At 45.4% G+C, this 57,671-nt stretch carries 49 protein-coding genes and 1 riboswitch (2 of these 50 only partly in view); of the genes, 11 read left to right on the top strand and 38 right to left on the bottom strand.

Annotated elements, in window-relative coordinates; genetic code table 11:
• Positions 1-625, bottom strand: the 5' portion of a protein-coding gene (locus ACXAGP_RS01275) for an AraC family transcriptional regulator (RefSeq protein WP_475259039.1). The gene continues 395 nt to the left of window position 1, outside the view; only the first 625 of its 1,020 coding nucleotides appear in the window; the start codon lies at positions 623-625; the stop codon falls past the left edge of the window.
• Between the two features lie 137 nt (positions 626-762).
• Here ACXAGP_RS01275 and ACXAGP_RS01280 point away from each other — a divergent pair, with 137 nt between their 5' ends.
• The 3 genes from ACXAGP_RS01280 to ACXAGP_RS01290 all read left to right on the top strand — a co-directional run bounded on the left by ACXAGP_RS01280 (position 763) and on the right by ACXAGP_RS01290 (position 3,165).
• Positions 763-1,809, top strand: coding sequence for an alkane 1-monooxygenase (locus ACXAGP_RS01280; protein ID WP_475259040.1), 1,047 nt, complete (start codon positions 763-765; stop codon positions 1,807-1,809).
• A gap of 98 nt (positions 1,810-1,907) precedes the next feature.
• Complete coding sequence (locus ACXAGP_RS01285; protein ID WP_475259041.1) at positions 1,908-2,606, top strand: rhomboid family intramembrane serine protease; 699 nt, start codon at positions 1,908-1,910, stop codon at positions 2,604-2,606.
• A gap of 61 nt (positions 2,607-2,667) precedes the next feature.
• Positions 2,668-3,165 carry an N-acetyltransferase family protein gene (locus tag ACXAGP_RS01290; RefSeq protein WP_475259042.1) on the top strand — a complete coding sequence of 166 codons (498 nt, stop codon included), beginning with the start codon at positions 2,668-2,670 and terminating at the stop codon, positions 3,163-3,165.
• A gap of 11 nt (positions 3,166-3,176) precedes the next feature.
• On the opposite strand, the gene ACXAGP_RS01295 is transcribed toward ACXAGP_RS01290, so the two are convergent.
• From ACXAGP_RS01295 to prfB, 5 genes are all read right to left on the bottom strand, one after another.
• Entirely contained in the window at positions 3,177-3,479 is a 303-nt protein-coding gene (locus ACXAGP_RS01295) for an ArsR/SmtB family transcription factor (RefSeq protein ID WP_475259043.1), read from the bottom strand.
• 34 nt (positions 3,480-3,513) lie between these two features.
• Positions 3,514-3,945 (bottom strand): DUF6691 family protein, encoded by a 432-nt coding sequence (locus ACXAGP_RS01300; RefSeq protein ID WP_475259044.1) that lies wholly within the window; start codon positions 3,943-3,945, stop codon positions 3,514-3,516.
• Positions 3,946-3,956: 11 nt separating this feature from the next.
• Positions 3,957-4,388, bottom strand: a complete 432-nt coding sequence (locus ACXAGP_RS01305; protein WP_475259045.1) for a YeeE/YedE family protein — start codon at positions 4,386-4,388, stop codon at positions 3,957-3,959.
• Between the two features lie 137 nt (positions 4,389-4,525).
• Complete coding sequence (lysS, locus tag ACXAGP_RS01310) at positions 4,526-6,067, bottom strand: lysine--tRNA ligase (RefSeq protein ID WP_475259046.1); 1,542 nt, start codon at positions 6,065-6,067, stop codon at positions 4,526-4,528.
• Between the two features lie 19 nt (positions 6,068-6,086).
• A protein-coding gene (gene prfB, locus ACXAGP_RS01315; RefSeq protein WP_475259047.1) for a peptide chain release factor 2 occupies positions 6,087-7,185 on the bottom strand; the annotation gives its coding sequence in 2 pieces (ribosomal slippage) (positions 6,087-7,109 and positions 7,111-7,185; 1,098 coding nt in all).
• A 396-nt stretch (positions 7,186-7,581) separates the two neighbouring features.
• Here prfB and ACXAGP_RS01320 point away from each other — a divergent pair.
• Complete coding sequence (locus tag ACXAGP_RS01320) at positions 7,582-9,831, top strand: TonB-dependent receptor (protein WP_475259048.1); 2,250 nt, start codon at positions 7,582-7,584, stop codon at positions 9,829-9,831.
• Positions 9,832-9,895: 64 nt separating this feature from the next.
• Here the strand turns inward: ACXAGP_RS01320 and ACXAGP_RS01325 are convergent, their stop codons facing one another.
• On the bottom strand, positions 9,896-10,630 hold the full coding sequence (locus ACXAGP_RS01325) for a hypothetical protein (protein WP_475259049.1): 735 nt from the start codon (positions 10,628-10,630) through the stop codon (positions 9,896-9,898).
• Positions 10,631-10,859: 229 nt separating this feature from the next.
• Between ACXAGP_RS01325 and ACXAGP_RS01330 the strand changes: the two genes are divergently transcribed.
• Both ACXAGP_RS01330 and ACXAGP_RS01335 read left to right on the top strand, forming a co-directional pair.
• Positions 10,860-11,198, top strand: a complete 339-nt coding sequence (locus ACXAGP_RS01330) for a PadR family transcriptional regulator (RefSeq protein WP_475259050.1) — start codon at positions 10,860-10,862, stop codon at positions 11,196-11,198.
• Positions 11,195-12,136 (top strand): HAAS signaling domain-containing protein, encoded by a 942-nt coding sequence (locus tag ACXAGP_RS01335; protein WP_475259051.1) that lies wholly within the window; start codon positions 11,195-11,197, stop codon positions 12,134-12,136. Before ACXAGP_RS01330 ends, ACXAGP_RS01335 begins: the two co-directional genes overlap by 4 nt.
• 30 nt (positions 12,137-12,166) lie before the next feature.
• On the opposite strand, the gene pulA is transcribed toward ACXAGP_RS01335, so the two are convergent.
• The 6 genes from pulA to ACXAGP_RS01365 form a co-directional block, all read right to left on the bottom strand.
• Positions 12,167-14,935: a pullulanase-type alpha-1,6-glucosidase gene (pulA, locus tag ACXAGP_RS01340; RefSeq protein WP_475259052.1), complete on the bottom strand. Its 2,769-nt coding sequence runs from the start codon at positions 14,933-14,935 to the stop codon at positions 12,167-12,169.
• Complete coding sequence (locus tag ACXAGP_RS01345; RefSeq protein WP_475259053.1) at positions 14,932-17,418, bottom strand: glycoside hydrolase family 31 protein; 2,487 nt, start codon at positions 17,416-17,418, stop codon at positions 14,932-14,934. The genes pulA and ACXAGP_RS01345 overlap by 4 nt, the downstream gene beginning before the upstream one ends.
• Positions 17,402-18,898, bottom strand: coding sequence for a tryptophan halogenase family protein (locus tag ACXAGP_RS01350; RefSeq protein WP_475259054.1), 1,497 nt, complete (start codon positions 18,896-18,898; stop codon positions 17,402-17,404). The genes ACXAGP_RS01345 and ACXAGP_RS01350 overlap by 17 nt, the downstream gene beginning before the upstream one ends.
• 1 nt (position 18,899) lies before the next feature.
• Complete coding sequence (locus ACXAGP_RS01355) at positions 18,900-20,393, bottom strand: tryptophan halogenase family protein (protein ID WP_475259055.1); 1,494 nt, start codon at positions 20,391-20,393, stop codon at positions 18,900-18,902.
• A gap of 115 nt (positions 20,394-20,508) precedes the next feature.
• Positions 20,509-23,343, bottom strand: a complete 2,835-nt coding sequence (locus ACXAGP_RS01360) for a TonB-dependent receptor (RefSeq protein WP_475259056.1) — start codon at positions 23,341-23,343, stop codon at positions 20,509-20,511.
• A 435-nt stretch (positions 23,344-23,778) separates the two neighbouring features.
• Positions 23,779-27,972: an alpha-1,6-glucosidase domain-containing protein gene (locus tag ACXAGP_RS01365; RefSeq protein ID WP_475259057.1), complete on the bottom strand. Its 4,194-nt coding sequence runs from the start codon at positions 27,970-27,972 to the stop codon at positions 23,779-23,781.
• Positions 27,973-28,450: 478 nt separating this feature from the next.
• Here ACXAGP_RS01365 and ACXAGP_RS01370 point away from each other — a divergent pair, with 478 nt between their 5' ends.
• Positions 28,451-28,906: a hypothetical protein gene (locus tag ACXAGP_RS01370; protein WP_475259058.1), complete on the top strand. Its 456-nt coding sequence runs from the start codon at positions 28,451-28,453 to the stop codon at positions 28,904-28,906.
• 62 nt (positions 28,907-28,968) lie between these two features.
• Here the strand turns inward: ACXAGP_RS01370 and sucD are convergent, their stop codons facing one another.
• From sucD to sdhC, 8 genes are all read right to left on the bottom strand, one after another.
• Positions 28,969-29,841 (bottom strand): succinate--CoA ligase subunit alpha, encoded by an 873-nt coding sequence (gene sucD / locus ACXAGP_RS01375; protein ID WP_338292851.1) that lies wholly within the window; start codon positions 29,839-29,841, stop codon positions 28,969-28,971.
• On the bottom strand, positions 29,841-31,007 hold the full coding sequence (gene sucC, locus ACXAGP_RS01380) for an ADP-forming succinate--CoA ligase subunit beta (RefSeq protein ID WP_338292852.1): 1,167 nt from the start codon (positions 31,005-31,007) through the stop codon (positions 29,841-29,843). Before sucC ends, sucD begins: the two co-directional genes overlap by 1 nt.
• A gap of 111 nt (positions 31,008-31,118) precedes the next feature.
• A complete protein-coding gene (odhB, locus tag ACXAGP_RS01385; RefSeq protein ID WP_475259059.1) occupies positions 31,119-32,600 on the bottom strand; it encodes a 2-oxoglutarate dehydrogenase complex dihydrolipoyllysine-residue succinyltransferase in 1,482 nt (493 codons plus the stop codon).
• A gap of 1 nt (position 32,601) precedes the next feature.
• Positions 32,602-35,424, bottom strand: coding sequence for a 2-oxoglutarate dehydrogenase E1 component (locus ACXAGP_RS01390; protein WP_475259060.1), 2,823 nt, complete (start codon positions 35,422-35,424; stop codon positions 32,602-32,604).
• Between the two features lie 133 nt (positions 35,425-35,557).
• A complete protein-coding gene (locus ACXAGP_RS01395) occupies positions 35,558-36,268 on the bottom strand; it encodes a succinate dehydrogenase iron-sulfur subunit (RefSeq protein ID WP_475259061.1) in 711 nt (236 codons plus the stop codon).
• A gap of 11 nt (positions 36,269-36,279) precedes the next feature.
• The gene (gene sdhA / locus ACXAGP_RS01400) at positions 36,280-38,046 is read right to left on the bottom strand and encodes a succinate dehydrogenase flavoprotein subunit (protein WP_475259062.1); all 1,767 of its coding nucleotides are present in this window, start codon (positions 38,044-38,046) and stop codon (positions 36,280-36,282) included.
• Positions 38,047-38,394, bottom strand: coding sequence for a succinate dehydrogenase, hydrophobic membrane anchor protein (gene sdhD, locus ACXAGP_RS01405; RefSeq protein WP_475259063.1), 348 nt, complete (start codon positions 38,392-38,394; stop codon positions 38,047-38,049).
• Positions 38,388-38,762, bottom strand: a complete 375-nt coding sequence (sdhC, locus tag ACXAGP_RS01410) for a succinate dehydrogenase, cytochrome b556 subunit (RefSeq protein WP_338292858.1) — start codon at positions 38,760-38,762, stop codon at positions 38,388-38,390. The genes sdhD and sdhC overlap by 7 nt, the downstream gene beginning before the upstream one ends.
• A 442-nt stretch (positions 38,763-39,204) precedes the next feature.
• On the opposite strand from sdhC, the gene gltA reads away from it, so the two are divergent.
• Complete coding sequence (gene gltA, locus ACXAGP_RS01415; RefSeq protein ID WP_475259064.1) at positions 39,205-40,485, top strand: citrate synthase; 1,281 nt, start codon at positions 39,205-39,207, stop codon at positions 40,483-40,485.
• Positions 40,486-40,675: 190 nt separating this feature from the next.
• Here gltA and ACXAGP_RS01420 read toward each other — a convergent pair whose 3' ends face one another.
• The 4 genes from ACXAGP_RS01420 to ACXAGP_RS01435 form a co-directional block, all read right to left on the bottom strand.
• Entirely contained in the window at positions 40,676-41,527 is an 852-nt protein-coding gene (locus tag ACXAGP_RS01420; protein WP_475259065.1) for a DUF2306 domain-containing protein, read from the bottom strand.
• Positions 41,528-41,883: 356 nt separating this feature from the next.
• On the bottom strand, positions 41,884-44,190 hold the full coding sequence (locus tag ACXAGP_RS01425) for a TonB-dependent receptor (protein WP_475259066.1): 2,307 nt from the start codon (positions 44,188-44,190) through the stop codon (positions 41,884-41,886).
• Between the two features lie 336 nt (positions 44,191-44,526).
• Positions 44,527-45,525: an adenosine deaminase gene (gene add, locus ACXAGP_RS01430; RefSeq protein ID WP_475259067.1), complete on the bottom strand. Its 999-nt coding sequence runs from the start codon at positions 45,523-45,525 to the stop codon at positions 44,527-44,529.
• A gap of 38 nt (positions 45,526-45,563) precedes the next feature.
• The gene (locus tag ACXAGP_RS01435; RefSeq protein ID WP_475259068.1) at positions 45,564-46,199 is read right to left on the bottom strand and encodes a LuxR C-terminal-related transcriptional regulator; all 636 of its coding nucleotides are present in this window, start codon (positions 46,197-46,199) and stop codon (positions 45,564-45,566) included.
• Between the two features lie 189 nt (positions 46,200-46,388).
• Here ACXAGP_RS01435 and cmoA point away from each other — a divergent pair, with 189 nt between their 5' ends.
• The 3 genes from cmoA to ACXAGP_RS01450 all read left to right on the top strand — a co-directional run bounded on the left by cmoA (position 46,389) and on the right by ACXAGP_RS01450 (position 48,578).
• Positions 46,389-47,126, top strand: a complete 738-nt coding sequence (gene cmoA / locus ACXAGP_RS01440) for a carboxy-S-adenosyl-L-methionine synthase CmoA (protein WP_475259069.1) — start codon at positions 46,389-46,391, stop codon at positions 47,124-47,126.
• Between the two features lie 11 nt (positions 47,127-47,137).
• Positions 47,138-48,103: a tRNA 5-methoxyuridine(34)/uridine 5-oxyacetic acid(34) synthase CmoB gene (cmoB, locus tag ACXAGP_RS01445; RefSeq protein WP_475259070.1), complete on the top strand. Its 966-nt coding sequence runs from the start codon at positions 47,138-47,140 to the stop codon at positions 48,101-48,103.
• A gap of 112 nt (positions 48,104-48,215) precedes the next feature.
• The gene (locus ACXAGP_RS01450) at positions 48,216-48,578 is read left to right on the top strand and encodes a nuclear transport factor 2 family protein (RefSeq protein ID WP_475259072.1); all 363 of its coding nucleotides are present in this window, start codon (positions 48,216-48,218) and stop codon (positions 48,576-48,578) included.
• Positions 48,579-48,585: 7 nt separating this feature from the next.
• On the opposite strand, the gene ACXAGP_RS01455 is transcribed toward ACXAGP_RS01450, so the two are convergent.
• The 13 genes from ACXAGP_RS01455 to sufB all read right to left on the bottom strand — a co-directional run.
• Positions 48,586-49,119, bottom strand: a complete 534-nt coding sequence (locus tag ACXAGP_RS01455; protein WP_475259502.1) for an AAA family ATPase — start codon at positions 49,117-49,119, stop codon at positions 48,586-48,588.
• 34 nt (positions 49,120-49,153) lie between these two features.
• On the bottom strand, positions 49,154-49,609 hold the full coding sequence (gene moaE / locus ACXAGP_RS01460) for a molybdopterin synthase catalytic subunit MoaE (RefSeq protein ID WP_475259073.1): 456 nt from the start codon (positions 49,607-49,609) through the stop codon (positions 49,154-49,156).
• Between the two features lie 2 nt (positions 49,610-49,611).
• The gene (gene moaD, locus ACXAGP_RS01465) at positions 49,612-49,857 is read right to left on the bottom strand and encodes a molybdopterin converting factor subunit 1 (protein ID WP_475259075.1); all 246 of its coding nucleotides are present in this window, start codon (positions 49,855-49,857) and stop codon (positions 49,612-49,614) included.
• Positions 49,851-50,384: a cyclic pyranopterin monophosphate synthase MoaC gene (moaC, locus tag ACXAGP_RS01470; protein WP_475259076.1), complete on the bottom strand. Its 534-nt coding sequence runs from the start codon at positions 50,382-50,384 to the stop codon at positions 49,851-49,853. Before moaC ends, moaD begins: the two co-directional genes overlap by 7 nt.
• 12 nt (positions 50,385-50,396) lie before the next feature.
• Positions 50,397-50,900 (bottom strand): molybdenum cofactor biosynthesis protein B, encoded by a 504-nt coding sequence (moaB, locus tag ACXAGP_RS01475; protein WP_475259077.1) that lies wholly within the window; start codon positions 50,898-50,900, stop codon positions 50,397-50,399.
• 19 nt (positions 50,901-50,919) lie between these two features.
• Entirely contained in the window at positions 50,920-51,888 is a 969-nt protein-coding gene (gene moaA / locus ACXAGP_RS01480) for a GTP 3',8-cyclase MoaA (RefSeq protein WP_475259078.1), read from the bottom strand.
• Positions 51,877-52,093: riboswitch (molybdenum cofactor riboswitch) on the bottom strand. It overlaps the preceding gene by 12 nt.
• A gap of 102 nt (positions 52,094-52,195) precedes the next feature.
• Complete coding sequence (locus ACXAGP_RS01485; RefSeq protein ID WP_475259079.1) at positions 52,196-52,609, bottom strand: SufE family protein; 414 nt, start codon at positions 52,607-52,609, stop codon at positions 52,196-52,198.
• A gap of 26 nt (positions 52,610-52,635) precedes the next feature.
• A complete protein-coding gene (sufT, locus tag ACXAGP_RS01490; protein ID WP_475259080.1) occupies positions 52,636-53,169 on the bottom strand; it encodes a putative Fe-S cluster assembly protein SufT in 534 nt (177 codons plus the stop codon).
• Between the two features lie 8 nt (positions 53,170-53,177).
• Positions 53,178-53,534, bottom strand: a complete 357-nt coding sequence (locus tag ACXAGP_RS01495; RefSeq protein ID WP_475259081.1) for a HesB/IscA family protein — start codon at positions 53,532-53,534, stop codon at positions 53,178-53,180.
• Positions 53,535-53,560: 26 nt separating this feature from the next.
• Positions 53,561-54,778 (bottom strand): aminotransferase class V-fold PLP-dependent enzyme, encoded by a 1,218-nt coding sequence (locus ACXAGP_RS01500; RefSeq protein WP_475259082.1) that lies wholly within the window; start codon positions 54,776-54,778, stop codon positions 53,561-53,563.
• Positions 54,775-56,040 (bottom strand): Fe-S cluster assembly protein SufD, encoded by a 1,266-nt coding sequence (sufD, locus tag ACXAGP_RS01505; RefSeq protein WP_475259083.1) that lies wholly within the window; start codon positions 56,038-56,040, stop codon positions 54,775-54,777. The genes ACXAGP_RS01500 and sufD overlap by 4 nt, the downstream gene beginning before the upstream one ends.
• Positions 56,037-56,807, bottom strand: coding sequence for a Fe-S cluster assembly ATPase SufC (sufC, locus tag ACXAGP_RS01510; protein WP_475259084.1), 771 nt, complete (start codon positions 56,805-56,807; stop codon positions 56,037-56,039). Before sufC ends, sufD begins: the two co-directional genes overlap by 4 nt.
• A gap of 30 nt (positions 56,808-56,837) precedes the next feature.
• Positions 56,838-57,671: the 3' portion of a Fe-S cluster assembly protein SufB gene (sufB, locus tag ACXAGP_RS01515; protein ID WP_475259085.1), read on the bottom strand. 603 nt of this gene lie beyond the right edge of the window; only the last 834 of its 1,437 coding nucleotides appear in the window; the start codon falls outside the window, past its right edge; its stop codon occupies positions 56,838-56,840.

Raw genomic sequence — 57,671 nt, forward strand, 5'->3', positions numbered from 1 at the left:
CCGCCTGGCTAAAATGATTGTGCAACCAGGCTTTTTCCAACCGTATCAAGCACACCTCTTGTTTAAAAGCGTGAGGAACAGGTAAATACCGAGAAATGCTTTCGTAGTATTCAGGTTGCGCCATATCAAAATGCACCGCCTTAATGATGTTGTTCATGTTGGGTTGACCGGAAACCATAGTAAAGAGGTTGGCCAAAGTCACTAATACCACTTCACAAAAAGAACGGTGTACAGCAGGGTCTATAAAGTGTGAACCAATCTCAATATCAAAGGAGTCCGGCTGCTCGCGAATAGCTGTTCTGATAAAAGGGGTTCGGGTTACCAGATAACGGTCTAACAAGCGTGCTGCCTGGGCTAGATCTTCGCAATTTAACAAGCCATAGCCCAGCAAACCATGACTACCAATTCCGAGGCGATTGCCCAACTGCAATCCGATATCAGGCTGCGGGGCGATAGCCACAGCCTGCTGCATTAATTGCTCATATTGCTCTTTGGGTATCCATAACGAATCATCACTGAGCAATGCATGACTGGCTTTACATGAATCAAGCCAGACCTTGGGATCCACTGCCATGTCCCCCAATAACGCGCCAATATGAGTAATGTAATGAGCAGGTACGTGCATAAAACGATAGTTCTATAATTTTCCCTAGACTAACCACCTCTCCCAACGGCTGTCAATAAATGACTCCCCTTTTGTCATTTGATCATCTGGCTCGCTGATAGCAGGTAAACGTATGTTACCTAAAAAGGAGAAAGCTTATGCACCTGGCAAAATTTTTATTGTTTCATGTTTATGCGATTTTGGGGATTGCCTCATTTTGGATGAGTGGCAACTGGATAATTTGGGGTTTTCTTGTCACCGTTGGCAGTATCGTGGCGGGAGACTTATTGTTGGGTGATGACGTGAGTGAACCTGAACCCGTCAACAAGGCGTTTTACAACCTGTTGCTTTGGTGCGCACTGCCTTTGTTAGCCATACTGGTAGTGATGGCGATCATAACCATTGAGCAATCCAGTTCATGGCTCTTATGGCTAACGAGCACCCTTTACGTGGGCCTGTTGACGGGCACCTTGGGCACAGTAACGGCCCATGAGTTGGTGCACAGAAGATGGGGAAGCTTTTCCCACCGCGTCGGGCGCTGGTTACTGGCCTTCAGTTTTGACAGCAATTTTGCCATAGAACACGTATTTGGCCACCACATCAACATTGCCACCGAAAAAGATCCCGCTAGTGCCCCTCGTGGTCGTAACGTGTATCAGCATATCCTTATATCTACTATTACCGGGAATATCAGTGCCTGGAAACTGGAAAAACAACGCTTACAGAGAGCAGAGCATGCGCTTTTTTCTCATCACAACCGATTTCTACGCGGTATTATGATGAGTGTCGTTTTATTGCTGATAAGCTGGATATTAGCTGGTGTCAATGGCCTGCTGTTTTTTACAATTTCTGGCCTGATTGCCAAGAGTCTGTTGGAAATAGTGAATTACATGGAACACTATGGCCTGGTAAGAGTTCCCGGTAAACGTGTCTATCCGAGGCATTCATGGAATGCCAACAACAAAATTAGTAGCTGGTCACTGTTTAACCTAACCAGACACTCCCATCACCACGCCAATGCCAATGTGCCATTTCAACATCTGAAGCCAATGTCTGATGCGCCTTTTATGCCCACAGGTTACCTAGGCACCATAGGTTTAACACTCATTCCGCCGTTGTGGTTTAAACTCATGGCGCCTAAATTAAAGCATTGGGACCAGTACTTTGCCGATGAAGGAGAGTTACAACTGCTAAACAAGCGTTGAGTTTCAGATTAAATTCCTCTGGCTTATGGCTTTTCGTTTCTGGAATTCAGACCGGTAACACCTATATCTGTTAATAGAGAAGTTAATGGAAGCAGTCTGTGTCTGAATTAAATAATGCTCGCCACGGCAATATACGAAAAGCCATCATGCCCGGTTTTATTTTTGTGGTCATACTTTGGCTGATAAAAACCCTTGAATTTCAATTTGGATTTTCACTACACCAATTGGGCGTTTTTCCCGGGACAATGGCCGGTGTTATTGGCATTTTTACCGGTCCACTTATCCACGGCTCTTACGAACACTTAGCCAGTAATAGCCTGGCATTATTGTTATTATTCGCAGCGCTTTTTTACGGTTACCCTAAATCAAAATATTGGACGTTGGCCATTATCTGGATTGGCTCTGGTTTAGGTACCTGGTTGTTTGCCCGTGAAGCCTGGCATTTTGGTGCCAGTGGGCTGACTCACGGCTTGTTCTTTTATCTTTTTGTGATCAGCGTTTTGCGTCGAGACAAACGATCTATTGCATTGATGATGATGGTGTTCTTTATGTACGGTGGCATGATTATGACAATATTCCCCAGAGAGCCCGGCATATCCTATGAGTACCACTTTTTCGGCGCACTTTTTGGTTTGATTAGCGCGTTGATTTTCAGAAATAGTGATCCCAAACCCATCGAGAAGCAATACAGCTGGGAAATCGAAGACAAAGAAGATGAGTTGATAGGTGATGAATGGCAAACCGATCAAGCTCAGGAACACACGATGATTGAAGAGGAGCAGCACAAACTGCATTGATAGTTGCTAAGTGATAAACAATGGCCCAAAATTAAGCCAGATAAACTATTCGCAACTAATCATGTTTCAAGTACGTCCCTTTGTAAAAATGGATTTTGAGTGTGTCCAGGCTATTTATCAGGAAGGCATCGATACTGGCCTTGCCACTTTCCAGACTGAAGTAAAATCCTGGTCTGAGTGGGATGCATCATTTTTACACGATTGCCGCTTGGTATTGCTTAACGAAAATAACCGAGTTTGCGGTTGGGCTGCGCTCTCTCCTGTTTCCAATCGCTGTTGTTACGCCGGTGTAGCAGAAGTCACAGTGTATATGGCCAGCGATGCGCGTGGCTACGGTGGTGGTGAAATGCTGCTAAATGCTCTCGTTGCCTGCTCTGAAAAACATGGAATGTGGACCTTAAAGGCGGGCATTTTCGAGCAAAATAAAGCCAGTATTCGTTTACATCAAAAGTGCGGTTTCAAACTGCTGGGCATTCAGGAAGGTTTGGGCAAACTGGGTAACCGCTGGATCAACGTCGCTGCGATGGAAAGACGTAGTAAAGTGGTAGGAATAGATTAATTCCAAGCGCTTCAATCATCAGCACAATAAAGCTCGTAAAGTAAATTAATTACCGGGATGACATTGTCATCGCGCAGAAAATAATAAATTGTTTGCGCCTCTCGCCGTGTCTCCACCAGTTTTTCCCGTCGTAAAAAACTTAAATGTTGAGATAAGGTGGATTGTGGGATCGGTACCTGCGCATTGAGTTCAGACACCGACTTTTCCCCGGATTGCAGCAAACAAAGCAACATCAAGCGATGCTTGTTAGCCAGCATTTTTAACAGACTCACTGCCTGCTCAGCATTTTGCTCCATGTCTTTAAATGATTTCATGACTCTTTACCTATATGAAACTGGCCTGAATTCGCTAACTTGATCGCTTCTTATTTGTAAATCTATCAAACCCCCACATAGTGGCAGCCATTAGTACCACGAACACCAAAAGCTTTGGTTCGCCACCGGGAATATTGGCCAGCACAGGCCCGGGACATAGCCCTGTTATACCCCAGCCAAGACCAAATAGCACAGCCCCAGTTAGCAAGGTTTTATCTAAAGTTGATTTGTTGGGTAATTGAAAATCTGAAGCAAATACGGGTTTGCTCATTTTGGGCTTTATCAGAAAAAATCCTGGCCAATAAACGACTAAAGCCGCAGCCATTACCAGCAACAAACTGGGATCCCAATTGCCAAAAAAATCCAGGAAATTGAGCACTTTTTCCGGATTCACCATTTGCGATAGTAACAACCCCAGGGAAAACACCAGTCCTGAACAAAAAGCGGTAAAATTCGACGTTTTCATTCTCAACTCTCCTATGACAAAACGTGGCGCATCAGGGTCACCACCCAAATAGCTATTCCCATAAAAACACAAGTGGCAACAATAGAACGCGGTGAAAATCGACCAATACCACATACACCATGGCCACTGGTACAGCCGGAGCCCATGCGGGTTCCCAGTCCCACAAGTACCGCGCCAAGCACCACCTGCCACCAATCCAGATGAATTTCAGAGGGTAATTTGATTTGTATAGCATCTATTTGAAAAGCATTAATTACTGCAGGCCCCAACAATAGACCCAACATAAAATACAAAGCAGGTAAGGCATTTTTAGGGGCGTTGATCAGTTGCCCTAATAAACCTGAAACCCCCATCACTTTGCCATTAGCTAATAAAAACAAGACACCGGCCAGGCCAATCAATGCCCCACCCGCCAGAGCCGTATAAGGAGTAAATTCTGTCATAAGCAACCTTACATCGTATATTTGCAATTTACGATATAATAACTACAACTCAGAAAAATACAAGTTGCGCTTAGCTATAAATCGACAAAACAAAAAAGGCGCCATTGGCGCCTTTCAATAAACGAATTACCAAAACGTTATTCCGTTACTTCCGGTTTCATGTGCGGGAACAGTATTACATCCTTAATAGTCGGTGAGTCAGAGAACAGCATCACCAATCGGTCGATACCAATGCCCTCACCTGCCGTTGGTGGTAAACCGTACTCAAGCGCACGAATGTAATCGTCGTCAAAGTGCATGGCTTCATCGTCACCGGCTTCTTTTTCTTCCACTTGCTTATGGAATCGCGCCGCTTGATCTTCAGCATCATTAAGCTCGGAAAAGCCGTTGGCCAGTTCACGTCCGCCAACGAAAAATTCAAAGCGGTCTGTAATGAACGGGTTCTCGTCGTTGCGACGCGCCAGAGGCGACACTTCCCAAGGGTACTCTGTGATGAAGGTAGGCTGTTCCAGTTTTTCTTCAGCAACCGCTTCGAAGATTTCACACAGATATTTACCCGGTCCCCAGATACCATCCACTTCCGGCTCTTTTATATGCAGCTCACGAGCAATGGCTTTTAAGCCTTCCAGGTTGTTTTCTGCATCTTTGATGATGGCAGTGTCTACCTCTGGATAGTGCTTAATAATGGCATCAGCCATACTAAGTCTTTCAAACGGCTCGCCAAAGTTGTAGATCACTTCGCTCTCTACTTCACCTTCAGCATTTTTAGTGGTGTTGCGAATATCTGTCGTGCCGAGGATATCTTTGGCCAATGTGCGCAACATATCTTCGGTTAAGTCCATTAGATCATTGTAATCCGCATAGGCCTGATACCATTCAATCATGGTGAATTCAGGATTGTGACGCGTCGATAATCCCTCGTTGCGGAAGTTGCGATTAATTTCGAACACTCGCTCAAAACCACCCACTACGAGGCGTTTTAAATACAACTCGGGAGCGATGCGCAGATACATATCGATATCCATGGCATTGTGGTGTGTAATGAACGGCTTTGCAGTAGCTCCACCCGGGATTACCTGCAACATAGGCGTTTCCACTTCCATAAAATCGCGGTCGCTAAGGTAACGACGAATACCATCCACTATGCGACTGCGCATAACGAAGGTATCACGAGTTTCAGGACTCATGATCAAATCAACATAACGTTGACGATATTTAGTTTCCTGATCGGCAAGACCATGGAACTTTTCAGGTAGTGGTCTTAAGGATTTGGTCAACAACTCATATTTTTCCATGTTGACGTACAAATCGCCTTTACCGGATTTGTGCAATGCTCCACTGACACCAATAATGTCACCGATATCCAATTGACCGTATTTGGCCTTAAGTTCTTTTTGCACATCTTTCGCTGCGTAAGCCTGAATACGGCCCTTCATATCTTGCAGCACCATGAATGGACCGCGTTTAGACATGATACGGCCAGCCACTGAGACCTGAACGGCTAATTCTTCCAGGCTTTCTTTATCGTGATCACCGAAGGCCATTTGCAAATCCGCACTGTAATTCTCACGGCGGAACTTGTTGGGATGAGCATTAGCAGAACAATGCTCACGAATGTTGGCAAGTTTAGCGCGTCTTTCAGCGATTAATTTGTTTTCATCGAGTTGTTGCTCAGACATCTGTCTTTGATTTCCTGCTTTAGAGGCCAGACTTTAAGCTGGCCTGAATAAATTTATCCAAATCACCGTCCAGGACGGCTTGGGTATTTCGGGTCTCAACACCGGTACGCAAATCTTTAATACGGGAGTCGTCTAATACGTAGGAACGTATCTGGCTGCCCCAACCAATATCCGACTTGCTATCTTCCATCGCTTGCTTTTCTTCGTTTTGCTTTTGTAACTCAAACTCATAAAGCTTAGCTTTTAATTGCTTCATGGCCTGGTCTTTATTTTTGTGCTGTGAGCGGTCGTTCTGACATTGCACCACAATGTTAGTCGGCACGTGAGTAATACGCACGGCAGAATCGGTTCTGTTTACGTGCTGACCACCGGCGCCCGAGGCGCGATAAGTATCAATACGCAAATCAGACGGATTGATATCAATCTCGATATCGTCATTAATTTCCGGATATACGAAAGCCGACGCGAAGGACGTATGGCGACGATTACCTGAGTCAAACGGAGACTTACGCACCAGACGATGTACACCGGTTTCTGTTCTCAACCAACCAAAGGCGTATTCGCCACCAAAGCGAATTGTGGCACTTTTAATACCCGCAACATCACCATCTGATACTTCGATTAGCTCAGTTTTGAGCTGATGCTCTTCACCCCAGCGAAGATACATGCGCAATAGCATATTGGCCCAATCCTGAGCCTCTGTGCCACCTGAACCTGCCTGGATATCCAGATAACAATCATTGGCATCATTGGGACCGGAGAACATACGACGAAATTCCAGTTCTTCCAGTTTGCTGATCATGGTGTTTAGCTCTTCTTGAGCCTCATTAAAGGTATCTTCGTCTTCAGCTTCAATAGCGAGTTCCAATAAACCTTCAACATCTTCTGCACCTTGGTCTAGTTGCAGTATCGTATCTACCACCGCTTCCAACGCAACCTTCTCTTTACCTAAGGCTTGCGCGCGTTCTGGCTCATTCCAGACATCCGGAGATTCCAGTTCGCGATTAACTTCTTCCAGGCGCTCTGACTTTACAGCAAAGTCAAAGATACCCCCTAAGCAGCTCAGTACGCGCTTTTACGTCGGCGATACCATTTTGCACAGGATTGATTTCAAACATATTTATTCTTTACTAACCTCAAAAAGTGGCCGGGAATTCTATCTAATTTGCAGTCAATTGAACAGCGAACAATCGCTTTAACTCGACAGAATTGAATCAACACGCAACAGATGCCGCTCATTATTCGACCAGGTGGTCAAAAAAGCTTAACAACCTGTCGTAATTCACCGTATAATGCTTGCCCGCAAGAATACGCATCTGTGCGCTCTGGAAGACACGACCAGAAAGATGCCGTCTCATGACTTAATTGCCAAATTGGCAACAAGAGTCAAAGCAAAACTATTTTTCAGTACTACACTTACTCGAAAAATAACAAAGATTCATACGAAAATTTGGTAATCACAACACACAACAGCGTCAGCAGATTCAACACCCTGCCGATGTGACGGAGACACCATGAACACACCAAATAACAAAACAATGCTCAGAACCACCCTACTTTGTTCTGCAATTCAACTAGCTCTTGCGGGCAATGTCTATGCACAGGAAGCAGAAGACGAAGCACAGGAGATTGAAGCCATAACAGTAACGGCTACCAAGCGTGCTCAGGTTATTTATGAAGTGCCCATCGCCATCAGTGCTTTCCAGGGCGATATGTTGGCAGAGCAAGGCATTACTGATTTGACCGACGTCGGTAAATTTGTGCCAAACCTGAATGTCACCGGCTTTTCAGCAGGCCACACTTCTTCAGCAAACCCGTTTATTCGCGGTATTGGTTTACAGGATCACCTGATCACAACAGATCCGGGTGTCAGTGTTTATGTAGACGGTGTTTACCTTGGTCGTCAGGTAGGGCAAAACTGGAACCTGCAAAACATTGAGCGCATCGAGGTATTACGTGGCCCCCAAGGCACGCTGTATGGTCGTAACTCCATCGGTGGTGCTATCAATATCATTACCAAGCAACCAAATGAAGTAAATACCACCAAAGTAGGCCTTGAAGCGGGTACCCGCGGTCGCTTGCGCACCGACATTTTCACTAATCGAGAATTGTCGCCTGGCTTAGCCTTTAACATGAATGTTGGCTACACACAGCGCGATGGCTTGGGTGAATTCTACAACCTGGAAAACCCCAAGTGGGATGTGGGTGAAACGCAAGAGGTGTATGGACGTTTCTCAGTAAAATATGAACCGTCAGATTCTCTGCGCTTCATCTTAACAGCTGATGGAAACAACGGTGATGGCGGTTTGCGTCCTTACACTGCAATGATTGATGAGCTGGGACCAAACACCCGTTACACCTCTGGTAACAATGGCGTAGGTGTCGCGCTATCAAATGCAGACGTTGCTCCGGACATTTATGATAATGCTACCGGCACCGACGCGGTAAATGAAGTATCTAACAGTGCCCACGGTGTGTCGTTTACTACCGAGTGGGACATCAACGATGATCTGATGATGAAAGTCATTGCCAGCCACCGCTCTTCAGAATACAAAGCGGGACTTGATGATGATGCAACCGTTTACGCACTGGATCACTACCCAGAGCGCGGTACTGCTGACCAGGACTCTGTAGAATTGCAGTTTAGTGGTTATCTTGGCGAAAACGCAGACTTCGTAGCCGGTTTATATTGGTTCCAGGAAGAAGGTGATAACCGCCAGGGTTCAGACTCCAGCTTTGACGGTGGTGGCAATACATTGCAACTGGACCAAGAAGCCACCAGTAAAGCCGCATTTATTAACATCGGTTATGATGTAGATGATGCTTTAAGAGTATCTGGTGGTTTGCGTTACACCGAAGATGAAAAAGAAGCGTCAGCAAATGTATTTCCTCCACTTGGTACCATTTACGATTCAGATAAATGGGATGAGTTAAGCTGGGAATTAGCCGCTAACTATACCTTCGAGAATGGCATGAACGCTTACGCTACTATCCAAACAGGTTACCAGGGTGGTCAGTACCCTGCTCGTCCATACTGCTTAATTGGCCAATTCTTTGGCAATGGTGGTTTCGATGATCTGGACAATGCGATTGCTGCCGTCAATGCGGATAACTGTTTTACTGCCACCGATAACATCACTGCTATTAACTATGAAGTGGGTGTTAAAGGTCGCGTAAACAGCTACCTGGACTTAAGCGTTGCAGTATTTAACACCGAATATGATGACCTACCTTACCAGGTAAGTCAGGTTAGCGATGCCGGATTCGACACAGCTAACCTCGTAGTATCACAAACGTCTCGCGGTGTGGAATTTGACAGCAACCTGACATTTGGCAACTTCACCATGCAAACCAGTATCGGTTTTATGGATGTAGATGTGGATGATCAACTAGTGAACGGTACGGTATTCCAACCTGTTGCACCACTGACACCAGAATGGACAGTGGCATTCGGTCCTGCCTACGAAATGTTCCTGGAAGACGGTGCATCGGTTAAGTTCAGATTGGACTACTCATGGCGTGATGACATGTATGGCGAGCCTAGTTCAGCACCAGAGCGTATGACCTTAATTGATGACCGCACCTTGGTAAATATGGGTATTACTTACACACCAGGTAACGAAGCTTACACGCTGGGTCTATACGGTCGTAACATCTTTGACGAACGTTATGACAATGCCCGCCTGAACACCGGTGATTATGTATTGCGCATCCTGTCTAATGATGCCAGTGAGTTCGGCGTACGATTTACCACCGAGTGGTAAATTATTCGCTTTGAGCAACTCCCCAAAAGACCGACAATTCGTCGGTCTTTTTTATCATATTAACTTATCCACTGATCCGTTGTCCCACTTCAAAACTACAGCCTGAAATCAATTCATAGGGCTCTAGTGGGGTTAAGGTTTGCATTTGTAAGCGACTGATTTGGTCCTGCTCCATCCTTCGACTGATTTCGAAATACATGTGAGAATGCTCTGCATCAAACTCTCGCAACTCGATATAAGGATATTGGCGATATAACCAGTTTCCGGTTATCAAAGGTTTTTGTTCTTCAGTCCATTCTTTACCGGCTATAAGGTAACTGAAATCTTCCTTGAGGTGCAAAGTCAGTGGCACATCACAACTATTCACTTGATATTGATGTACCAAATCTTGTTGAAAAACGTGACTACTGTCCCCCTGCTCGTGCGGAAACAAAATCATGGCCAATGAGTTTTTAGTATACCAATGATTACCCTTGACCATGGGTTGCACAAGATTAACTTTAAAGCCCAATTCAGACGCCACCTCTACCGCTTTCTCAAGCGTATCAGCATCTTTGAGCAGCAATGAATAAAGCACAGTATTTTCGCTAATAGAAACAGGGGTATCCAGGCTATTCACTTGCGCTTTAAAGCCTTGCTCTTCAAGTTGTTTCTGTAATACGGCGACTTTTTCCTGCGACAGGTATTTACTGTAAAGATGCACTGTAGGCTTACCAGTACAGGCACTAAGCAAAATAACCATACCCAGCCAAGGTATCAGTCGCAGTCCCTCTTTCAATGAAAACATTTTTGTAAACATAACCAGCTCCTTTCCAACACAACCATAGATTACACATGTAATCATAGATTATCAATTCCTCCAATACGATTAAAAAAGTCTAAAATTCATTAGCTTATCGGCTTGATGAAAATTTGTTCGAAAAACCAGTTGCAGATTAATACTGTGTGATGCATAGTATTAATAATGCTGTGTCGCACACAGTATGTGGCGCATAGTAAGTTTTGTTGGCTTACTAACAGGAGTCAAAGTGGAAATCGAACAGTTAGACAAATTAAAACAAGAATTACGTCGAGGCGTATTGGTATTGGCGGTGCTGATGCAATTGCGACGTGAACACTATGGTTACTCGTTGCGGAAGTCTTTGAGTGATGTCGGTCTGGAGATCGATGAAGGCACTCTGTATCCCTTAATTCGGCGTTTGGAAAAACAAGGTTTATTAGAGAGTGAGTGGCGCGATGATGGCAAACGCAAAAAGCGCTTCTATCGCCTCTCGCCATCAGGAAACCTAGCACTTGAAGCCATGCAAAGCGAATGGCAAAGCCTGAACCAAAATATTGAAATCATAAACCAAGGAGAGACATCATGAATCTGGTACAAAACTATCTTGAGCAGGTAAACGCCTGGCTGCCTGATTCCGCCGATGCAGATGTATTGCAGGAGCTCGAAAGTACTATTGAAGAACACCTTGAGGCGTTCGAAGAGGAAAACGGCAAGCCCGCTTCTGATAATGATATCGCTGATATTTTGCGGGCTATCGGTTCCCCCAAAACCGTTGCGTCGCGCTTTGGCAAACAGCAATATCTTATCGGCCCGGAACTCTACCCCATGTGGCGCTATAGCCTGCGTATCGGGCTAACCCTGGGTTTAATTCTGTTTTTTATTAATGGTTTATTACGCTACGTTTCCGGGGTCAGCGACACATTCCTGTCTGTCGGTTGGTTTATGGGCCTGTTACAACCCGGATTAGTCGCCGTGGCCATCACCACTATTATCTTCGCAGTTATGGAGCGTCAGGGCAAAACTGATTATTTCAAAGATAATTGGGATCCATTAAAACAATTTTCAGTGAAACAGAGCAAATCAGATCAGCAGGATGCTGTCACCAATGTAATAGGCGATGTGCTGTGCTTAATCATTTGGAATCGTTGGCTAGATTTTTCCCAAGATGCCGTTTACCAACTAGATAGTCTAACTGTGCAATTCCACGAAATATTCCACACGCTATTTTGGCCAGTCAATTTGCTACTTCTTTGTTCAATTGCCTTCTATGGTTGGCAGTTGTTTACCCAGTTCTGGCGCAAATCTACCTTAATTGCAGCACTGGCAATTGATTGTGTCAGTCTTGTTATCCTGGTATTGATGCTACTGCACGTTGATCAAACTCAGGTAATTGGTCTTTCAGATAACCTTGATGCTCGAATAACTGAAAACATTGGTTGGATATTTAAAGTTAGTTTTGTGGTCATTTTGGGTTTTACCTTGATGGACCTGAGGCATCACATCAAGCTCTACAAAAGTTTATAAAAAGAGGCTCAATGAGCCTCTTTGATTTCTTTACTTAACAAATACTGCCACCGTCAATCCCGGTACAACAAAACTATCAGCTTTAGCCTGAGCTGAGGCAGTCACAGGGTCGGCACCTTTTGCCTGGCGAGGATGTAAACTGTATTCGCCCGCCCCTTCATAGGCAAAAGTCTGCTGGTTTACATCATTGTTGAATAGCACCAAAATGCCTTCAAACGCCGGATCGAGATCATCTGCTCCCTGCCCGTCTTCAATGCTCATAACAATCAGACCGATTTGTTGCTCTTTACCTGTATTGTGGAAAGCGACACGATCAATAACTTGTTGTTCTGTTTGCAAACTAAACAAGTTAGAAGATGAGCGAATGGCAATAAAGTCCATAAATACCTTGGCGGCAAATTCAATATGAGCCGGTTTTACCGAATCGCGACCATCATTACCTTGAATAATGCGGGTAATAATGCCCCAATTCGCTTCATCTTTAACTGCTGGTGGTAGGCCTACATGATAGTTATTCGACTGTTTGGCAAAATCGACGGCATTAAACCAGTCACCATAATCATAGCTATCCCGTAGGTAAGATTTAGAACGCAACAGTTCACCGCCCATGTGTAAAAATGGAATACCTTGCGCCAGCAACGGATATGCTAGTGACAAGTTTTGCATTCTCACCCGCTGCTCAGTAGAGGCTTCAAAAGCAATGCGATAATGGTTGTTGTCCCACAACGTTTGATTATCGTGTTTGGAGACGTAGTTAATGGTATCAGCAGGATCCAGTGCATAACCAGTTGGTGCACCACCATAAGGAATGTCTTTCCCGGTAACTTGTTCAGCTTGACTGTTTTCCAACGGGAAATTTACCAGGTTACCAGCAAGGCCTACCCGAATTTGGTCCATTGATAAATAATACTCTTGCAGCTGTGCCGCTTGTTTTTCATCGGATTGTAGCTCATTGGGCTGAACGATGAGGCCGTTGCCAATCCCCTGCCCAAAGCGCAAATCGTCGGCACTGACAAATGAGGAGCCACCTCGTACCGCATCCCGTAAACGATCGGTAAAGGTACCTATTTCTGTTCCAGCAAGCGGTATTTGTGCTGCCTGTTCAAATTGTGAGTTATTAGCCACTTCACCAAAATTCCAGCCTTCACCGTAAAAGTAGGTGTCTTGATCAACAGCGCGAACCGCTTCTCTTGATTGCAACATCGCAGCTTTGGGTTGGTGGCCCATTAAATCAAAACGAAAGCCATCTATTTTGTAATCTCTGGCCCATACCACCAATGAATCTGTCATGAGTTTCGCCATCATACGGTTTTCTGTTGCCGAATTTTCACAACAGGTGGAGGTTTCAACCGCGCCTGAAATCGGGTTCAAACGGTGATAATAATTGGGTACCACCTTATCCAGTACCGATTTTTCATCTAGCCCAGAGGCAAAGGTGTGGTTGTATACAACATCCATGATCACCTTAAAGCCTCTGTTGTGCAGGCTTTGCACCATCTCTCTGAACTCCACCAAACGAGGGATCCCCTCTGGATCCATGGCATAGCTGCCTTCAGGCACAGTGTAATGGTAAGGATCATAGCCCCAGTTATAAGGGTCATACGGGCGAATCAACTCAATGATAGCCTGAGCGTCCCCAGTGAGCGGGTCAAAACTTTGCAGTATGGCTTGTAATGAGTGACTCATATCGATATCGGTGTTACAGACCGCCACTTCAGGTACCATCTGACAAACTTTGCTCATAGGATCAGAAGGAAAAATCACCTTAGCGGGATCCTCATTCACCGTGGAGATATCATAAGTGGGCAGCAGATGTACCGTATTAAGACCCGCGAGACCCAGGGCGGTTAAATGCCTGGCGCCATCACTGGCGGTTTCGGTAAAGGCTTTGTATTTACCGGCATAAGCTGGATTCGAGAGATTCTTATCCGAAGCACTAAAATCCCGGATATGAGTTTCGTATAAGATCAAACTTTCTGGATGAGTTAGCGGCTCGTCTTTCTGCGCGTCCCATCCAGTGGGTTTGGTTTCATCGCTTGCTAAATCCACCACTTGGGAATACAAACTGTTGCGAGATAAACTCAATGAATAGGGATCGGTTACCTCATAGGTCTCGATGGCCTGAGTGCGTGGATGATATACCTCTATGGCGTAGCGATAATACGTGCCCTGTCCATGCCTGGATTCAGCTCGCCATACCCCACTCTGATCCTCTTGCATTTCTACACTATTTAACAGGCTTTTACTCTCGTCATACAAATTCACTTTTACCGACATGGCCGTGGGAGCCCACAATGCAAATTCAGACCCGCTAGCTGTAACGGTAGCGCCTAAGTCCATCACTTCATCGGCATCAGCATCGCCTTGAGTGTAGAGGGAATCCAATATTCTGGCAGTCTGCAGGTATGAAATAGCGATAACTTCACCACTGGCATTTTTTTGTGCGATAGCTACCTGCCCTTTTAAAACAGATTTGATGTCATCAACATTAGCTACGAACTCCAGGGCCTGAAACGATGTTAAATGCGGGGCTGCTGTGGCAACAAATTCAGGCACTGTGGACATTTGCAGTGGATAACTATTGTCTGGAGCCAGCCCTTCATCAAGAGTCGCATTTGACGATGCCAATAAGGAAAAGGATATCGCCCCGTCCTCAGGCTTGATCAGGAACAGGTTATCCTGCAGCCAGTGGGCGGCAAAATTGGAAGTGGTATCAGATGATACCCCCGCTTCAGGAAGTGGCTTACTGCAGCCACCGATGATTGAGGCAGCCAATAAACCCAAAGCCAGTTTTTTCATTGTTGAAGCTCCTTGTGCGAACTGATAATTTCTAATTTGCTAGTTTGATTTTGCCAGGAAAAAGAAAAGGTAATGGCGTTATCCCCCATTGCCTCGGCATTGATCTGTGTTACCTTTTGCTCTTGCAGCAGCATGATGTTGCTCACCTGTGCAATATCGAGATTGTGAATGGTAAATGATATGGTTCGAGTTTCAGGTAGTGTTGCGAACCCGTTTCCTTCTGGTGTTAAGCTGATGCTCAATTTCCCTGCGTGATACTCGGACTCAAATTGCGTAAGCTGGTATTGACCGTTTGCAATAGAATTTCGCGCTTTACCATCATCTTCATACAGTTTGCCTTTCGCCTTTGCTACTTCAGGATGATGGTAATAATGAATATTAAGCGCTTCGCCTCGATGCAAACTTAGCGGTGTTGTCTGTTGGCTGTAAGGAATAAAACTGCCGGCTTTTACAAATAGCGGTAAGGTTTCCAAACTCACACTAACGTCTAACGCCTGTTGTCCTTTAAAAACACCCTTACTCCAATAATCAAACCAGATGCCGGAGGGCAATCGCGTATTTACCTGGTTAACTCCGGGCTCTGTTACCGGATGCACAAAAAATGCATCACCCCATAAATAACTATTCTTTTCGTCAAATAAATCCGGGTTGTCTGGCTCAGCAAAAAGCACCGGCCTCATCAAAGGCATGCCGGTGTTACTATTCTCATAAGCGAGGGTGTAATTATATGGGAACAGTTGATATCTGAGCTTAATCCACTGCCGCAAAATATCTTGAGTTTGCTTATCGTGAAACACCGGCTCCGAAGGAATGGAGTCAAATGCATGGGGACGATATATCGGTTGGAATACACCGTATTGTAACCAGCGGATATACATCTCTTTATCAAAAGTATCGTCTCCGCCACCAAAACCACCGAGATCTGAGTGGGTATAAGCCAGACCTAACATACCCATTTGCAATGTTAGTTCTACTTGTGGCTTGAGTCCGCCCCAGGAACGGCTGACGTCCCCCGTCCAGGGGATCATGCCATAGCGCTGTGCCCCCACAAAACCAGAACGCATCAATAGAAATAGCCGCTCCTCTGGATAATCTTTCAGGTGGTTATCCCAGAGAGTTTTCGCCCACTGATGTCCGTAGGCATTGTGTACTTCATTGGCGGTGCCCGTGGCGTGCAGGGTATTTTCCGGATGCACCTCTGGCTCGCCCAAATCGCCCCAAATACCCACCACGCCATCTGAAAAGATATTTTGGTACTTTTGCCAGAACCAGTTTTGGCCTTGCTCACTAAATACATCTACCAGGCCGGCGGTACCGAAAAACATATCAAACACTCGGGGTTGCTTTCCGGACATGTCAGTGGCCAATGCATTTTGGTCAACAGCACTTTGCCAATTACTGGAGGTTTTCAAAATAAAGGGCTCGGTGATCACCACCGTTTGGATCCCTTTCTCCTTGAAGTCCTGTATCATGGTTTCAGCTGTGGGCCAGTTGCCTCTATCCCAATCAAGATTACCCATATAACCCTGCATTTCTGGACCAAACCAGTACAAGTCCAAAACCACGCTATCAAGTGGAATATCCAAAGTTTGATATTTTTCCACCACATCGCGAACCTGTTGCTCAGAGCGATAACCAAAGCGCGAGGCAAAGTTACCGAATGCCCACGCAGGCGGCATGGGTTGACGTCCCGTTATTGCCGTAAAATTCTCGATAAGCTTAGGATAGTCAACCTTGTTATCGTTTAGTCCCGCAACAACAATATAAGCATTGCGCCCAGAAACCGCTTCAAACTGCAAAACATCCGACTCTGATGCACCGAGATCCATGGCACCTTTGGCGGCATTATCAAAAATCAAACCATAGCCTTTTGAGGATAAAAGCGCAGGCAAACCAAAATACATTTGATTTGATTCTGTGGTATAGCCCCAATGAGTTTTGTTATACAGAGGAAATCGATGCCCTTTTCGATCCATGCCCAAAACCCGTTGACCGCCTGCGATCAACTTTTCATCTTCCCCCAATCTGAAGCGAATACCACGTAGCCCCTCGTATTGAAAAAACCCAGATTCGTGACTCAATAACGGCTGTTTGTTGCTGTAAAACGCCACATTAAAGGGCGATTTAGTCACTTTCACTTGCAATGTTTGGCCCTGAAACAGCAAAGCATTATCGGAGTTATCGAGGGAAAACGCTTCTGTACCCGCGGCGGGGTCAATAGCATAAGAATCAAAGCGTTTGCTATGAGCCGTCCGAAATTCCACATCTACCGCCGCTTCTGATAAAGGCGTAAAATGCAATACGCCCTTGTCGGTTTGCACTAAGAGTTTGTTGCCTTCCTGTTGATGTCCAATATATTGCGTTGCCTGACTTGAAGTGCACCAAAGCAACAACAAAAGCCAGGTACCTAACCACTTTCCAGTAATATCGAACGCGCTATTGATTCGTAAAAACGGTTTACGGTATTTATTGTGAAAGTTCATTGAGATTGTCTTGATGAGACTGAAAATTAAGCGCACAACCTTGAATAAATTGCGCCACATTTTGCTCTTTATAGAGACAACCTTTACCCGGTTGCTTAGGTGCGATTGGCGGATAAGCACCATAACCTGATAGCAAGCAGTGCCAGGAAATGGGATCCCAGTGTTCACTGATATTCTGACGTTGTATCTCCTCTGACATATCACCGCGTTTAAACCACACATCCAGTAACCGTACCAGGGAATTAGAGAGGTACGTATTGTCTCGGTTTTGTTGCCAATATTCGGAATCAGAACGAGTGTTGAGTTTGTAATGGGCGACGATATAGTCTCTCACCCCATCAAAGCGGTCTTTGGCGAACTTATTGAACTGCGCTTGATATTGATTACTAAACTGGCCTTCTTCAAACTTAATAACAAACATTTCAATGCATATCTGCACCAAATGCAGCGCAGTAGCTTCTAGCGGCTCCATAAACCCCTGAGACAAACCGATAGCCAGACAATTTTTTTGCCAATGTTGCTGCACCTGGCCGACATTCATTTTTAAATGTCGACAGCTGACATCTTCTGGTAACCCCAAGTGTTGTCTGAATTCCAGCTCGGCTGCATCAGGAGTGATATGTTGCGCACTAAACACATAACCATTACCCACGCGATTTTGCAGTGGGATGTTCCAACACCAGCCATTGCTCAGTGTCGTGGCTTTGGTTTCGTTGTTGATCTCCTGCTTTTGCGGTGTTTGCACAACCACCGCGGAATCATTAAACAAACAATCTTTATAACTTTGAAATGGCACCTTTAGTGTCTGTTGTAACAGCAGGCTTTTAAAACCGGTACAATCGATAAAAAAGTCTCCATTAATGACAGAGCCATCACTACAAATCAGAGATTGAATACTGCCATCAGGATGCTGAGTCACTTCAGCGATGTTATTGCTAAGATGCTTTACCCCTCTTTGCCTGGCAATATCTTTTAAAAACTCCCCCAATAAGCCACTGTCAAAGTGATAGCCATACTCGATGCGAAATGGGAAATTGTCAGGTGTAAGCGGGCCCAGGTTTTGTTGTGCCAGAGCGCCATTAATCAAAAAATCTTCGGGTGCGGTGTGCGTATCTAATCCGTGACGACGGGTACGGCAATTTACTTCAAAGGCGCGCTGGGTAAAGACATCGGTTTGCGAAATAAAAGGATGACGATAACTCTCTATGCCAGATTGTGGACTCCAGCCAGCGAACTCTATGCCCACTTTGTAGGTGGCATTACAAGCTGGCATCCAGTCTCTTTCAGACACCTCAATAATGTCAAAGAAACGTTTCAAGGTGGGTGTAGAACCCTCACCAACGCCGATAATGCCAATATCGGGAGATTCCACCAAACTGATATTTACATTTTTGTCGGCCCACTTTTTGATGAGCAGATTAGCAGCCATCCAACCTGCGGTGCCGCCACCGGCTATAATAATCTCTATCGGTTTAGACATTTTATCGACCGCAGAATTGCTTTAAAAACTGATCATGGGTGGGCAACTGTTGCAGTGGCTCTTCTTTGATTTTTTTCAATGTTTGCAGCATCATCTGTAGCTTTTCCGGGCTCATATTATTCGCCATAGGATGATAATCAGAAGGTTGAATGCCCTGTCCCATCATTACCTGTAACCAGGAAGGCTCCAGAAACAAGTCGTTATTTTCACGGAAAAGGCGTCCATCTTCTTTGAAAAGTTCAATTTTGTGTCGGAGAGAATCAGGAATTGGCATAGTGCGCATGTCGCGCCAGAATTGACTGTCATCTCTTTCATTAGCAATGTAATGCAAGATAATAAAGTCGCGCACCTGCTCGAACTCAATTTGAGACTGTTTATTGTATTCCGCTACAAGTTCCGGCTTGATGCCATCGTGAGGGAAAGTATGCAGTAATCGCACGACAGCCGTCTGTATCAAATGAATACTGGTGGACTCCAATGGCTCCAGAAAACCACTGGAAAGCCCAACAGCAATGACATTCTTATTCCACTGTTTGCGTCTTCTGCCGGTTTTAAATTTAATAAAGTTAGCATCCGCCAACGGCCGAGTATCAAGATTCCCCGATAAAATCTGTAAAGCCTCATCGTCTGACATATAGTTGCTGCAATACACATGACCATTACCATTACGATGCTGCAACGGAATGCGCCACTGCCAACCTGCTGTATGTGCAATGGAGCGCGTGTAGGGCAAGGTGTGCTCAAGGCGCTCAGAAGGGATTGCAATGGCTCTGTCACAAGGTAACCAATGACTCCAATCCTCGTAGCCGGTATTGAGTTTTTGTTGAATTAACAATCCTCGAAAACCTGAGCAGTCGATAAACAGGTCCCCTTGAATTTGTCGCCCGTCTTCCAGATGTAACAGGTCAATAAACCCAGAATCTGGATGCTGAGTGACATCGGTGATCTTACCTTCAGTGCGAACCACCCCCATTTTTTCGCTGAGTTTACGCAAATACTGAGCATAAAGTCCGGCATCAAAATGATAAGCGTAAGGTAAATCGACGATAGGATCTTTGCTATTGATCTTGGCAAATTTATTTTCTTTTGCCGCCAGATAATTTAGGTCGTAGTCCCAAATATTACTGGTTTCTCCCAGCTCCATCTGAGCCCGCTTCAAAAAATGATGGAAATGACAAAATGCATAGCTTTGGCCTGGCGCGCCAAAGGTATGAAAATAGCCCTCACCTTTTACTCGCCAGTTTTCAAACTTGATGGCTAATTTTATTGTCGCATTGGTTTCTCTCAGGAACTCTGCTTCATCAAGGCCTAAAACATTGTTGATTAACCGAATCGGAGGAATGGTAGCTTCACCTACACCTACCGTGCCAATGGCGTCCGATTCCACCAGTTCCACTTCAACGGCATTACCAATTACCTTTTTGATGACCGCTGCAGACAACCAACCTGCGGTACCACCACCGACAACAACAACTCTTTTTACCTTTCTCTTCACGCAAAACACCTGTGTTAAAACTTAAAAAGCTCCATTGAGTAAGAACTTAATGGAGCTTTGTGATTACTCGATAGTTTGAACCTACCTTAGGCAGGTTCAATTACCCTACTCGTGCTTACCAGAAAGAGTAGTTTAGACCCAGTAGGAAGTTACGACCATAAGACTGGTACAAAGTAACTTGACGTGGATCACCATTTGCGAATTGAATCTCGTCTTCGTCAGTCAGGTTTTGACCTTGTAAGGTCACTCTCAGACCGTGTAAGAAGTCGATATCAGATTCACTGAAGTCATAACCGATTTGAGCATCCCATTGCTCACCGCCCTGACCTTCAGCACCAACCAGTGACAAACTGATACCACGAGTTTCTGTCTGGAACGCATCACGCTTGGTGCCTGATACACGTACTTCCCAGCCAGCGTTTTCATAGTAAACAGTCAGTGAATAAGTCTCATCTGATAGCCCTGGTACCCCTTCACTTGGCAAAGTGAACGGTACGTCCGGCAGAGGCTCATAAGTGAACGGATCCAGCTCTCCATCCATAAAGGTGGCACTTGCGAACATACCAAAGCCGTCTAAAGCTTCATGAATATGGCTAAACGGTAAGCTAGTCTGGAATTCCCAGCCTCTTACGAAGCCTTCACGTCCATCAAGTGTATTGTCTACCAAGCCCAAGAATAGAGCAGGTGCATTACCTTCACTGTCGGCGTGGTAGCCTGGAACATAAACATCAGTAAAGTCAGCCACTTCTTTAACAGCTGCGTGCCAGTTAGTCAGCTCTTTATAGAAGAAAGACATTGCGAAGTAAGCATCATCAGCGAAGTAGTTCTCATAGGCTAAATCAAACTGATTTGCTTCCAAAGGCTTGAGTGTTGGATTACCTACATTACCAGACCAAGGGCCATTTGGAATCGCTGTTGATTGAATATTCGTATCATTAAACTGGAATGAAGCCTGATTGTTAGGTTTCATCTGGTCCATTCTAGGACGGCTCTGAATCTTAGATGCGCCCAAGCGAATGTATTGGTCTTCAGCAATTTCAAGGCTCAAGTTCAAGGTCGGTAATACGTCGGTGTACGAGTCACCGCCAGTAACTGGCACTGCAACAATATTACCGTCATCACCGGCATACGTGCTGAAACCTGAAGAACTTTGCTCGGCATCAATAATTTGAACGCCGATGTTACCACGTAACATCATGTCGCCAATTTCGGTATCAATGTCCAATTTCGCGTAAAGCGTTGTTAACTCTTCATCTACCGTGTAGGTATCACCTAAACGACCTGCATCAACTGGCTCTGCATCCGTTGAAGTGTAATAACCACTGTTATACAGTGACAATGAGTCGTAAGCTAACACACCGTTAATACCAATAAAGCTCAGGTCTGCAACACCCAATACATCAGGAATAGCACCTTCTCCCGGGTATTCAGGAGCGGTCAAATAGAAACCTTTGTTGATTTTTGTCTTAGAGCGGTCTGCGTAGTTGATACCAGCAGTAAACTTGTTGAAGATACCCCACTCAACCAAGCCATTCACTTCGAAACGGAACGCATCCAATTCTTCATCAAAAACAGGCGCGTTTACGAAACCGTCCTGCGCATCACTACCAATCAGCGGAGCGCCCCAAGCTTGTGGACCAGCTAAAGTAATCAAGTTTGGATCGGTCAAATCAACACCCGGTAATGTAGGGTGATCAGAGTAAAGCACGCCTGTAGAAGTCATTGTCCAGCTACGAGGCGTACTTGGTCTGCCATCAACGCCAGCACGACCAACACCAGAATAACTCTCAACATCTGTTAATTCTTTATCTACTTCACCAGTAGACAAGTCAGCTACGATTGACCAGTTGTCATTTAATGCATACTCGATGTTCAAACCAAAAGTGGTTAACTCTGAGCTTTGCTGTCTTACGTCGTTACGAACAACGGAGAAGAAACCATCATAAAAACCTGAGGTAACCAGACCGTTTTCTACTCCAGTAACTGAATATTCACTGGTACCCCATTCAGCACCACCTTCTTCAACGCCTCGACGAGCATCATTTTCTTCAAAATCGATAAATAAAGCGTCTAACTGAACTTTTAAATCATCGTTAGGAGCATATTCAATGACCGCTGCAACAGAGGTACGCTCCAGCATAGCTGAACGTGTGAATGAGTCATGACCACCTAGCACTACCGTACCATCTGGAACGGCAACAGAGTCTGTTGCACGGCGATCAGAACCCGTGTTGACACCACCATAACCCCAACCACGGAATTGTTTTTCCTGGCGAGGAGATTCCATGTCAGCAATTGCTAATGCAACACCAAGGGTATCGTCAGCAAACTGCTCTACAAAGTTTAACGAAAGGCGATGACCATTATTGTCAAAATCCGGGTTTCCAGAGTCTTCACCGTTTTCTTCATAGTTGAAGTTAACAGTTAATGTTGGATCAGCGCTCAGTGGACTTACTGTTTGCAAATCAACAGTACCACCGATACCTTGAGTTAACAGACCTGCTTCAGGTGTTTTATATACCAGAATGCTGGAAACAATTTCAGAAGGATACAGATCGTATTCAACACCACGGTTGTCACCCATACCCAAAAGCTCGCGACCATTTAATGAGGTGCCTACGTAGTTTTCATTAAAACCACGAACTGACAAACCACTGGTACGACCGTTACGACGCTCACCAGCAAGGCCAGGTAGACGAGCCAATGACTCAGCAACTGATGTATCTGGAAGTTTACCGATGTCTTCCGCAGAAAGTGCTTCTACGATAGACGTTTGGTCCATTTTAATTGCCTGTGCACGTTGTAGTGCGCCGCGAATACCTGTGACCTGAATGACTTCAGTATTATCAGCAGCGTCGTCAGCTTCTTGTGCAACAACCGAAGTTGCTGTCAAACCTGTCATCGCAGCAGATACCGAAAAGGCCAGCACGCTTTTTTTGAATTGTGACATTGTGTTTTCCCGTTTAATTACCAGAGTTAAGGGTCAGGCTGAAATCGAATTACCTTTTCCAGCGATTCTCTTATTTTTATTTAGGGCAATTCTAGCGCTTGCCTCTGAAATCTGACAACGCCTTGCATACGTATTCATACAAATTATCGTACATTTTTTTAACAATTCCATTTTTGGGAGAAACATACCCAAAAAGATATAAATAATTGTTTTATATGAATTTTTGCTCTATTAATAAAAAGAATGGAAAGCGAATGTGATAGCTTCGTAAACGATTAAGACTCAAAGACGAGTATCCGATTAACACATGATTTACATATTATGCATACGAAAATGAGTTTCAAAAACCGTATATTTTTCACACTATTTTTGAAATTACTAAGATAAAAAAGCCGCATCTAAAATGCGGCTTCTAAATCTGATGATGGGTAATTATTATTGGCGAGTCACTCTGATATCAGGCGCTTCTGTCGAGGGACCAATCACCTCAAACAGGTAAATACCCGACTCAGGAACAACCAGACTCAAGTCTCCGCCTACTGGTGCAAGAGTTACCCGCTCTCCAACCGTTACCGTATTGCCTTGTGAACCAGCACCGAGATCTACCGTGGCCCAATCTTCACTAGCCACTTTAAACTCATAACTACCGGCACTAAGTTCTATTTCCGCTGTGTAGAGTTTAACTCCATCAAACTCCATCTGGTTTGAGGTGCTCCAGTCGTTCATGGTACCGCGCACAAATACCGGTGTATCACCATACATGCCGCCTTGGTAAACGCTTAAGGTAATGGCGTCAAGATTGGCTGCATCCACGGTGAAGATATAAGTTCCCTCGCTGGCCACAGACATTTGAATATTGCCAGCACCTGCGAATAATCCATACTCACTCTCAAGGGATAAAGCATCGCCATTGCCCCCTAAGTTAACCGTTTCCCAATCAGCGGAAGCCACCTTAAATTCATAATCGCCAGCAGCTAAGTCAACCACAACACTGTAGATACCGGCACCGTCATAAACAAACGGGTTGTTCTCGCTCCAATCATTCATGCTACCGCGCAAAAATACGCTGGTACCCGGGAACGGCTGCTCTACCCTGACAGTAATGACAGGTGCTTGCGCATCGGTTGCGTCCACTTCAAAGATATAGGACTCAGAAGAATCAGGCGTAAACATCAGATTGTTGCCAAAACCCAATTCCAACGGTTCGCCAGCATTTACGATATCACCATTAGCGCCGCCACCGAAGTTCACCGTAGCCCAATCTTCACTGGCGAACTTAAATTCATAAGTCACGCCTTCTTCCAGTGAAAGTGACGCTTGATAGATACCACTGCCTTGATAACTCATGGGATTACTGGTGCCCCAGTCATTCATTGAGCCTCGAATGTAAACTGCAGTATTACCATATACAGGTAAATCTGGTGTACCTATGGTGGCGTATTGATCCAGACCAGAACCTTGTGCGCCTTGTTGTGCTTTTACGAACACAGCTAAGGAATAAGCTGGAACGGAAAATTCACCACTTTCGCCGTTTTCGTTAAATGAGGCACTCATCACCTGAGTATCGATGGAGTTGGTTAAAACAGGATGTAACGCAAAGCCACTGGCGGTTGGAATACTGTGACTCACACTCGAATCCGTCGTATTGATCACTACAACCACTGCATCATATAGGGGGTCGATGTCTTCTAAGCCAAAACCATCATCAATACTCATGACAATCAGTCCGGCTTGCTGCTCAGAGCCAACATTATGAAAACCAATTCGCTCTTTGACTTGTTCACCTGTAGACAGACGGAACAGCTTGGTGGATTGCCGTATTTCCAGATACTCCTGGAATACTTCAGCAGCAAACTGAATATCCGACATAGAGGCCGCGCGATTACTGTCCGCAAGGATGGGACGGATCTCATCCCAACGACCACCATTTTCTGACTGCAAAGGCATACCTACATTCCAGTTATTGCCATTCATAGAGAAATCTATGCGATTAAACCAGTCTCCCGCATCATAAGTATTGCGATCCATAGATTTGGAGCGCAACAGGTCGCCACCTTGTTGCAGGAACGGAATTCCCTGACTCAACAGTGTCGTGGCCATGGAGATATTCTGCGCACGAACACGGTCCTCCAGAGAAATATCCGCAGGCAATGTATAGTTCAGCTGATCCCAGAGAGTTTCATTGTCGTGTTTAGACACGTAATTAATGATATCTGCAGGATCGGTAGCGTAACCACCAATGGTATTGGTTTTGATGAAGGCATCGGTGGAGCTGACAAACTGAAAATCCGTCATGGTGCCCGCTAATGACATTCTGATTTTGTCCTGCACTCTCAAAGTACCACTGCCAGTATCACCGCTGAACATGGCCGCGCCACGGATGGCTTCGCGTATTTGATCGTTGAAGGTCCCCACTTCAGTACCTGCCATATTCTTTTGCGTGGCTTGCTCGAAGAGACGATCTCCGCCGACCTCACCAAAGTCCCAGCCTTCTCCGTAGAAGTAGTTATCAGGATCAACAGCCTTAACCGCTTCCCAAGATTCCAGAATGGCGTCCTTGGGAATGTGCCCCATCAAATCAAAACGGAAGGAGTCATAGCGGTATTGCTCAGCCCACAAGACCAATGAATCCTGCATAAATTTCGCCATCATGCGGTTTTCAGTGGCGGTATTCTCACAGCAAGTTGAGCGCTCTATGTCACCCGTGGTCCGGTTATATCTGTGGTAATAGCCCGGCACGACTTTATCAAATACTGAATTAAGGTTTGTACCAGAAGACGATGTATGGTTATACACTACGTCCAGTGCCACTCTAAGCCCCATATCGTGCAGCGCTTTGATCATGGTGCGCATTTCTAAGATGCGGACAGTACCATCAGGATCTGAAGAATAAGAACCCTCCGGCACATTAAAGTGATGCGGATCATAACCCCAGTTGAAGCTGTCCAAACCGCGCATTGCAGAAACCAATGCCTGAGCATCCTCTGTTGCTGGATCATAGCTTTCAAATACAGACAGCAAGGTATTGTCATCATCTTCCACGCCACAAACAGGTGCGTTTCCATTGATAGCGCAGAGCTCAGCAACTGTGTTGTCGAGATTGATGGTTTGCGACTCATCTTCATTGATAGTAGCAATATCGTTGGCTGGCATGATGTGATAAAAGTTAAGCCCTTTTTCAGTCAGAGCCTGCAAATGCTGCACAGCTACGGAGTTGGATTCTGTATAGGCTAAATATTTACCTTGGTTTTCCGGGCTTACTGAACTGTCAAGCGCACTAAAATCACGAATGTGGGCTTCATAAATTACCGCATCTTCGAAATTATCAAGCTCTGGAGAAACGTGGTCGTCCCAGTTGGCCGGTTTTAAGTCGTCATCGGCGAGATTAACAATTTGCGAGTATCGTCCATTAGTGGCAACGCTCACTGAGTAAGGGTCAGTGGCTTCAGTGGTAACAACCGCATTCTCAACAGGGTGAAAAACCGTGACTTCGAAGCGATAGAATTTTCTGTCAAGGTCTGCAGCACTGCCAGTATAAGTCCAAATACCTGTGTCACCGTCGTAACTCATATCTGATGAGCTAAGCAGCGATTTGTCTGTATCGTACAGGTTAAGCTTTACATCCTGTGCTGTGGGTGCCCAGAGATTTAAGGTCACCTCACTTTCGCTGTATTGAGGACCATAGCTCGCTTCATCTGCGTCATTGTCACCGCTGGTGTATAGGTCATCTAAAACCGGTGCTATTTGCACCCGTGTCGCAGCCGCTATTTCACCATCGTGATCGGTCGCCACAACCAGCAATTGTGATTTGAGCATTTGTTTAATTTGGCTTACTTCAGCGTTGATGTTCAAACTATCCCATTGAGCTTGATTCAATGCTAATGCCGCTTCGCTGTTCTCAGCCTCACTAAGTGTAAGTGAAACGAAGTTATCACCCTCAATTCCCGTTTCAGCATCAAATTGAATATCACCAGCTTCAGACCAATAAAGGCGGATATCTGAATATTGGCTTGTGTCGGTGCCCCAAACTAACGTATCGCTGTACACCCAATGGACTGCAGCGTTTTGCACGGTGACTGGTATTTCTACTATGGCCTCATAAAAAACATCGGGCACACCGGATAATGTCCAGGCCATTCTATCGCCCGATAAATCCATCATGCGATCTTGCTGAGATAAGTCTTTGTTACCATCAGCATCATGTACGATGAAGTTCATACAATCAGAGTAGTCTTCCATCAAAGGTATAATGAAGTAGCCACCATAAGCAGGATCAACTCCAGCAATGGAAGGGCCATCTGGCCATGTTGTGGGCTCGGCTACCGTATCCGGGCAGGTGTCGTTGTTCCACAAATGCAGTACCCAGCCATCGTATTCACCATCCGGACGGTTGTAAAAAATCACCGCTTCGTTATCTTGCGCCGTGACTGTTGCTGGCGGCAAAACACAACTATCGCCAGCCTCATTAGCCACCTCTGGTGCATCGCAACTAAGTGGTTCGGGCGTATCAGGTGTTATGCTGGGAGGAGTGACCTCGGGAAGTTCTAGTTTGTCGGAAGAGCACGACATTAATGTCAGCCCCAACAAACCAGAAACAATCAAACTGAGTTTATTGCCTGGTATTTTCATTATAATTTCCGCATGTGAAACAAGCTCGAAGAGCGAATAATTTGACTCAACGCGGAAAATTAGATTTTTAAAGTTTCATTTACAAGGCGTTAACATGTGCATACGTATGTATCGGGTTATGAATACGTATGCAAACCAATGTTGATATTGAGAGCAATAAATTGACTTCAAATACAAGTGTGTGTATGTTTCGCGCCAAGGCTGCAGAGAAGCCTGTTCCGCTCAAGATGACATCACTCTGACTCCTCACCCTTTTGGTGTTTAAAAAATACGGTTCGTTTGAACCTAAGTTGGTAACGCGGAAACCAAAGTAACTTAGGAAACAAACAATGATATTTTTTGATCCACTTTCGCTTTTTAGCTTTTTTGTTCCCATACCTTTTAGTGCCTGTCAGCTTATCTCGCTGTGTGCGTTGGTGTGTTTATATCAATTTGCTGGTAGCAATTTGAACTGCGCCTTCTACTCCAAGGAGGAAGCGTGATGAAAGCTATCAACGAGCTAAAAATTAAAGCCAAGAAACAACTTAAAGCTGAGCAGTCAGTGACTGGAGGTTTAACCTTGACGGATTGCCAACAAAGTTTCGCCCAAAAGGCGGGTTTTAGCCATTGGCACCATGCGCTAGATGTCCTGTCAGGAAAACAAGGGATATCGGATTTTGGTAAGCTTTGGCATCACTCAAGCTGCGATGTTTTATTGAATATGTGGTTTGCCAGTTATGCGGATGCACAAGCCGCACTAACGGAAAACCCCGATAAATTCCTCGTGCCCTACAAGACACAGTTTGTTTTAGTATCAGATGAGTACCTAACCTTACTGGGATTGACACCACTGCTACAAAATGAATTGCGAAATCACGGTAGTGACCTTATCCACCTTTGTGGCACAAGGTTGTGGGATGACATCGCATTGATGTGTATTCAGCACAAGTTGTAATTGAGAACAACAAACAAAAAACCCGCCATCAGGCGGGTTTTTCAATACTTTGCAGACGCAAATTACCAACCAGTAATTTCACGCAATGCTTTACCGATGTCAGCCAGTGAGCGCACTGTTTTAACACCTGCAGCTTCAAGTGCTGCGAATTTGTCATCTGCAGTACCTTTACCGCCAGCAATGATGGCACCAGCATGACCCATACGCTTGCCAGGAGGCGCAGTAACACCTGCAATATAAGAAACAACCGGCTTAGTTACGTTTTCTTTGATAAACGCAGCCGCCTCTTCTTCTGCAGTACCACCGATTTCACCGATCATAACAATGGCTTCGGTACCATCGTCGTCCTGGAACATTTGCAGCACATCAATGAAGTTAGAGCCAGGGATTGGATCACCACCGATACCAACACAGGTAGACTGACCAAAACCTTCGTCTGTAGTTTGCTTGACCGCTTCGTAAGTTAATGTACCTGAACGAGATACAATACCCACTTTACCCGGTAAGTGAATGTGACCCGGCATGATACCGATTTTACATTCACCCGGAGTGATCACGCCTGGGCAGTTTGGACCAATCATACGCACGCCTTTCTGGGTTACGTATTCTTTAACATAAAGCATGTCCAGCGTTGGAATACCTTCAGTAATACAAACAATCAGTTCGATGCCGGCATCAGCAGCTTCGATGATTGAATCTTTACAGAAAGGTGCAGGTACGTAGATTACTGTTGCAGTTGCGCCAGTGGCTTCTACAGCTTCACGTACCGTATTAAATACAGGTAAACCTAAGTGCTCAGTACCACCTTTACCTGGCGTTACACCGCCAACCATTTGCGTACCGTAAGCAATTGCTTGCTCAGAGTGGAAAGTACCCTGACCACCAGTAAATCCCTGGCAGATAACTTTAGTATCTTTATTAATTAATACAGACATTATTTGCCCTCCGCTGCTTTAACTACTTGCTGAGCTGCGTCAGTCAAACTTGTAGCAGCAATAATATCCAGACCAGAATTCGCTAACACTTCGCGACCCAAATCGGCATTTGTACCTTCAAGGCGAACCACAACAGGCACTTCAACACCGACTTCTTTAACCGCGCCAATGATACCTTCAGCAATCATGTCACAACGTACGATGCCACCAAAGATGTTTACCAATACCGCTTTTACATTGTCATCAGACAAGATAATTTTAAATGCTTCAGCAACGCGCTCTTTTGTGGCACCGCCACCCACGTCAAGGAAGTTTGCAGGCTTACCACCGTGCAAATTAACGATATCCATGGTACCCATCGCCAGGCCCGCACCGTTAACCATACAACCTACGTTTCCGTCTAGAGCAACGTAGTTTAACTCCCACTGAGCCGCATGTGCTTCACGGGCGTCTTCCTGTGAAGGATCGTGCATTTCTTTCAGCTTAGGCTGACGGTACATGGCATTGCTGTCGATGCCTACTTTGGCATCCAGGCAGTGTAAATCACCATCAGTTTTAACAACTAACGGGTTGATTTCGATTAGGGCAACGTCAAGATCTTCAAACATTTTCGCCAGACCCATGAAGATCTTGGTGAATTGTTTAATTTGTACACCTTTCAGGCCTAGTTTAAAGGCCATTTCACGCGCCTGGTAAGGCTGTGGACCAACGATTGGATCGATAGGCGCTTTCAAGATTTTCTCTGGCGTTTCTTCCGCTACGGTTTCGATATCCACACCGCCTTCAGTTGAAGCCATGAATACTACGCGACGCGTACCGCGATCAACAACGGCACCTAAGTACAGTTCATCAGCGATATCAGTGCAGGACTCTACTAAGATCTTGCTTACTGGCTGACCGTTTTCGTCAGTCTGGAAAGTAACCAGGTTTTGACCTAACCACTTTTGCGCAAACTCTTTGATTTCTTCTTTACTTTTTACCAGCTTAACGCCGCCCGCTTTACCGCGACCACCGGCATGTACCTGACATTTAACAACCCACTCGTTGCCGCCGATGCTATCTGCAGCTTCTGCAGCTGCCTGTGGAGTGTCGGTTGCATAACCTTCTGAGACGGGCAAGCCATATTCTTTAAATAGCTGTTTACCCTGATATTCATGCAAATTCATGGTGAAATTTCCGTGATTATTTAAAAACTGTCGAATTGATCGACCTGAAATATTAAGTCAGCGTGCTTCCTTGCAGCAATAAAGTAATGCCGTCAAAGACGGCATACTTACTTATACATCCAACAATAAGCGTGTCGGGTCTTCCAGCATTTCTTTAACAGTTACGAGGAAGCCGACGGACTCTTTACCATCGATGATTCTGTGGTCGTAAGACAGCGCCAGATACATCATAGGCAGAATCTCTACTTTGCCGTCCACTGCCATAGGTCTGTCCTGAATCTTATGCATACCCAAGATGGCGCTTTGCGGTGGGTTGATGATAGGCGTAGACATCAATGAACCAAATACACCGCCGTTGGTAATTGTGAAATTACCGCCGGTGAGTTCATCCATAGTCAATTTACCATCACGGCCTTTTAGTGCCAGACTCTTAATACCTTTTTCGATACCTGCCAGACCCAATTGGTCGCAGTCTTTCAAAACAGGTGTTACCAGTCCGCGAGGTGTAGAAACCGCAATCGAAACGTCGAAATAATTGTGGTAACAAATATCATCACCATCAATTGACGCGTTTACTTCAGGATAACGCTTAAGCGCTTCGGTTACCGCTTTTACATAGAACGACATAAACCCAAGACGGATACCATGCTTTTTCTCGAAAACTTCTTGGTATTTCTTACGCAGGTCCATAATGGGCTTCATGTTAACTTCATTAAATGTGGTTAACATGGCAGTGGAGTTTTTCGCTTCCAATAAACGGTTTGCGATAGTTTTACGCAAACGCGTCATTGGCACGCGTTTTTCAGAACGATCAGCCATGGCAACTGGCGCAGCTTCAGTGCTTGCAGCAGCTGGAGCAGGTGCAGCGGAGGCACCTTTTAAGTGTTTCTCAACGTCTTCTTTAGTGATGCGACCGTTTTTACCTGAGCCTTTTATCTTGGCAGGATCAATGTCTTTTTCGGCGAGTAAGCGACGTACTGAAGGACTTAAAACATCATCATCAGAGTCGCTTTCATCTGCAGCAGCGGGAGCCGGTGCAGCGGCACCAGCGCCAGCAGCAAACTTGGCGATAACCTGTTCAGCAGTAACAGTATCCCCCTCATTATGAAGGATTTCAGACAGTGAGCCGTCTGCAGGAGCGACCACCTCAAGAACCACTTTGTCAGTCTCAATATCTACTAAGTTTTGATCGCGTGACACTGCTTCACCTGGTTGTACATGCCAGGTTGCTATTGTTGCATCTGCTACCGATTCAGGTAACACAGGTACTTTAATATCCACTGATTCACCTTTTGCGCTTTCGCCAGAGTTTGATTGTTCTTTGTTTTCAGCTTTGGGAGCAGGTGCAGCAGCTGCGCCCGCTTCCACTAAAGCAATGACTTGTTCAGCCAGAACGGTTTCCCCTTCCGGGCTACTAATTTCTGTGACTACACCATCTTCTGGAGCAACCACTTCTAAAACGACTTTATCGGTCTCGATATCCACCAAATTCTGGTCGCGAGATACCTTGTCACCTGGTTTGACATGCCATGTGGCAACCGTTGCATCAGCCACAGATTCCGGCAATACAGGAACTTTAATTTCAATGCTCATTTTAATCCTTATTTAATTCTAGTGCTTCTTCAACCAGTTTCTTCTGTTGCTGGTTATGGACTGATAAATAACCCACAGCTGGCGCTGAAGATGCGGCTCTGCCTGCGTAGGTAACCTTTGCCCCTTCTGGAATAGAGTCCCAGAAGTGGTGCTGACTGCAGTACCAGGCGCCTTGGTTTTGAGGCTCTTCCTGACACCAAATCCAATCTTTAACATGCTTATAGCGCTCCACCATCTTTTCAACCTCGTCATGAGGGAAAGGATAAAGCTGTTCGATACGCACAATGGCGACGTCTTCGATTTCATTTTTGCGGCGATAGTCTAACAAATCGTAGTAAACCTTACCGGAACACATGACAACCCGTTTTACTTTAGCCGGTTTAATGTCATCTATTTCATCGATAACGTTGTGGAACACACCTGAGGCAAGTTCTTCCATAGAAGAAACGGCTTGCGGGTGACGCAATAGCGATTTAGGCGACATTACGATTAGCGGGCGACGCATAGGACGAACCGCTTGTCTGCGCAACATGTTGTAAACCTGAGCTGGTGTAGAGGGCACACATACTTGCCAGTTATGGTCGGCACAAAGCTGTAAGAAACGCTCTAATCTGGCAGAGCTGTGTTCCGGCCCCTGGCCTTCGTAACCGTGAGGTAGTAAAAGTGTCAAACCGCACAGACGTCCCCATTTGTGCTCACCAGAACTCAAGAACTGATCGATAACGACCTGGGCACCATTGGCAAAATCACCGAACTGCGCTTCCCAAATCGTCAATGTGCCGGGCTCCGCTGTGGCATAGCCAAACTCAAAAGCCATAACCGCTTCTTCCGACAGCACTGAATCATAAATTTCAAATACCCCCTGCTCTTCAGCGATATGCTGAAGCGGGATGTGCTCCGCAGCATCCAATTGGTTATGCATCACAGCATGACGGTGGAAGAAGGTACCACGACCTGCGTCCTGACCAGTAAAACGGATATCGGTTTTTTCAGCCAGCAAAGTGGCATACGCTAAGGTTTCCGCCGCGCCCCAGTCTAGAGGTTTTTCGCCCTTCATCATGGAGAGTCTGTCTGCGTAGAGCTTGTTCACTCGAGACTGTAGTTTGAAGCCTTCTGGAATTTCACAAACTTTTTCGCCAAGCAGCTTAAGTGTATCAACACTCAAGCTGCCGTCGTAAGGTACGTCCCAATCGTGACCAATATAAGGTGTCCAATCCACTGAGTGCTCAGTCATTGGTCGCCATTCTTCCACAACACAAGCACCGTGATCCAAAGCCGCACGATATTCAGAAATCAATTTTTCCACTTCATGAGCAGTTACCGTGCCTTCTGCGATCAACTGATCGGCATAAATCTGACGAGGTACCGGATGTTTCTTAATTTTTTGATACATCAACGGCTGTGTGGCATTTGGCTCATCAGCCTCGTTGTGACCGTGACGACGGTAACATACCAAATCAATTACCACGTCGCGTTTGAACGTATTGCGATAATCCAATGCCATTTGCGACACAAAGATCACCGCTTCCGGATCGTCTGCGTTTACGTGGAAAATCGGCGCCTGTACCATTTTGGCAATATCAGTACAGTATTGAGTAGAACGCGTGTCTTCCGTTTTAGAAGTTGTGAAACCTACCTGGTTGTTAACCACAATGCGAACCGTTCCGCCAACCTGGAAGCCGCGAGTTTGCGACATGTTGAAAGTTTCTTGTACGACACCCTGGCCTGCAATAGCGGAGTCACCATGGATAGTAATTGGCAAACTCATGGAGCCGTCACTGCAACCACGGCGGTCTAATCTGGCACGAACAGATCCCATAACTACCGGGTTAACGATTTCAAGGTGAGACGGGTTAAATGCCAGCGCTAAGTGAACCGGGCCACCAGGCGTAGCAAAATCAGATGAATAACCCGCGTGGTATTTAACATCACCAGAACCCAATGATTCATCATGTAAGCCTGAAAACTCATCAAACAATACCGATGGGTTTTTACCCAATACATTGACCAGCAAATTCAAGCGACCGCGGTGAGCCATACCAATGACGACTTCTTTTGAACCTGCAGCGCCCGAACCAGATATAAGCGCTTTAACCATAGGCACAAGTGCGTCGCCGCCTTCAAGTGAAAAGCGTTTTGCCCCCGGGAACTTAGCCCCTAAGTACTTCTCCATACCATCAGCAGCAATCAAGCCTTTAAGTACGTTTACTTTTTGCTCTTTAGTCAACGCGGGTTTTGCTTCTGCGGCTTCCAGGTATTGTTGTATCCAACGCTTTTGCTCAGTATTGGTAATGTGCATGTACTCAGCACCAATAGAGCCACAATAAGTGCGATTCAATGATTTGAACAGCTCGCCTAAGGACATTTTTTCTTGTCCTACAGCGTAGGAGCCCAGGTTGAATACAGTATCGAAGTCTTGCTCAGAAAGGCTGTGGTGTGAAAGCTCCAGATCGCGCACCCGCTCTTGTTGCCAAAGGCCTAACGGGTCGAGATTGGCGTGTTGATGACCGCGAAAACGATAAGCGTTAATCAACTGCAGTACTTTAATCTGCTTTTGATCCCCTACTTCGCCGGCCGCAGCAACAGGTGCTCTGGCCGCCAGGCCCATAGCAGCCATCTTTTTAAATTCATCTCGAACTACACTATGACGGGTTTCAATAGAAACTCCATCAACTTTAGGTAGTTTATCAAAAGTGCTTCGCCACTCTTCTGAAACGCTTTGTGGATCTTCCAGGTACGCTTCATAAAGTTCTTCTACATAAGCTGCGTTGCCGCCTGCCATATGTGAAGAATCCCACCACGCTTTCATGACGCTTTCGTGCATTACCGTCCCTTCATCGTATTCGGTTTAAACAGGTATTTGTACAGACTAACAAATCACCAATAAAAAAATAGCCAACCTTAGTCCGATTGGCTATCTACTAATCAAAATAAAACGATTTTACCGCTTTATATTGCTAAACAGCCCGTTGTAACAGCATCGATTTAATTTGACCGATGGCTTTTGTCGGGTTTAGTCCTTTTGGACACACGCTCACGCAGTTCATAATGCCATGACATCTGAACACACTAAATGCGTCATCCAGTTCATTCAAACGCTCGTCCGTGGCAGTGTCACGGCTATCGGCTAAGAAGCGATAGGCATGCAATAAACCTGCAGGACCGATGAACTTGTCTGGGTTCCACCAGAACGAAGGACAAGAAGTTGAGCAACAAGCACACAAAATACATTCGTACAAACCGTCGAGCTTTTCACGCTCTTCAGGTGATTGCAGATGCTCACGCGCTGGCGGTTGCTTAGAATCATTGATCAAAAACGGCTTAACTTTTTCATATTGCGTGTAGAACTGGGTCATATCAATCACCAGGTCACGCACTACCGGTAAGCCTGGCAGAGGACGAATAACGATTTTGCCATTGCCCAAGGCCGATAATGGCGTAATACAAGCCAGACCGTTCTTGCCATTCATGTTCACACCATCGGAGCCACAAACACCTTCTCGGCAAGAACGACGGAAAGATAAAGTTGGATCTTTTTCTTTCAGTGCCAGCAGTGCATCAAGCACCATCATATCCTGGCCTTCTTCCACTTCCAGCTGATAGTCCTGCATATGAGGCGCACTATCAACGTCAGGATTGTAACGATAAACGGAAATCTCTCTTATCATTGTCTTGCTCCTTAGTAAGTACGCGTCTTAGGTGGAAATGCTTCACGAGTTTTAGGCGTCATGTTGACGTCACGCTTGCGCATAGACTCAGATTCAGGCAAGTACACCGAGTGGCACAACCAGTTAGCGTCATCGCGGTCTGGGTAATCAAATCGACTATGCGCACCACGACTTTCCGTTCTGAAATTCGCCGCTACTGCAGTTGCGTAGGCAGTTTCCATCAGATTGTCCAGTTCCAGACACTCAATACGCTGAGTGTTGAATTCCGAACTCTTGTCGTCCAAACGTGCGTGCTGTAAGCGCTCGCGAATCTCTTTCAATTCTTTCAGGCCTGTTGCCATCGCATCGCCTTCACGGAATACAGAGAAGTTCAGCTGCATGCACTGCTGCATGTCTTTCTTGATTTGAACTGGATCTTCACCTTTTTCTGATGATTCCCAACGATTAAAGCGTGCCAGAGCGGCTTCAAGGTCAGACTCAGATGCATCACGCGAGGTATCGGCTTCATTAAGCGCTTCACCAAGGTGTAGGCCTGTTGCACGGCCAAATACCACCAGGTCAAGTAACGAGTTACCACCCAGACGATTGGCACCGTGTACTGATACACAGGCGATTTCACCACAAGCGAATAAACCTTTAACCACTTTCTCGGTACCGTCTTCCGCAATTGTTAAGCATTGGCCATCAACATTGGTGGGAATACCACCCATCATATAGTGACAAGTTGGTATGACCGGAATCGGCTCTTTTACTGGATCAACGTGTGCAAAGGTACGGGATAATTCCAAGATACCCGGCAAGCGTGACTCAAGCACATCTTTACCCAGATGGTCTAGTTTCAGTTTAATGTGAGTACCCCATGGGCCTTCACAACCACGACCTTCGCGAATTTCTGTCATCATTGAACGGGCTACCACGTCACGACCAGCCAGATCTTTGGCATTTGGTGCGTAGCGCTCCATGAAGCGTTCACCGTCTTTGTTTAACAGGTAACCACCTTCACCGCGACAACCTTCTGTCACTAGCGTACCAGCACCTGCAATACCCGTTGGGTGGAACTGCCACATTTCCATGTCTTGCAAACATACGCCTGCACGCAGTGCCATACCCACGCCGTCACCTGTGTTGATGTGAGCATTAGTCGTTGAGGCATAAATACGGCCAGCACCGCCAGTTGCTAATACAACCGCTCGGGACTTGAAGTAAACCACTTCGCCAGTTTCAATATCGATTGCGGTACAACCAACAACATCACCGTCCTGGTTTTTCACCAGATCCAGTGCATACCACTCGCTGAATACTTTCGTTTTGTTCTTTACGTTTTGCTGATAAAGCAAGTGCAGTAACGCGTGACCTGTACGGTCAGCCGCTGCTGCGGTACGAGCACCCTGCTCGCCACCAAAATTCTTAGATTGACCACCAAACGGACGCTGGTAGATTTTACCATTTTCAAAACGTGAAAAAGGTAAACCCATGTTTTCCATTTCAATAATGGCTTCAGGGCCAGTTTTACACATATACTCGATAGCGTCCTGGTCACCGATGTAGTCGGAACCTTTAACGGTATCGTACATGTGCCATTCCCAGTTATCTTCGTGGGCATTTCCCAAGGCAACAGTAATACCACCCTGTGCGGATACAGTGTGCGAACGCGTCGGAAACACTTTAGACAACAGCGCACAAGATTTACCTGATTGAGATATTTGTAAAGCGGCTCTCATACCAGCACCACCGGCACCAATTACTACCGCATCAAATTCATGAACAGCGACTTTCACTTACACACCCCACAAAACAAACAAACCCACTGCTACGTATGCAAATGCAATCAGGTTTAATAAATACTGAACAACAATACGAACACGGTGCGGCTTAACGTAATCGGTAAGCACTTGCCATAAACCAATGCGCACATGAATCATGATGGATACCAGCGCGGCCAGGGTGAATACTTTCACACCGAGATTGGAGAAAAATCCCGACCATACTTCAAAAGTAATTTCAGGTGTTGTTGCGAAGAACCACAGCATGAAGATGCTGTAGGCTAAAATAACAATTGCGGTAGTACGCAAAGATACGAAATCTTGTACACCGTCTCGTTTCAGGCTTGCCTGGTTAGTTACCATATCATTACTCCCATCACTGCGGTCAGTACAACCCACAGGCCAATAATGAATTTAGCGCTGTTGTTGCCGGACTCTAATTCTTCGAAATGTCCCATGTCCATAAACATATGACGGACACCGCCAAGAATGTGGTAAGTCAGTGCCGATACTGTACCGATCACTAATAGCTTACCAATAACGCCACTCATCAACTCACTGACATTAGCAAAACCTTCTGGTGAGGTTAATGAGCATGCCCAAGCTCCAATCACCAACAACAAAGCAAAAAATAATGCTACGCCTGTTACACGGTGAAGAATGGAAACCAGAGCAGATGGGGGAAAACTAATCGTATTAAGTTCTAAATTTACGGGTCTTTGTTTTTTCACGATTTGTCGCCAACCTGGAATGTTTATTTTGTTGACTCATTTGTTACCACAACATATGAGTGTTCCACATTGAATGTAGCCATCTCTTGTTCACATCACATTGATACATACGTATGTAGTGCAAATTGGATTTTTACATTTTATTAACGAAATCACCTTGCAGACCAATAACAGCGCCAGCCCGGCAGATTTACGTTGTCGCACTGAAGTATATCCATGGGTTTCAGGAAATACAATTTTTGTTACGTATCAAAGACGTGATTGTTAAAATTTTGAGCAATGTGATCAAAGTTTTAGAAATATGCATACTTAGCAATGAAATCCGCATTAAAATTTGCTTATACTATAGGGATAAAGTAAAACTACCGTCTACTTTAAGAGCCTCGTCCATAATTGACGAATCAATGAGCGCCCCCCTAGAACTTTCTAAAGGAGAATTTTTATGGCAGCTGATACAGCCATATTAAAAGTTGGTGATAAAGAAATTGAACTGCCGGTACACACAGGTACTGCAGGAAACCCGGTAATTGATGTTAGAAAATTGGGTTCCATCGGGCACTTCACTTTCGACCCAGGTTTTATGGCCACAGGCTCATGCGAGTCATCTATTACCTTTATTGATGGCGAAAAAGGCGTCTTGTTACACAGAGGCTACTCAATTGAGGAGTTAGCACGAGACGCCGATTACCTGGAAGTGTGCTACATGTTGTTACATGGTGAAGCACCAGACGCGGCGACATACGCTGAGTTCAAGAGCACCATCACGCGCCATACTATGGTGCATGAAACCATGACTAACTTCTTCCACGGTTTCCGTCCTGATGCCCATCCTATGGCTATGTTGTGCGGTACTGTGGGTGCCATGTCATCTTTCTACCACGACGACCTTGATGTTAGCGATCCTGAGAAACGTCTGCGCAGTGCCTATCGTTTAGTAGCTAAAATGCCAACCTTGGTGGCCATGGCTTATAAACACAATATTGGTCAACCTTTTGTATATCCGCGCAACGATCTGTCTTACGCTGAAAACTTCCTGAACATGATGTTCTCCGTACCAGCTGAAGAGTACAAAATCAGCCCGGCAGTGGCACGTGCTGTTGATCGCATATTCACCTTACACGCCGATCACGAGCAAAATGCTTCGACTTCTACCGTGCGTTTGGCAGGTTCATCAGGTGCCAACCCTTATGCCTGTATCGCTGCGGGTGTTGCATCACTTTGGGGGCCTGCTCACGGTGGTGCTAACGAAGCGTGCTTAAACATGTTGGAAGAGATTGGCACAGTAGATCGCATTCCTGAGTTCATCGCGAAAGCAAAAGATAAAAACGATCCCTTCCGTCTGATGGGCTTTGGTCACCGTGTTTATAAGAACTACGACCCGCGCGCTACAGTAATGCGTGAAAGCTGTCACGAAGTGCTATCTGAACTGGAAGTAAAAGATCCATTATTGCAGGTGGCAATGGAACTGGAAAAAATCGCGCTTGAAGACGAATATTTCGCCTCTAAGAAGTTGTTCCCGAACGTAGATTTCTACTCCGGTATCATTCTTAAAGCGATTGGCATCCCAACTAACATGTTCACTTGTATTTTCGCTCTGGCAAGAACAGTTGGTTGGATTTCTCATTGGCATGAAATGCTAGGCCAGGAAGGTCAGAAAATTGGTCGTCCTCGCCAGCTTTATACTGGTGAAGTGCAACGTCCTTTCCAGCCGATTAAGAAATAAGTCATTTTCGGTAATTAGCCGGAATTATTAAAAAGGCAGAGAAATCTGCCTTTTTTGTGCCCGTAATCAAGAAACTAGCAATAATCAGTCACGCTACTAACCTTCAATTTAATCAGATGAATAGCAGCGGTAATAGCAATTCCATCCATATAATCTTCAGCCATAGCGTTTAACCGTTTAACGAGGTTGATTAAAACACAATCGGCGCGCCGATTGAGAGCTTATGCAAAATGGGCGTAAAGCCAATGATACCAATCAGCATCAACAAGGTAAGTAACACTAACGCTCCATTGGCGATGTACTTAATCACGGCCCGGTTATTCTCTTTGGCGTAAAAGTACAACTGCAACATCATTAATGGCAACAGAAAACAGCCAAACGTCCAGGTAAGAGAGAAAACCGGGAAAAATGAAGAAGGAACGTCCAACACGTTAGCAACAATAAAATAACTCATCATACCGACCCTTAAAAACCACTGTGCATTAGAAACAAGAAACAATCTCAAGGCCCATTTTCGGTGTACCGCTATGTCTCTTTTTCTTGCGTAATGCACTGTCAAAAACGCAAACACTATGATTAAAATACCATTGATAGTAGTGCCAATAGCAGAATGCATGTTCGGGCTGGTACCACGGATCCACACCAGATAAAAGCCAGATAGTGCAAGCGCCAAAACCGTTGTTAAATAAACATAACCTGTATATTTGTGAAATCTTGGAAATCGGTTTCGCACTTGTGGCATTAGCTGAAATACTCCAGCAAAAGCAATAATTCCGGCACCTATGGCATGGCTGGCAAAGGCGAAGTTACCCATTGTGTCCTCTGGTTTAAAGGGAGTACTACCAAAAGGTTCAAAACGGTTCCAAATCTCCAGGTTGCCAGAAACAACTGAATAAAGATAAAACGCGATAATAAACAAAAAGAAAATCCACTGCCCCGCCAAAATAGAGGTAAACCAGAATATCGTTGAGCGATGTAGCCACTTATCCGGTGCCCTGGCAGTAATTGTCGATGAAGTTTTGATTTGAGCCTGTTCCAACATTTGATCCTCATAACTACGGAAATTCACTCAAATAATGTATGAGATGCAGGTGTTGTTCGTTTAAATGGGCCCATTTGCACGTATTTTTGCGTTTTTTGGTCCAAAAGGGATGATGGAAATGCTGAACGTGCACCAGAACATTTGTAGGGGGAGCTTGATCGCCATGGATGGCGTGAATATCTTTTTTTGTAAGTCCTGCTTTAGCTGGACAGCAGAGTTTAAATCAACCACTGTTGTCCGCATCGCCGATTTTTGTTCCTACAACATAGAAATTCGCTTTTGTCCGACTTAAGTCGAACCTACAAAAAAGCCGCCCTGTTTTGGGCGGCTTTTGACGTTCTAACACTTGCTGGTGATTAATAGAATTCTTTGCGGAACTCTACACCCCAAACGCGTGGGTTGTTATCAATCACAGTTAAGTTATTGAAGTCGATAGCACCGCGAAGATTCTCTTCATCAGTAATGTTACGGCCGAATAGAGTCACCGTGTACATGCTATCAAAGTTTTCGTAACCCACTCTTAAACCACCTTCAAATTGAGAATCTGTAGTGAATTCAACAGAGTCGTATAAGAAGATGTTGGTCTCCCCCATGTAAACCCAATCGGTGTAAGCGAAGATTTCACCGCTTTCGATTTCAAAGGAGTAACGTGCAGTGAAACTAAAGTTCGATTCAGGTGCTTGTGGGAACGGGTTGCCATCAACAATCGCCAGACCATTAGAGTCCGTTGGATCAAGCAATGTACACTGCCCCGCACCACAACCAGGTGATACGCGTAGGTCCGGATCATCAATTTCCGTGTCGTTATAGCTGTAACCTGCAGTTAAAGTTAAACCCTCTGCCGCAAGCCAGGTTGCTTCAACTTCAAAACCTTGACCAATACCATTGTCGGCATTAATCAAACGAGTGAAGTTACCGTCACCACCAATGGCAGAAAACTGCATATCTTCAACTTCGTAATGATAAATTGCACCATTTAAACGCAATACACGGTCCAGCAAGTCAGCTTTAAAGCCCACTTCAAATGAGGTGACCGTTTCAGAATCAGCAACAGATGGCGCAGCTTCAAAGGCAACATCACGGCCTTGGATAGTTGGCGCTCTGAAACCCACAGCGGCACGAGCATACACACTCACATCGCGGTTGATGGTATGATTGATTGAGATATCACCACTTAGCTGGCTATCGTCAACTTCTATATCAGGGTAGTCCTGAACGCTGGCAGCACCAATAACGACAGCGAAACCGTTGACGTTTTGGTCTCCAACTGACAATTGTTTTTCGTCGTTGGTGTAGTTCAAGCCCACTGTCAACGTAGTATCATCAGTCATGTCATAGGCCACTTGACCAAAGATAGCCCAAGATTGGTTAGAGTGCGTAACAGTGGTGGCACCGAAGAAACCATCAATAGAGGTTACATCAAATTCCGCGTCAAACACATAGGCACCGATTGTCCAATCCAGATCATCTGGGCCAGATTCAACTAAGCGCACTTCGTGAGTAAACTGGTGTAAATCGTCCAGTCTATCTTGTGTAACAGCACCGAAAGGAATAAAACCCGGGAAGGTTACTGTGGGCGTGCCAAAATTGTCATACTCTGCATAGGTTAATCCTGCAGGTACGTCAGAAGCATCACCAGCGATTATGACACCACCATCAATATCACCCAATGAGTCACCTTCGGCGACATTGTAATCAGTGATAGAAGTCAACGTAATGTTGCTGGTTAACTCGTGATCGATACGCAAAGTTACACCAGTGTTTTCGTAATTCTGTGGGTTGCGATCTTGTCTGCCGTCACCATCCAGGTCGGCATCGTAATAGACCACATCACGGTCATAGTTCTGGTTGAAGTCATTGCTACCAGTACTTAAACCATTGGCGCGGAAAATAGAAGAAGTTCCGTCCAGGTCACGACCATAGGCTTGTAATAACACAGACGTATCCATGTTAACGTCCCACAACAACTGACCACGCCAGGCTAGTTCGTTAAAACCGCCCATCGCATCGTTTTCGCCAGTCCAACCATTGTCAATCCAGTCACCGCGATTTTGCGACAACAAAGAAAAACGGCCAGAAACGTTATCCGTTAGACCACCACCGACAGCGGCTTCTACGTTGAATGTATCCATGGTTGCGACTGAGGCTTCAACGAAAGCTTCAAAATCTTCAGTCGGCTTGCGGGTATCAAATTTAACAATACCTGCTGTGGTGTTACGACCAAACAAGCTACCTTGTGGACCGCGCAACACCTCTACTTGCTCAATATCGAATAAAGGGAAACTCTTCAGGATTACGTTTTCTTTAACTACGTCATCCATAATGATGGACACTGGCTGAGAAGCTGCCAGGTCAAAATCGGTATTACCTAAACCACGCAGGTAAAAACGAGGGGCGACACGACCGTTGGAAGATTCTGCATTCAAACCCGGCGCTCTTGCTGCCAAAGAAAGAATATCGTCACCACCAGAGAAAATCGCTTCGAACTTTTCACCATTTAGCGCAGAAATGGAAATTGGAACATCCTGGATGCTCTGGGTTCTTTTCTGGGCTTTTACGGTAATGGTTTCAAGACCACTGTTATCGTCGGCTTCTTGGGCTTGAGCACCAAGAGACAGAAGAGCGCACTGTAGTGCAACTGCAATCGCTGATTTTTTAATCATTTGCTGTGTCCATAAAATTTAATGTGTGAGTTTGTTTTTATTCTTATTGTTATGTTCTTTATTTTAATGCTTATTGCAGATATTTCATTGAAAAAGTAAGTAAAAACAGCAGTTTTTTGTAAACAAATGCCGATTTTTTACTAGTTTTTTCTCTGCACTGGTCAGTCTATGCCCAAAACTGCCAAACCACTTGAGTCTCACAGAGATTAACCATTTGGTCAAGATTTGTTTTGATTGCTGCTATTTCAAGCACACTTTGTTGTTAATTCCATCAAAAAAGCCCGGCGGTTGAAATAACCTGCCGGGCTCTAAAAAGATGTTTTTGGAAAAGCGTGTCTACTGTGCTTTGCTGGCCAAAAGCGCCTGTTTTTCTGACTCAGACAAAAACGCCGCTTTAACACCGTTCTCTTGCACCTGACGCAATTGCGCATCAGTCAAACCAATGACATTTTTTGCCACATCGTATTCATGAGGCAAATCGATGTTGGACACTGCCGGGTCGTCGGTATTCAAACTCACCACGATGTCGTTGTCCAAAAAGACCGGCATGGGGCTATCTTTTACCGCTTTAATGGTTGCGGTTTGGTAATTGGAGGTCGGGCAAGATTCCACAGAAATGTTGTTTGTGGCCATGTATTCCATCAACTTCTGATCTTGCGTCGCCGCAACGCCATGACCAATTCGTGTTGCGCCTAACATCTCTATGGCATTCCAGATACTTTGCGGGCCATCGGCTTCTCCAGCGTGCACGGTGATGTTCCACCCCGCATCTCTGCCCTTTTTAAAATGCTCCTGATACTGCACCGCCGGGAAGTTTATTTCATCTCCCGCTAAGTCCAGAGCCACTATTTTATCCTTGTGTACCAGCAGCGAATCCAATTCCGCCATACAGGTCTCAGCACCAAAGGTGCGGCTTAAGATCCCGATAAGATTAGCTTTAACGCCCGTGTCTTTCTCGCCTGTTCTTACACCATCGATTACAGCAGCAACCACGTCTGCCATATTCAGATTGTGATTCATGGCCATGTAGTAGGGAGAAAAGCGCAGCTCAACATAATCGATGCCTTGGCGCTTCGCATCTAGCATATTTTCATAAGCCACAGTGTAACAATCGTCAATATTGGCTAATACTGATACGCCGTAGTCCAGCTTTTGTAAAAAGGCTAACAAATCGCTGGTTTGATCCTGGATTTGGGTCAAAGGGATGAGTTCTTCCAGAGAAGAAGCAGGCAATTCGATGCCGTTTTTGTTGGCGAGACGCCAGATGGTTTCAGGTAAAATATTACCATCAAGGTGACGGTGTAAATCCACCAAAGGAAGATCGGTATTTATCATAGTTGTGTCCCTGGATTGTAAAAATCGAAAGGGAAACGTTAATTGAGTTGTAGCTTCTCTGCAACCAAAACTGCTTGCGTTCTGTTATTCACTTCCAGTTTTTTGAAAATTGCACTGATATGAGCTTTTACTGTTGCTTCAGTAATATTCAGGTCAAACGCGATCTGTTTATTCAACATACCGCCCTGTAAATGCTTCAACACCTGGAATTGTTTTGGGGTAAGTTCCGCCATTCTAGAGGCAATATCAATATCCTCTCTTTCCACTTTTATCAGGTTGTCTCTCATGCACTCTGGCAGCCAGGTAGAGCCACCCAATATGGCTTTGATAGCATTAGCTGTATCTGAAGACGGGGTGGTTTTAGGAATAAAGCCGCGAGCGCCAAAGGCCATCACTTTTGATACTACCGTTGCCGTATCGCTGGCAGATACAACCGCAACAGGTACATCAGGGAAATCTTCGGAAATACGAATAACACCATAGAAGTCTTCACTGCCGGGCATGTGTAAATCCAACAGAACCAAATCAATGTCTTTATTCTGCTCTAACAGCGCGATGGATTCGTCCAAAGTTCCTGCGTGTAAAAACTCTAAACCGTCCAGCAAAGCATTTAATGCCGCTGTTAACGCATCTCTGAACAATGGGTGATCATCTGCTACTATTATTTTTGTCATTCTTGGCCTTATGAAAATCTCTATCACACCTTTGTGGCAATTATGGTGTAGTCTACAACTTTAGTCTAATAATTTTCATGACTGTTTTGTTTCACTCGCAAAAAATTTGTATTTAAGGCAACGAGTTAATGTTTTTGACAACCTTGGTTTTGCGTTAGAATAGTATTTTTTTATCTAACAGCTAAAACATTGACTAAAGATCTCATTTACTCCAAACCGCAAGAAAAAGTCGCTGATTTTAAATTTGATCAGGATGTTGTGGCGGTTTTTCCAGACATGATACAGCGCTCAGTGCCGGGCTATAGCACCATTGTAGATAATATTGGACTTTTAGCTCAACAATTCGCGCAAGACAATAGTACTATTTACGATCTGGGTTGTTCATTAGGTGCTGCCAGCTTATCAGTAAGAAAGTATGCCACTGCCAAGAATATTAAAATACAGGCCATCGACAACAGTGCCGACATGGTAAGCCGCTGTAAAAGTCATCTTGCCGCGTTTAAATCCGATATCCCTGTGATTGTTGAACAGGCCGATGTGCTGGAAACCAAAGTTGAAAACGCTTCGGTTGTTATACTGAATTTCACCTTGCAGTTTATCGCCCCTGAAAAGCGCCAGGAAGTGCTGGAAAACATCTACACCGGGCTCAATCCAGGTGGTGTGCTCATATTGTCTGAAAAAGTTTCCCTGGGGCATTCGACGGCAGACGAAAGCTTGATTGAACTGCACCATGAATTTAAGCGCCGCAATGGTTACAGCGAGCTAGAGATTAGCCAAAAGCGTACTGCTCTTGAAAATGTAATGAAACTGGAGTCCTTGCCGTTTCACCTGAATCGTCTAAAACAAATTGGCTTTTCGGAAACCCTCACCTGGTTCCAGTGCTTTAACTTTGCCTCTATGTTAGCTATCAAACCCCAAAATAACTGAGAAGACGAGCAATGAAGTGGTTTTATGATTTTTACCGGGAAATCGCGGCAACGGATTTAGCTCATTGGCTGGAGACCTTGCCTGCCCATTTAGCCAGATGGCACAAAGAAGCATTACATGGCGATTTTAAGAAGTGGGTAAAATTAGTTGAACAATTACCCGAAACCGCGCCAGCACAGATCAAGTTGACAGACTCAGTGAGCATCGGCAGTGCCAGCGACATCACGAAATATCAGCAGAAACAAATCACCGGACTACTCAAACAGTTTATGCCGTGGCGCAAAGGTCCCTTTTATATTCACGATATCCATATTGATACGGAATGGCGCTCCGATTGGAAATGGGATCGGGTTGCCCCTCACATCTCGTCATTAGCCAACAAAACCGTGCTGGATGTGGGCTGTGGCAGCGGCTATCACATGTGGCGCATGTTAGCGCAAAAGCCTGAAATGGTGGTAGGTATCGATCCAACCCAACTATTTTTAATTCAGTTTCAGGCAATAAAACATTTCGCACCAAATCACCCTATTCATTTATTGCCCTTGGGCATTGAACAAATGCCGGCATTAAGAGCCTTTGATACCGTGTTTTCAATGGGCGTGTTGTATCACCGCAAAAGTCCCTTTGAGTTTTTACAGCAACTCAAAGAACAGCTAAAACCGGGTGGTGAGTTGGTGTTGGAAACCCTGGTAGTGGAAGGCGATGAAAATACCGTTTTGGTTCCGGGTGAACGCTATGCTCAAATGCGCAATGTTTGGTTTATACCCAGTGTTAAGGCTCTGGAACATTGGATGAGTCGAGCGGGATTCAAGAATATCCGCTGCGTCAATCTCGACGAAACCAGCCTTGAAGAACAGCGAGCCACCGACTGGATGACCAGTCACTCCCTGGTGGATTTCCTGGACAAAGAAGACATCAGTAAAACCATAGAAGGCTACCCCGCTCCACTAAGAGCAACGCTGATAGCAAACAGATAATCAGCTGGATACAAAGATGTCACGCACAAGGAAAAGTCTGATGAAAGAGCATATAGGCAAGTGAATTTTTTTTCTTTACACTGGATCCGACTCATCTAAAAAGAGAATTAATATGGATCCTATCTCAACTTTTTTCAGTGCCTGGCAGCTTTCCGAAGAAGATAGCCGGGCAAGTACCATCAAAAGCGCCGTTATTTCTGAAGTGGAATATCACGATCCGCGTACACCCGAAACCATAAATAGCGTTGACGCACTCTGTGCTTATGTCGGTATGTTCAGCGCTAATGCGCCGGGCTGGAAGGCTGAAGTGGTTAAAAGCGATACTATCGGTAATCACACCCGTGTAACCGTGGCCTTTGGCGGCATGGGACCGGATGGCAAGCAAATGGTTCAACACGGGCAGTACTTTGTAGAACTTTCTGACGATCGCATTATCCGAATGACGGGTTTTGCAGGCACGGGGGACCCTGCATAAGGGTTATTTAGGCCCGATGGGCCAACCATTTCTTTATTAGCTTTGTGGTGATATCAGCGGGCAAACTGCCATCCACCACAAAGTCACTGGTGCTTTTAGCCTGAGCCGCTGTCTCGATATAAATCTCTCTAAGATGATCATCATACCTTGCCAGATAAGTTAAAACTTGATTGGCTGAGTCAACGTTAGAGTTATTAATATTGCGCTGTATGACTCGAGACAAGCAAACCTCTAAAGGAGTATTTAGAAACACGGCAACATCAATAAATGCGGCTATGGATTCTCGACATCGAGCGAAGGGTTCTTCAATAAACACATAAGGGTAAGCGTTACCCAACTTCATCGTTTCGATTGCCGTGATAAAACCAGGTGTTTTAAGCTCAGATAAATTGGCCCCCTGCTGCAGCCAGGCTTTCATATCTTTCGGGAAAGTGTGCTTTTCAACATATTCATCGAACAGCAAATAGGGACAGCTGAAGTGTTCTGCCAGTAATTTAACCAGCGTTGTTTTCCCACTACCGGAGGCACCGCTTATGGCCACAACCTTCAATTTTTTCTATCCTTGAAGGCTATACTCACCAGCTATTCGCTTTCTCATCATCGGCGGATTTAGCTTGCACCCAAAATTCACCATCGTTAGTGGTTTCTTTTTTCCAAAAAGGCGCTTTGGTTTTCAGATAATCCATCACAAACTCACAAGCTTGAAAAGCGTCGCCTCGATGAGCACTGGAAACTGCAACAAGCACTATCTGATCTGCCAGTTGCAGCTGACCGACCCGATGAATAATGGTTATCGCATTTGACGGCCAACGCTGTGCAGCTTGCTTAGCTATGTCATTTAAGGCTTTTTCTGTCATGCCGGGATAATGCTCTAATTTAAGCCCGGTAACATTGCGTCCATCATTAAAGTCTCTAACCAAACCGATAAAGCTTACAACGGCACCAGGATCAGCGCTGTCTCCCAGCAATGCTTGATACTCATCCTTCAGAGAGAAGTCATGCTCCTGCACCGATATCTTAATCTGTGCCAAGCTTAACCTCCAGTTACCGGCGGGAAAAACGCCACTTCATCACCAGGTTTAATAACAACATCGTCGCTACTAATGGTTTGATTTACAGCAGCAATAGCCAGTTCACTAGCAATCAATTCTTTCCAAAGTGGCGACCTTTGCGCCAGTATATGGCGTAATTCAGAAACGGTTTTGGGTTGCTCTGCGAGTTCTAATTTATCACACTTGAGCCTTTCTCTAAGCTGTGCGAAAAACAACACGGTTAACATTGAGAGCCTCCTTTATATGACGTGCCCTGCTCTCTGATCCAGTCGCCAGTTTTGCCGCCTGTTTTAGATTGCACTTTGATGTCAGAGATAATCATCTCAGGATCCGCCGCTTTGCACATATCAAACAAAGTTAAACAGGCCACCGATACTGCGGTGAGCGCTTCCATTTCAACGCCCGTTTTACCTGCGAGTTTACACAACGCACGCACATTAATTTGTGACTGGCTCTCATCAGGTTCAAAGTCAACCTGCACTTTACTCAACATCAATGGATGACAAAGGGGAATAAGATCGGCACATTTTTTTGCAGCCTGGATGCCTGCGATTCTGGCCACGGCTAATACATCACCTTTGGCATGACCGCCGGAAACAATTAAGTCAAAGGTTGCTTTGGACATCATTACTCTGCCTGTCGCCACTGCAGCGCGTTGGGTAACCGACTTTTCCGTGACATCTACCATGCTCGCCTCACCTTTGGTATTGATATGGCTAAGCGATGGCGAGTTGAAGGAGTTAGATTCTTGCATAATAAACGCCGCTTAACTGGTTAAATGACCAACGAAATTACAGGGTTTGTGCGCACTATCCAGCTGTTCTTTCAGGATACCGTTCCAACCGGTTTTACATGCCCCCGTGGAGCCCGGCAGGCAAAAAATAGCAGTGCGATTGGCAATACCGCCAAAGGCTCTGGATTGCACGGTAGACGTTCCTATCTCCTGATAAGAAATGTGCCTGAATAGTTCACCGAAGCCTTCAATGTTTTTATCAAACAGTACACTCAGGGCTTCTGGTGTCGTATCCCTGCCGGTAAAACCAGTCCCACCAGTACTCACCACCACCTGAATTTGCTCATCAGCCACCCAGCGTGAAACGATTTCTCTAAGCTTGTATTTATCGTCTATCACTATCGCCTTTTCTGCGATGGAATGGCCGGCTTCGGTAATGGCTTCCACCAAATAGCGTCCCGACGTATCGGTTTCTTCGGTGCGAGTATCAGAAACGGTTAATACCGCGATATTGAGTTTTGTATTTTCAGAATTCATAAATGAGTTTTGCCCTTGTTTATCCACCCAGCATCGCCAGGTGTTTTGTCGCACCAGTTTTTCCCTCGTGCAACCAGTGACTAATTTCTTTTGTCGTAAGTAATTCACTGATTTTGTGCCGTAACGACTGCTCGTCACCATTGGCAATCTCTTCCCTTAATGACAGACCTTGTTCAGCGAACAAACACAAATGTAATTTACCAGTAGCTGAAATTCGTAAACGATTGCAGCTATCACAAAAATCCTTACTGTACGGCATAATAAGTCCGATTTTGCCTGCGTAATCAGGATGATGAAACTCTTGCGCCGGTCCGGCTGATTTGCCCCTGACAATACGCGTCCACCCCTCCTGTAATAAGCGCTGCTTGATGGGTTCACCAGCGATGTGATGTTGTGTGAAAAATTGATGGCTTAGCCCGGTTTCCATCAACTCTATGAATCTCAAAGTGACAGGAGTGTCTTGCAACCAATTCAAAAACTGTTGCAGGCTATTGTCATTCACGCCCTTCATCAAAACAGAATTGATTTTAACGGGAATGCCCATAGCAGCTGCTTTTTCCACGCCTGCGAGAATCGCTTTTAACTTGTCAGCACCAGTAATGCTGTTAAACACGTTAGCATCTAATGAATCGATACTCACATTAATGCCTGCGATGCCCGCTTGATACCAGTCATCAATCACATCAGGGAATCGATAGCCATTGGTGGTGATCACCACTTTTTCAATACCGTCAGTTTCAGCACAAGCTTGGATAATTTGAGGCAGATCTTTTCTCAGAGACGGTTCCCCGCCAGTTAGGCGTATTTTAGAGGTGCCTAAAGAAGCAAATGTGCGGGCAATGGTTTTTATCTCACTAAGAGATAAAAAGTCTCTATCGGAATCACATTGGTAACCATCAGGTAAACAATAATTACAGCGGAAATTACACACGTCCGTTATAGACAGGCGCAGGTAATGAAACCGGCGTCCGTGAGTATCTTGAAGCATTACACACCTTTCCAAGTTAAAGGGCTACCACATCCATTCGGCACCACTTTCGGGAGGCTGTTCGATTTCTCGCAGGTCAGCATCACGACTGACAAACAACCCATGCTTTGCACCATCACCTCATGTAACAGCTTGCAAAGCGGCCAGAGCCCCCTATAACCAGCGATAGCTACTTAGGAACAAAGGCTCGGAGTTTCGTTTTTAGTGATTTTCAAATTACCCCTGACACCGCTTAATTACAATGCCTAATCGTGCATTTAATATATCAATTGGGTTTGAAAGGAATTTGAATGTAAGGCTCAGCCCACTACGGCAATGCCGCAGTGGCGATATTATTAATGCGGGCAACAATCGCTTTTAAGCCATTACCCCGTGTGGGGCTGATGTGCCTTTCCAGATCTAACTGTTGGAAATAATCATCAATATCAAAGGCGAGGATATCTTGCGGCGATTTGTTGTTATAAGCCGCAAGCACAAGCACTAAAAGGCCTTTAACAATGACGGCATCGCTATCCACCAGAAACTGGATGCGCTCTTTATCACCGCCAATTTCCAACCAGACATTGCTTTGACAGCCCTTTACAAGGCGGTCAGGGGTTTGCAACTCAGCGGGAAATGGCTCAAGAGCTTTACCCAAATCAATGATATATTTATAGCGCTCTTCCCAGCTATCAAAAAATGCCAGGTCGTCAAGAATTTCGTCAGTAGTGGGTAGACTCATAGATTACAAACTGTCTTTTGCTTAAATTAGAAAAACAGGCCAGCTTCCAGCTGCGCCTCTTCGGACATCATATCTTTTGTCCAAGGTGGATCAAATACCAGATTAACCTTTACCGCAGTAACATTAGGGACTTTTGCTACACGATATTTTACGTCACTGATAAGCACCGGCCCCATACCACAGCCAGGTGCGGTCAGAGTCATGTCAATAGTAACCAGACCACTGTCCTGATCAATATCGACTTTGTAGATCAATCCAAGAGACACCAGGCTGATGGGAATTTCAGGATCGAAGATAGTATCTAGCGCCTGATTAACCTGTTCTTCCAATATCCCTTCGTGCTCAATAGAATCAAAACTGAGCTCTTCTGGTTTCATGCCAATGGCATCACCGTCAGTACCATCAATGCGCAGCATATTACCCATCCAGGTGACAGTGTAGTTGCCACCAAGGGCTTGATTTATGGTTACAAACTGGTTTGCGGGAATTGTGGTCTGTTCTCCCGAAGGCACACGCCTGGCCGGGCACTCTCGCTGAGTTACCACCATTTTTTTCTGCATCGGAATGATTAACCTACGTTAAAGCTTTCGCCGCAGCCACATTCACTGACGACATTGGGATTATTGAAACGGATCTCACCGTTGATCCCTACGGTGACATAGTCAATTTCGGTATCTTGTACCAATGGCGCAGCATCTGCAGCCACCAGGATAACCATGCCATTATCCAGGGTAATTTCTAAATCGTTCGCTTTTTTTTCTTCAACCGCATCTAGCGTGTACGCATATCCAGAACAACCACTGACTTTAGTGCCTAAGCGGATCATTTTATCCTGACTATCACCCAGCATTTTGGCAAAATGCGTCTTGGCTGAATCAGTAACGGTTACCAGCGCGGCTGTTGGATCGAAAGTATTTACCGACATATTAATTTCTCTTATACCAATTGGCATTACATCAACATCATTTTGACTTTCTTTAATGCTGCAAACAGCGTTTCAATCTCTTCTATTGTGTTGTAGATAGAAAACGAAGCGCGTGCTGTACCGGGAACACCCAATCGTTGCATTAAAGGTTGGGCACAGTGGTCCCCTGTGCGAATAGCAATGCCTTGCTTGTCCAGCAAAAAGCCAATATCTGCGGGGTGAGTGCCTTCAATAACAAAACTAAACACACCAATTTTGTTAGCGGCATTGCCCTTAATAATTAGACCATCAACCGTGCTTGATAATTCCACGGCTTTGTCCATCAAGCGTTTTTCATGTTGTTTAACCGCTTCAAGATCAAGCGTGTTAAACCAATCGATAGCAGCGCCTAGTCCAACGGCACCTGCAATATTGGGTGTGCCCGCTTCAAGCCGATTGGGCAACTCCCCCCATGTGGCACTTTCATAAGTAACCACTGAAATCATTTCACCACCGGTTTGCCAAACAGGCCAATCACTCAAGACTTCAGCACGTCCCCACAACACACCTATCCCGGTAGGCGCAAAAAACTTGTGTCCTGAGAAGGCGTAAAAATCACACCCCAATTCCTGCACATCAACATCGCCATGGGCGATACCTTGGGCACCGTCTATCATCACCCAAGCACCAACGGCTTTCGCCATTGGGATAAGCTCGTTTAATGGATTAATCGTTCCTAGCGCATTACTTATGTGGGGAATGGCCACAAACTTCGTGGCTTCTGAAAGCAAGCACTGAAATTCAGCGATGTTCAATTCACCATTATCGGTAATGGGCGCAATTTTTAACGTGGCACCGGAAACCTTACACACCTGTTGCCAGGTAACCAGGTTAGCGTGGTGCTCCATTTCCGTAACTATCACTTCGTCACCGGCTTGTAAAAGCTGTTTAGCGCCATTAGCCACAATATTGATAGATTCGGTGGTGCCTGCAGTCCAGATCACCTCTTTCTTATCAAAGGCATTAATGAAGCTTGCCACTTTTTCGCGAGCGGCTTCATACAAGCGCGTCGCTTCGTCCGCCAGCGTATGAGCACCGCGATGCACGTTGCTGTTACAATGAGTGTAATAATGGCTGATGGCATCGATAACCGCTTGTGGCTTTTGCGTCGTGGCAGCGTTATCCAGATAAACCAATGGGTTGCCATCAACCTTGCGTTGCAAGATTGGAAACTGTTGTCGAATCGCTAAAACATCTAGACTCATGCTTCAATCGGTTCCAGATTCATGTTAGCAAAACGCTGCTGCAATTGCGGACGCAACCATTGTGCTAAGGCTTCATTTGGCATTTCATCCACCAGCGCATTGATAAATCCAAAATTTAACATCACCAAAGCTTGAGCTTTGCTCACACCGCGGCTGGTTAAATAATACAGAGCGGATTTATCTAACTCAGCGACCGTTGCACCGTGCGCACAACGCACGTCATCGGCATATATTTCCAACTCAGGTTTGGTATTGATGGTGGCATTATCAGTTAACAACAGGTTTTTGTTGTTTAGCTCCGCCAATGTTTTTTGGGCATCGCGATGAATGTGAATACGACCATTAAATGTGGCAGTGGCTTTATCTCCCACAATACCGCGAACTGTTTCATCAGTTGTACAGTGGCCGATCTCGTGCTCAATACAGCTATGTAAGTCGAACTTTTCTCCCGCACCCAGCAAATATACTGCATTGATTTTGGCATGTGCGCGTTCACCACGGTGCATCACATCCACATCCAAACGGGATAATTCAGAACCAAAGCCCACCAGCGTTGAGTTAATCTCGGCTTCGCTTTTAAGTTCAAAGTGACTGCCACCAATGCTCAATGCTTGTCCTGTACGAAGGCAAAAACGGTAATGCTCCAGATAGGCGTTTTCGGCGACAAAGTATTCCGCAAAACCAGAAAAGTAACTGGCTTGTGTACCTTCAGCATGCTCGATTACCGTTGCTTTCGCACCTTGCCCTAAACGCACCAAGATACGATGTTGCACATCAATATCTTGGGTGATGGTATTGACGATGCGCAGCGGCTGTTTTATTTCTGCGTTAGCAGCAATATCGATGATCAAACCATTGTCAGCAAGCGCATCATTCACCAGACCGAATAAGTGTTTTTGTGGTTTACAAGCTGCGAATGCTTTTACCGCCCAAGCTTGTGCTTGTGTGTCTGGCTGAGCCAAATCCACAACGCTAAGTCCTTCAGGCAGCGACTGACTATTCCCCTGAAAATGGCCATCTACAAAATGCAATTCAACGGCATCGAGGTTTTCTATAGCGCGCAGTTCGGCCACACCTGCAGTACTGGTTCCCTCACCTGAGCGTTTTTCCATAGCTCGCACGGAGGTGTATCTCCAGTCTTCGGTTTTGCGACCCGGCCAGGCTTGTTGTTTTAGTAATGCAAGAGAGGCTTGACGCTGACCAGAAAGCCAATCGTCAACCAGCTGACCTTTCTCAATCGCATTGGCTAACCAGGCACTCATGCAGTTTCCTCTTCCGCATTGCGGTCATAGGTCTCTAACCAGGCGTAACCCTCAGCTTCCAGTTCGTGGGCCAGTGACGCATCACCGCTTTTCACGATTTTGCCATCGGATAAAACGTGTACAAAATCAGGTTTGATGTAATCTAGTAAGCGTTGGTAATGAGTAACCACTACGAAGCTACGTTTGTCATCACGTTGGCTGTTTACGCCTTCGGCTACGACTTTTAACGCGTCGATATCCAAACCAGAGTCTGACTCATCCAGAATGCACAGGGTTGGCTGCAGCAAGATCATTTGCATGATTTCGTTGCGTTTTTTTTCACCACCGGAAAAACCTTCGTTAACACCGCGCTTTAAGAATTCCAGCGGCAGGTTTACTTGTTTGCAGGCAGCTTTAGCCGCTTTGAGGAAGTCCGCTGAACTCAGTGCTTCTTCACCGCGGGATTCACGTACGGCATCAACTGCCGCTTTCATAAATTCCAGATTGCTCACACCGGGGATTTCAACCGGATACTGGAAGGCAAGGAATAAACCCGCTCTGGCGCGATCTTCAATTTCCATATCCAGTAAGTCTTCGCCATTTAAAGTAGCGCCACCTTCAGTGACTTCGTAGCCATCTTTACCCGACAATACGTATCCTAAAGTACTTTTACCGGCACCGTTTGGCCCCATAATGGCATGCACTTCACCGGGGTTAATTTCCAGACTCAGGCCTTTCAGGATGTCTTTTTCTTCGACTTTCGCTTTTAAATTATCAACTTTTAACATTTATTAACTACCTTACTTGCGCTGCAGGCCTTAACCTACTGAGCCTTCTAAACTGATTTCTAACAACTTGCCAGCTTCCACGGCGAACTCCATGGGAAGTTCTTTGAATACTTCTTTGCAAAAGCCGTTTACGATCATGGATACCGCTTTTTCGGCATCTAACCCCCGTTGCTGACACAAAAACATCTGTTCGTCGCTGACTTTTGAGGTGGTCGCTTCGTGTTCAACAATAGCACTGGGGTTACTGCTTTCTACATAAGGGAATGTGTGCGCACCACACTTATCACCAATTAACAACGAATCACATTGGGTAAAGTTACGGGCTTTTTTAGCACTCTTGTGCATCTGTACCAAGCCGCGATAACTGTTGTTACTTTGTGCTGCAGATATTCCTTTGGAGATGATAGTAGATTTGGTGTTTTCACCGATATGGATCATTTTTGTTCCGGTATCAGCCTGCTGCCTACCGCGCGTCAATGCCACCGAATAAAACTCACCAACGCTGTTATCGCCTTTTAATATACAGCTTGGATATTTCCAGGTGATGGCGGAGCCTGTTTCAACTTGTGTCCAGGAGATTTTTGCATTGGTATGGCAAATACCGCGCTTGGTTACGAAGTTATAGATACCGCCACGCCCTTCTGCATCTCCAGGATACCAGTTTTGCACTGTGGAATATTTAATTTCTGCATCATCTAGCGCCACTAGCTCAACAACTGCGGCATGGAGTTGGTTCTCATCCCGTTGAGGTGCGGTACAGCCTTCCAGGTAACTGACATGGCTGCCTTCGTCAGCAACAATTAGGGTACGTTCAAACTGGCCAGTGTTTTGCTCATTGATCCTGAAATAAGTAGATAGTTCCAT

Source organism: Planctobacterium sp. AWM4_229 (assembly GCF_056160305.1).

What these genes read in the sequence shown, in the direction of transcription:
- pulA (WP_475259052.1), bottom strand. Translation starts at nt 14,935, where the DNA reads ATGAAAAAACTGGCTTTGGGTTTATTGGCTGCCTCAATCATCGGTGGC.
- cmoB (WP_475259070.1), top strand. Translation starts at nt 47,138, where the DNA reads ATGAAGTGGTTTTATGATTTTTACCGGGAAATCGCGGCAACGGATTTA.
- sufC (WP_475259084.1), bottom strand. Translation starts at nt 56,807, where the DNA reads ATGTTAAAAGTTGATAATTTAAAAGCGAAAGTCGAAGAAAAAGACATC.
- ACXAGP_RS01425 (WP_475259066.1), bottom strand. Translation starts at nt 44,190, where the DNA reads ATGATTAAAAAATCAGCGATTGCAGTTGCACTACAGTGCGCTCTTCTG.
- ACXAGP_RS01365 (WP_475259057.1), bottom strand. Translation starts at nt 27,972, where the DNA reads ATGAAAATACCAGGCAATAAACTCAGTTTGATTGTTTCTGGTTTGTTG.
- ACXAGP_RS01450 (WP_475259072.1), top strand. Translation starts at nt 48,216, where the DNA reads ATGGATCCTATCTCAACTTTTTTCAGTGCCTGGCAGCTTTCCGAAGAA.
- ACXAGP_RS01295 (WP_475259043.1), bottom strand. Translation starts at nt 3,479, where the DNA reads ATGAAATCATTTAAAGACATGGAGCAAAATGCTGAGCAGGCAGTGAGT.
- ACXAGP_RS01360 (WP_475259056.1), bottom strand. Translation starts at nt 23,343, where the DNA reads ATGTCACAATTCAAAAAAAGCGTGCTGGCCTTTTCGGTATCTGCTGCG.
- ACXAGP_RS01300 (WP_475259044.1), bottom strand. Translation starts at nt 3,945, where the DNA reads ATGAAAACGTCGAATTTTACCGCTTTTTGTTCAGGACTGGTGTTTTCC.
- ACXAGP_RS01435 (WP_475259068.1), bottom strand. Translation starts at nt 46,199, where the DNA reads ATGACAAAAATAATAGTAGCAGATGATCACCCATTGTTCAGAGATGCG.
- ACXAGP_RS01280 (WP_475259040.1), top strand. Translation starts at nt 763, where the DNA reads ATGCACCTGGCAAAATTTTTATTGTTTCATGTTTATGCGATTTTGGGG.
- ACXAGP_RS01320 (WP_475259048.1), top strand. Translation starts at nt 7,582, where the DNA reads ATGAACACACCAAATAACAAAACAATGCTCAGAACCACCCTACTTTGT.
- sucD (WP_338292851.1), bottom strand. Translation starts at nt 29,841, where the DNA reads ATGTCTGTATTAATTAATAAAGATACTAAAGTTATCTGCCAGGGATTT.
- sdhD (WP_475259063.1), bottom strand. Translation starts at nt 38,394, where the DNA reads ATGGTAACTAACCAGGCAAGCCTGAAACGAGACGGTGTACAAGATTTC.
- ACXAGP_RS01495 (WP_475259081.1), bottom strand. Translation starts at nt 53,534, where the DNA reads ATGTCGGTAAATACTTTCGATCCAACAGCCGCGCTGGTAACCGTTACT.
- ACXAGP_RS01305 (WP_475259045.1), bottom strand. Translation starts at nt 4,388, where the DNA reads ATGACAGAATTTACTCCTTATACGGCTCTGGCGGGTGGGGCATTGATT.
- ACXAGP_RS01485 (WP_475259079.1), bottom strand. Translation starts at nt 52,609, where the DNA reads ATGAGTCTACCCACTACTGACGAAATTCTTGACGACCTGGCATTTTTT.
- ACXAGP_RS01325 (WP_475259049.1), bottom strand. Translation starts at nt 10,630, where the DNA reads ATGTTTACAAAAATGTTTTCATTGAAAGAGGGACTGCGACTGATACCT.
- add (WP_475259067.1), bottom strand. Translation starts at nt 45,525, where the DNA reads ATGATAAATACCGATCTTCCTTTGGTGGATTTACACCGTCACCTTGAT.
- ACXAGP_RS01500 (WP_475259082.1), bottom strand. Translation starts at nt 54,778, where the DNA reads ATGAGTCTAGATGTTTTAGCGATTCGACAACAGTTTCCAATCTTGCAA.
- ACXAGP_RS01395 (WP_475259061.1), bottom strand. Translation starts at nt 36,268, where the DNA reads ATGATAAGAGAGATTTCCGTTTATCGTTACAATCCTGACGTTGATAGT.
- sucC (WP_338292852.1), bottom strand. Translation starts at nt 31,007, where the DNA reads ATGAATTTGCATGAATATCAGGGTAAACAGCTATTTAAAGAATATGGC.
- lysS (WP_475259046.1), bottom strand. Translation starts at nt 6,067, where the DNA reads ATGTCTGAGCAACAACTCGATGAAAACAAATTAATCGCTGAAAGACGC.
- sufD (WP_475259083.1), bottom strand. Translation starts at nt 56,040, where the DNA reads ATGAGTGCCTGGTTAGCCAATGCGATTGAGAAAGGTCAGCTGGTTGAC.
- ACXAGP_RS01390 (WP_475259060.1), bottom strand. Translation starts at nt 35,424, where the DNA reads ATGCACGAAAGCGTCATGAAAGCGTGGTGGGATTCTTCACATATGGCA.
- moaD (WP_475259075.1), bottom strand. Translation starts at nt 49,857, where the DNA reads ATGTTAACCGTGTTGTTTTTCGCACAGCTTAGAGAAAGGCTCAAGTGT.
- sufT (WP_475259080.1), bottom strand. Translation starts at nt 53,169, where the DNA reads ATGCAGAAAAAAATGGTGGTAACTCAGCGAGAGTGCCCGGCCAGGCGT.
- ACXAGP_RS01335 (WP_475259051.1), top strand. Translation starts at nt 11,195, where the DNA reads ATGAATCTGGTACAAAACTATCTTGAGCAGGTAAACGCCTGGCTGCCT.
- ACXAGP_RS01350 (WP_475259054.1), bottom strand. Translation starts at nt 18,898, where the DNA reads ATGTCTAAACCGATAGAGATTATTATAGCCGGTGGCGGCACCGCAGGT.
- ACXAGP_RS01290 (WP_475259042.1), top strand. Translation starts at nt 2,668, where the DNA reads ATGTTTCAAGTACGTCCCTTTGTAAAAATGGATTTTGAGTGTGTCCAG.
- gltA (WP_475259064.1), top strand. Translation starts at nt 39,205, where the DNA reads ATGGCAGCTGATACAGCCATATTAAAAGTTGGTGATAAAGAAATTGAA.
- moaB (WP_475259077.1), bottom strand. Translation starts at nt 50,900, where the DNA reads ATGAATTCTGAAAATACAAAACTCAATATCGCGGTATTAACCGTTTCT.
- ACXAGP_RS01345 (WP_475259053.1), bottom strand. Translation starts at nt 17,418, where the DNA reads ATGAACTTTCACAATAAATACCGTAAACCGTTTTTACGAATCAATAGC.
- moaC (WP_475259076.1), bottom strand. Translation starts at nt 50,384, where the DNA reads ATGCAAGAATCTAACTCCTTCAACTCGCCATCGCTTAGCCATATCAAT.
- moaA (WP_475259078.1), bottom strand. Translation starts at nt 51,888, where the DNA reads ATGCTTCAAGATACTCACGGACGCCGGTTTCATTACCTGCGCCTGTCT.
- ACXAGP_RS01420 (WP_475259065.1), bottom strand. Translation starts at nt 41,527, where the DNA reads ATGTTGGAACAGGCTCAAATCAAAACTTCATCGACAATTACTGCCAGG.
- odhB (WP_475259059.1), bottom strand. Translation starts at nt 32,600, where the DNA reads ATGAGCATTGAAATTAAAGTTCCTGTATTGCCGGAATCTGTGGCTGAT.